At 61.3% G+C, this 54,892-nt stretch carries 54 protein-coding genes, 1 tRNA gene, 1 pseudogene and 1 riboswitch (2 of these 57 cut by a window edge); of the genes and pseudogenes, 36 read left to right on the forward strand and 20 right to left on the reverse strand.

Annotated features, from left to right (window positions below; all coding sequences use genetic code 11):
• The 8 genes and pseudogenes from Q7U49_RS12995 to queE form a co-directional block, all read left to right on the forward strand.
• Window positions 1–1,685, forward strand: the 3' portion of a protein-coding gene (locus Q7U49_RS12995) for an ABC transporter permease (RefSeq protein ID WP_304764686.1). Its footprint begins 835 nt before the window's first position; the window shows 1,685 of its 2,520 coding nt (coding positions 836–2,520); its start codon lies off the left edge, out of view; its stop codon occupies window positions 1,683–1,685.
• 89 nt (window positions 1,686–1,774) lie between these two features.
• A pseudogene (locus Q7U49_RS17460) lies at window positions 1,775–1,978 on the forward strand (type II toxin-antitoxin system prevent-host-death family antitoxin); the annotation flags it as partial.
• Window positions 1,979–2,097: 119 nt separating this feature from the next.
• The gene (locus tag Q7U49_RS13005; RefSeq protein ID WP_304764688.1) at window positions 2,098–2,394 is read left to right on the forward strand and encodes a type II toxin-antitoxin system RelE/ParE family toxin; all 297 of its coding nucleotides are present in this window, start codon (window positions 2,098–2,100) and stop codon (window positions 2,392–2,394) included.
• A gap of 63 nt (window positions 2,395–2,457) precedes the next feature.
• Window positions 2,458–2,892 carry a group II truncated hemoglobin gene (locus Q7U49_RS13010; protein WP_304764689.1) on the forward strand — a complete coding sequence of 145 codons (435 nt, stop codon included), beginning with the start codon at window positions 2,458–2,460 and terminating at the stop codon, window positions 2,890–2,892.
• Window positions 2,893–2,943: 51 nt separating this feature from the next.
• Window positions 2,944–3,020, forward strand: a tRNA-Arg gene (locus Q7U49_RS13015).
• Between the two features lie 191 nt (window positions 3,021–3,211).
• Complete coding sequence (queC, locus tag Q7U49_RS13020; protein ID WP_304764690.1) at window positions 3,212–3,928, forward strand: 7-cyano-7-deazaguanine synthase QueC; 717 nt, start codon at window positions 3,212–3,214, stop codon at window positions 3,926–3,928.
• Between the two features lie 2 nt (window positions 3,929–3,930).
• Complete coding sequence (locus Q7U49_RS13025) at window positions 3,931–5,025, forward strand: 6-carboxytetrahydropterin synthase (protein ID WP_304764691.1); 1,095 nt, start codon at window positions 3,931–3,933, stop codon at window positions 5,023–5,025.
• A 3-nt stretch (window positions 5,026–5,028) separates the two neighbouring features.
• Window positions 5,029–5,664 (forward strand): 7-carboxy-7-deazaguanine synthase, encoded by a 636-nt coding sequence (gene queE, locus Q7U49_RS13030; RefSeq protein ID WP_304764692.1) that lies wholly within the window; start codon window positions 5,029–5,031, stop codon window positions 5,662–5,664.
• A gap of 39 nt (window positions 5,665–5,703) precedes the next feature.
• On the opposite strand, the gene Q7U49_RS13035 is transcribed toward queE, so the two are convergent.
• Window positions 5,704–6,357 carry a Smr/MutS family protein gene (locus Q7U49_RS13035; protein WP_304764693.1) on the reverse strand — a complete coding sequence of 218 codons (654 nt, stop codon included), beginning with the start codon at window positions 6,355–6,357 and terminating at the stop codon, window positions 5,704–5,706.
• Complete coding sequence (radC, locus tag Q7U49_RS13040; protein WP_304764694.1) at window positions 6,354–7,055, reverse strand: DNA repair protein RadC; 702 nt, start codon at window positions 7,053–7,055, stop codon at window positions 6,354–6,356. Before radC ends, Q7U49_RS13035 begins: the two co-directional genes overlap by 4 nt.
• 87 nt (window positions 7,056–7,142) lie before the next feature.
• Here radC and Q7U49_RS13045 point away from each other — a divergent pair, with 87 nt between their 5' ends.
• The 8 genes from Q7U49_RS13045 (at window position 7,143) to Q7U49_RS13080 (ending at window position 15,549) form a co-directional block, all read left to right on the forward strand.
• The gene (locus Q7U49_RS13045) at window positions 7,143–7,607 is read left to right on the forward strand and encodes a peptidylprolyl isomerase (RefSeq protein WP_304764695.1); all 465 of its coding nucleotides are present in this window, start codon (window positions 7,143–7,145) and stop codon (window positions 7,605–7,607) included.
• Window positions 7,604–8,587 (forward strand): 4-hydroxy-3-methylbut-2-enyl diphosphate reductase, encoded by a 984-nt coding sequence (ispH, locus tag Q7U49_RS13050; RefSeq protein WP_304764696.1) that lies wholly within the window; start codon window positions 7,604–7,606, stop codon window positions 8,585–8,587. The genes Q7U49_RS13045 and ispH overlap by 4 nt, the downstream gene beginning before the upstream one ends.
• An 11-nt stretch (window positions 8,588–8,598) precedes the next feature.
• Entirely contained in the window at window positions 8,599–9,921 is a 1,323-nt protein-coding gene (gene serS / locus Q7U49_RS13055) for a serine--tRNA ligase (protein WP_304764697.1), read from the forward strand.
• Window positions 9,914–10,450: an ATP-binding protein gene (locus Q7U49_RS13060; RefSeq protein WP_304764698.1), complete on the forward strand. Its 537-nt coding sequence runs from the start codon at window positions 9,914–9,916 to the stop codon at window positions 10,448–10,450. Before serS ends, Q7U49_RS13060 begins: the two co-directional genes overlap by 8 nt.
• Before the next feature lie 26 nt (window positions 10,451–10,476).
• Window positions 10,477–10,572: riboswitch (TPP riboswitch) on the forward strand.
• Between the two features lie 64 nt (window positions 10,573–10,636).
• Window positions 10,637–11,659 carry a thiamine ABC transporter substrate binding subunit gene (locus Q7U49_RS13065; RefSeq protein ID WP_304764699.1) on the forward strand — a complete coding sequence of 341 codons (1,023 nt, stop codon included), beginning with the start codon at window positions 10,637–10,639 and terminating at the stop codon, window positions 11,657–11,659.
• Window positions 11,660–11,689: 30 nt separating this feature from the next.
• Window positions 11,690–13,336 carry an iron ABC transporter permease gene (locus Q7U49_RS13070; RefSeq protein ID WP_304764700.1) on the forward strand — a complete coding sequence of 549 codons (1,647 nt, stop codon included), beginning with the start codon at window positions 11,690–11,692 and terminating at the stop codon, window positions 13,334–13,336.
• Window positions 13,329–13,973, forward strand: coding sequence for an ABC transporter ATP-binding protein (locus Q7U49_RS13075; RefSeq protein ID WP_304764701.1), 645 nt, complete (start codon window positions 13,329–13,331; stop codon window positions 13,971–13,973). The genes Q7U49_RS13070 and Q7U49_RS13075 overlap by 8 nt, the downstream gene beginning before the upstream one ends.
• Before the next feature lie 160 nt (window positions 13,974–14,133).
• Window positions 14,134–15,549, forward strand: a complete 1,416-nt coding sequence (locus Q7U49_RS13080; RefSeq protein ID WP_304764702.1) for a coniferyl aldehyde dehydrogenase — start codon at window positions 14,134–14,136, stop codon at window positions 15,547–15,549.
• 8 nt (window positions 15,550–15,557) lie between these two features.
• On the opposite strand, the gene Q7U49_RS13085 is transcribed toward Q7U49_RS13080, so the two are convergent.
• Both Q7U49_RS13085 and Q7U49_RS13090 read right to left on the reverse strand, forming a co-directional pair.
• A complete protein-coding gene (locus Q7U49_RS13085; RefSeq protein ID WP_304764703.1) occupies window positions 15,558–16,994 on the reverse strand; it encodes an FAD-binding oxidoreductase in 1,437 nt (478 codons plus the stop codon).
• Window positions 16,975–17,391, reverse strand: a complete 417-nt coding sequence (locus Q7U49_RS13090; RefSeq protein WP_304764704.1) for a DUF2069 domain-containing protein — start codon at window positions 17,389–17,391, stop codon at window positions 16,975–16,977. Before Q7U49_RS13090 ends, Q7U49_RS13085 begins: the two co-directional genes overlap by 20 nt.
• A gap of 45 nt (window positions 17,392–17,436) precedes the next feature.
• Here Q7U49_RS13090 and Q7U49_RS13095 point away from each other — a divergent pair, with 45 nt between their 5' ends.
• Window positions 17,437–18,651: a YihY family inner membrane protein gene (locus Q7U49_RS13095; protein WP_304764705.1), complete on the forward strand. Its 1,215-nt coding sequence runs from the start codon at window positions 17,437–17,439 to the stop codon at window positions 18,649–18,651.
• A 73-nt stretch (window positions 18,652–18,724) separates the two neighbouring features.
• Complete coding sequence (locus Q7U49_RS13100) at window positions 18,725–18,973, forward strand: DUF3297 family protein (RefSeq protein WP_304764706.1); 249 nt, start codon at window positions 18,725–18,727, stop codon at window positions 18,971–18,973.
• A gap of 148 nt (window positions 18,974–19,121) precedes the next feature.
• Here the strand turns inward: Q7U49_RS13100 and Q7U49_RS13105 are convergent, their stop codons facing one another.
• The 3 genes from Q7U49_RS13105 to Q7U49_RS13115 all read right to left on the reverse strand — a co-directional run bounded on the left by Q7U49_RS13105 (window position 19,122) and on the right by Q7U49_RS13115 (window position 23,269).
• Window positions 19,122–20,912 carry an ATP-binding protein gene (locus Q7U49_RS13105; protein ID WP_304764707.1) on the reverse strand — a complete coding sequence of 597 codons (1,791 nt, stop codon included), beginning with the start codon at window positions 20,910–20,912 and terminating at the stop codon, window positions 19,122–19,124.
• Window positions 20,913–21,155: 243 nt separating this feature from the next.
• A complete protein-coding gene (locus Q7U49_RS13110) occupies window positions 21,156–21,974 on the reverse strand; it encodes an alpha/beta fold hydrolase (protein WP_304764708.1) in 819 nt (272 codons plus the stop codon).
• Window positions 21,971–23,269 (reverse strand): O-acetylhomoserine aminocarboxypropyltransferase, encoded by a 1,299-nt coding sequence (locus tag Q7U49_RS13115; protein ID WP_304764709.1) that lies wholly within the window; start codon window positions 23,267–23,269, stop codon window positions 21,971–21,973. Before Q7U49_RS13115 ends, Q7U49_RS13110 begins: the two co-directional genes overlap by 4 nt.
• Before the next feature lie 154 nt (window positions 23,270–23,423).
• Between Q7U49_RS13115 and Q7U49_RS13120 the strand changes: the two genes are divergently transcribed.
• From Q7U49_RS13120 to ylqF, 5 genes are read left to right on the forward strand one after another with little or no spacing between them, the layout of a single operon-like run.
• Window positions 23,424–23,888, forward strand: a complete 465-nt coding sequence (locus Q7U49_RS13120; protein ID WP_304764710.1) for a CBS domain-containing protein — start codon at window positions 23,424–23,426, stop codon at window positions 23,886–23,888.
• A gap of 53 nt (window positions 23,889–23,941) precedes the next feature.
• Window positions 23,942–25,036, forward strand: a complete 1,095-nt coding sequence (aroC, locus tag Q7U49_RS13125; protein ID WP_304764711.1) for a chorismate synthase — start codon at window positions 23,942–23,944, stop codon at window positions 25,034–25,036.
• 13 nt (window positions 25,037–25,049) lie between these two features.
• Complete coding sequence (gene yegQ, locus Q7U49_RS13130) at window positions 25,050–26,450, forward strand: tRNA 5-hydroxyuridine modification protein YegQ (RefSeq protein WP_304764712.1); 1,401 nt, start codon at window positions 25,050–25,052, stop codon at window positions 26,448–26,450.
• A gap of 5 nt (window positions 26,451–26,455) precedes the next feature.
• On the forward strand, window positions 26,456–26,875 hold the full coding sequence (gene arfB, locus Q7U49_RS13135) for an alternative ribosome rescue aminoacyl-tRNA hydrolase ArfB (RefSeq protein ID WP_304764713.1): 420 nt from the start codon (window positions 26,456–26,458) through the stop codon (window positions 26,873–26,875).
• A gap of 32 nt (window positions 26,876–26,907) precedes the next feature.
• Window positions 26,908–27,867 carry a ribosome biogenesis GTPase YlqF gene (gene ylqF, locus Q7U49_RS13140; RefSeq protein WP_304764714.1) on the forward strand — a complete coding sequence of 320 codons (960 nt, stop codon included), beginning with the start codon at window positions 26,908–26,910 and terminating at the stop codon, window positions 27,865–27,867.
• Between the two features lie 5 nt (window positions 27,868–27,872).
• Here ylqF and Q7U49_RS13145 read toward each other — a convergent pair whose 3' ends face one another.
• A complete protein-coding gene (locus Q7U49_RS13145; RefSeq protein ID WP_304764715.1) occupies window positions 27,873–28,169 on the reverse strand; it encodes a 2Fe-2S iron-sulfur cluster binding domain-containing protein in 297 nt (98 codons plus the stop codon).
• Window positions 28,170–28,189: 20 nt separating this feature from the next.
• On the opposite strand from Q7U49_RS13145, the gene Q7U49_RS13150 reads away from it, so the two are divergent.
• Window positions 28,190–29,125, forward strand: coding sequence for a DHH family phosphoesterase (locus Q7U49_RS13150; RefSeq protein WP_304764716.1), 936 nt, complete (start codon window positions 28,190–28,192; stop codon window positions 29,123–29,125).
• A gap of 209 nt (window positions 29,126–29,334) precedes the next feature.
• Here the strand turns inward: Q7U49_RS13150 and Q7U49_RS13155 are convergent, their stop codons facing one another.
• Window positions 29,335–29,871 carry a phasin family protein gene (locus Q7U49_RS13155; RefSeq protein WP_304764717.1) on the reverse strand — a complete coding sequence of 179 codons (537 nt, stop codon included), beginning with the start codon at window positions 29,869–29,871 and terminating at the stop codon, window positions 29,335–29,337.
• Window positions 29,872–30,063: 192 nt separating this feature from the next.
• Here Q7U49_RS13155 and Q7U49_RS13160 point away from each other — a divergent pair, with 192 nt between their 5' ends.
• From Q7U49_RS13160 to Q7U49_RS13180, 5 genes are all read left to right on the forward strand, one after another.
• Window positions 30,064–30,999 (forward strand): histone deacetylase, encoded by a 936-nt coding sequence (locus Q7U49_RS13160; RefSeq protein WP_304764718.1) that lies wholly within the window; start codon window positions 30,064–30,066, stop codon window positions 30,997–30,999.
• 107 nt (window positions 31,000–31,106) lie between these two features.
• Window positions 31,107–31,925, forward strand: a complete 819-nt coding sequence (locus tag Q7U49_RS13165) for a (Fe-S)-binding protein (protein ID WP_304764719.1) — start codon at window positions 31,107–31,109, stop codon at window positions 31,923–31,925.
• A complete protein-coding gene (locus tag Q7U49_RS13170; RefSeq protein ID WP_304764720.1) occupies window positions 31,922–32,644 on the forward strand; it encodes a lactate utilization protein in 723 nt (240 codons plus the stop codon). The genes Q7U49_RS13165 and Q7U49_RS13170 overlap by 4 nt, the downstream gene beginning before the upstream one ends.
• Window positions 32,641–34,071 (forward strand): LutB/LldF family L-lactate oxidation iron-sulfur protein, encoded by a 1,431-nt coding sequence (locus Q7U49_RS13175; protein WP_304764721.1) that lies wholly within the window; start codon window positions 32,641–32,643, stop codon window positions 34,069–34,071. The genes Q7U49_RS13170 and Q7U49_RS13175 overlap by 4 nt, the downstream gene beginning before the upstream one ends.
• A 108-nt stretch (window positions 34,072–34,179) precedes the next feature.
• A complete protein-coding gene (locus Q7U49_RS13180; RefSeq protein WP_304764756.1) occupies window positions 34,180–34,836 on the forward strand; it encodes a nitroreductase in 657 nt (218 codons plus the stop codon).
• On the opposite strand, the gene bamC is transcribed toward Q7U49_RS13180, so the two are convergent.
• The 8 genes from bamC to Q7U49_RS13220 form a co-directional block, all read right to left on the reverse strand.
• The gene (bamC, locus tag Q7U49_RS13185) at window positions 34,829–35,911 is read right to left on the reverse strand and encodes an outer membrane protein assembly factor BamC (RefSeq protein WP_304764722.1); all 1,083 of its coding nucleotides are present in this window, start codon (window positions 35,909–35,911) and stop codon (window positions 34,829–34,831) included. The two genes, Q7U49_RS13180 and bamC, sit on opposite strands and share 8 nt — an antisense overlap.
• Before the next feature lie 57 nt (window positions 35,912–35,968).
• A complete protein-coding gene (dapA, locus tag Q7U49_RS13190; RefSeq protein ID WP_304764723.1) occupies window positions 35,969–36,862 on the reverse strand; it encodes a 4-hydroxy-tetrahydrodipicolinate synthase in 894 nt (297 codons plus the stop codon).
• Between the two features lie 28 nt (window positions 36,863–36,890).
• On the reverse strand, window positions 36,891–37,466 hold the full coding sequence (locus Q7U49_RS13195; protein ID WP_304764724.1) for a bifunctional 2-polyprenyl-6-hydroxyphenol methylase/3-demethylubiquinol 3-O-methyltransferase UbiG: 576 nt from the start codon (window positions 37,464–37,466) through the stop codon (window positions 36,891–36,893).
• Window positions 37,466–37,591 carry a hypothetical protein gene (locus Q7U49_RS13200; RefSeq protein ID WP_304764725.1) on the reverse strand — a complete coding sequence of 42 codons (126 nt, stop codon included), beginning with the start codon at window positions 37,589–37,591 and terminating at the stop codon, window positions 37,466–37,468. Before Q7U49_RS13200 ends, Q7U49_RS13195 begins: the two co-directional genes overlap by 1 nt.
• A gap of 4 nt (window positions 37,592–37,595) precedes the next feature.
• Complete coding sequence (locus tag Q7U49_RS13205; protein WP_304764726.1) at window positions 37,596–38,816, reverse strand: MFS transporter; 1,221 nt, start codon at window positions 38,814–38,816, stop codon at window positions 37,596–37,598.
• A gap of 52 nt (window positions 38,817–38,868) precedes the next feature.
• Entirely contained in the window at window positions 38,869–39,822 is a 954-nt protein-coding gene (locus Q7U49_RS13210; protein WP_304764727.1) for a branched-chain amino acid ABC transporter substrate-binding protein, read from the reverse strand.
• Window positions 39,785–40,699, reverse strand: coding sequence for a diguanylate cyclase domain-containing protein (locus Q7U49_RS13215; RefSeq protein WP_304764728.1), 915 nt, complete (start codon window positions 40,697–40,699; stop codon window positions 39,785–39,787). Before Q7U49_RS13215 ends, Q7U49_RS13210 begins: the two co-directional genes overlap by 38 nt.
• Before the next feature lie 112 nt (window positions 40,700–40,811).
• Window positions 40,812–42,776: a biliverdin-producing heme oxygenase gene (locus tag Q7U49_RS13220; RefSeq protein ID WP_304764729.1), complete on the reverse strand. Its 1,965-nt coding sequence runs from the start codon at window positions 42,774–42,776 to the stop codon at window positions 40,812–40,814.
• A gap of 183 nt (window positions 42,777–42,959) precedes the next feature.
• Here Q7U49_RS13220 and Q7U49_RS13225 point away from each other — a divergent pair, with 183 nt between their 5' ends.
• The 3 genes from Q7U49_RS13225 to Q7U49_RS13235 all read left to right on the forward strand — a co-directional run bounded on the left by Q7U49_RS13225 (window position 42,960) and on the right by Q7U49_RS13235 (window position 48,875).
• On the forward strand, window positions 42,960–44,939 hold the full coding sequence (locus Q7U49_RS13225) for a DNA topoisomerase IV subunit B (RefSeq protein ID WP_304764730.1): 1,980 nt from the start codon (window positions 42,960–42,962) through the stop codon (window positions 44,937–44,939).
• A gap of 74 nt (window positions 44,940–45,013) precedes the next feature.
• Entirely contained in the window at window positions 45,014–47,383 is a 2,370-nt protein-coding gene (parC, locus tag Q7U49_RS13230) for a DNA topoisomerase IV subunit A (RefSeq protein WP_304764731.1), read from the forward strand.
• A 121-nt stretch (window positions 47,384–47,504) separates the two neighbouring features.
• Complete coding sequence (locus Q7U49_RS13235; RefSeq protein ID WP_304764732.1) at window positions 47,505–48,875, forward strand: tryptophanase; 1,371 nt, start codon at window positions 47,505–47,507, stop codon at window positions 48,873–48,875.
• Window positions 48,876–48,887: 12 nt separating this feature from the next.
• On the opposite strand, the gene ipdC is transcribed toward Q7U49_RS13235, so the two are convergent.
• On the reverse strand, window positions 48,888–50,510 hold the full coding sequence (ipdC, locus tag Q7U49_RS13240; protein WP_304764733.1) for an indolepyruvate/phenylpyruvate decarboxylase: 1,623 nt from the start codon (window positions 50,508–50,510) through the stop codon (window positions 48,888–48,890).
• Window positions 50,511–50,638: 128 nt separating this feature from the next.
• On the opposite strand from ipdC, the gene Q7U49_RS13245 reads away from it, so the two are divergent.
• From Q7U49_RS13245 to Q7U49_RS13260, 4 genes are all read left to right on the forward strand, one after another.
• Window positions 50,639–51,487: a 3-hydroxybutyryl-CoA dehydrogenase gene (locus Q7U49_RS13245; RefSeq protein WP_304764734.1), complete on the forward strand. Its 849-nt coding sequence runs from the start codon at window positions 50,639–50,641 to the stop codon at window positions 51,485–51,487.
• An 86-nt stretch (window positions 51,488–51,573) separates the two neighbouring features.
• A complete protein-coding gene (locus tag Q7U49_RS13250; protein WP_304764735.1) occupies window positions 51,574–52,104 on the forward strand; it encodes a GNAT family N-acetyltransferase in 531 nt (176 codons plus the stop codon).
• A 7-nt stretch (window positions 52,105–52,111) separates the two neighbouring features.
• Window positions 52,112–53,020 (forward strand): DUF808 domain-containing protein, encoded by a 909-nt coding sequence (locus tag Q7U49_RS13255; RefSeq protein ID WP_304764736.1) that lies wholly within the window; start codon window positions 52,112–52,114, stop codon window positions 53,018–53,020.
• Window positions 53,021–53,205: 185 nt separating this feature from the next.
• Window positions 53,206–53,523, forward strand: coding sequence for a DUF1840 domain-containing protein (locus Q7U49_RS13260; protein ID WP_304764737.1), 318 nt, complete (start codon window positions 53,206–53,208; stop codon window positions 53,521–53,523).
• 33 nt (window positions 53,524–53,556) lie between these two features.
• On the opposite strand, the gene Q7U49_RS13265 is transcribed toward Q7U49_RS13260, so the two are convergent.
• The gene (locus Q7U49_RS13265; RefSeq protein ID WP_304764738.1) at window positions 53,557–54,180 is read right to left on the reverse strand and encodes a flavin reductase family protein; all 624 of its coding nucleotides are present in this window, start codon (window positions 54,178–54,180) and stop codon (window positions 53,557–53,559) included.
• Between the two features lie 23 nt (window positions 54,181–54,203).
• A protein-coding gene (locus Q7U49_RS13270) for a rhodanese-like domain-containing protein (RefSeq protein ID WP_304764739.1) crosses the window boundary here: on the reverse strand, window positions 54,204–54,892 show its 3' portion. The gene runs 559 nt beyond the window's last position; the window shows 689 of its 1,248 coding nt (coding positions 560–1,248); the start codon falls outside the window, past its right edge; the stop codon is at window positions 54,204–54,206.

Consider the following 54,892-nt stretch of genomic DNA (forward strand, 5'->3'; position numbering starts at 1 on the left):
CGGTGGCAGTGGCCCTGGCCGCGCGCAGCTTTGCCGCCAACCATCTGGACGACTGCGCCATGCTGCGTGTGCTGGGCCTGCCCCAGCGCACCATTGCCGCGGCCTACACCTTTGAATTTGTGCTGATCGGCCTGCTCGCCAGCGCGTTGGGTGTGCTGCTGGGTTTTGCGGTGCACTACGGTTTTGTCGCGTTGCTCGCGGGTCTGGTGGACTCGGCCTTGCCCGGGGCCGGCATCTGGCCGGTGCTGTTTGGCATGGGCATGGGGCTGACGCTGTTGCTGGCCTTTGGCCTGCCGCCCGTGCTGCAGTTGGCCCAGGTGCCGCCGCTGCGGGTCATTCGCCGGGACGTGGGGGGCCTCAAACCGGCCTCCCTCATGGTGCTGGGCGTGGGGGTGGCCGGCTTCGCCGCTTTGTTGCTCGCGGCCAGCAGCGACCTTAAGTTGGGCCTGATTGCGGTTGGCGGTTTTGCCGTGGCTACGCTGCTGTTCGCGTCCTTGAGCTGGCTGGCCGTCAAACTGCTGCGCGCCGTGGTCAATGACACCACGGCACCCACCGCCGTGGTGCTGGCCACGCGCCAGATAGCTGCCCGCCCAGCCTTTGCCGTGGTGCAGGTCAGCAGCCTGGCCGTGGGTTTGCTGGCGCTGGTGCTGCTGGTGCTGCTGCGCACCGACCTGATCAGCAGTTGGCGCGCGGCCTCGCCGCCGGGCGCCCCGAACCGCTTTGTCATCAACGTCATGCCGGATCAGGGTCCGGACTTCACGCAGGCCCTCAAAAGTGCGGGGGTGGCTGAGTTTGACTGGTTCCCCATGATTCGCGGCCGTCTGGTGGCCATCAATGGGCGCAGCGTGAGCCCCGAGGACTACACCGATGATCGCGCCCAGCGCCTGGTGGACCGCGAGTTCAACCTCTCGCACAGCGCCACCCAGCCTGAACAGAATGTGGTGGTGGCCGGGCGCTGGCAGCCCGATGAAGCTGGCACCATCAGCGTCGAAGAAGGCATTGCCGAGACTTTGGGCGTGAAATTGGGCGACAGCCTGACTTTTGATGTGGGCGGCGTGCAAACCGTGTCCAAGATCACCTCGTTGCGCAAAGTCGACTGGGCTTCGATGCGGGCCAACTTCTTTGTCATGTACCCGGTGGACAAGCTCGAAGGCGTGCCCGCCACCTACATGAGCGCCTTCAAGGCGCCCGACAGCCCGGGCTTCGATGCCGCGCTGGTGCGCCAGTTCCCCAACATCACCAGCGTCAACATGACCGCCACCATCGCCCAGATCCAGCGCGTGCTTGACCAGGTGATTGGCGCGGTGGAGTTTTTGTTTGCCTTTGCCCTGGCCGCCGGCCTGGTGGTGTTGTTTGCCGCCGTGACCGCCACGCGCGAAGAGCGCGCCCGCGAATTCGCCATCATGCGCGCGGTGGGCGCACGCGCCAGCCTGTTGCGCCAAGTGCAGCGCATCGAGCTGGCCGGGGTTGGCTTGCTGGCCGGCTTTCTGGCCTCCATTGTGGCCAGTGCGGTGGGCTGGGCACTGGCGCGTTACGTGTTTGAATTTGACTGGGTGGTGTCGCTGTGGGTGCCGCTGCTGGGCTCGCTGGCCGGTGCCGTGCTGGCGCTGGCCGCCGGTTGGTGGGGCCTGCGCGAGGTCTTGAATCGCCCGGTGGTGCAGACGCTGCGCAATGCGGCGCAGTGAGCAGATGCCTGAATTAACCTAAATCAGACCATTTAAATGGTCTTTTGTTAACATCGGGATCCAAACATACCCCGCACAGGAGCCCGGACATGGACGTTGTACTCGCTGAAACCTCGATAGGCATCACCGAACTCAAAAAAAATCCGTCGGCCGTGATCCGCGATGCCGGTGCTGACACGGTCGTGATCCTGCATCACAACAAGCCCTCGGCCTACCTGGTGCCCGCCCGCAGCTACGAAGCACTGATGGACGTGTTGGACGATTTGCAATTGCTGCCGGTGGTGCGAGAGCGCATGGCGAGCTGGCAAGTCGATCAGGGCAATGTCATCGGCATGAGTCGTGAGGAACTGGAACAAATTGCGTTGTCTGTACCCAAAAAAACGGCCCGGGTGGCCGTCAAAACATCCCGGTCATGACCAGCTACCGCCTGCAGTTTCTGCCCGAGGCCAAGGCGGAATGGGACAAGCTCGACGGCAGTATTCGCCAGCAATTTGCCAAGGTCTTGTTGCGCCGCCTCGACAACCCGCGTGTGCAGGCGGCGGCGCTCACCGCCATGCCAGACTGCTACAAAATCAAACTGCGCAGCGCGGGCTTCAGGCTGGTGTACCAAGTCATGGACGACAAATTGCTGTTGCTGACAATTGCCGTGGGCAGGCGCGACAAGAGCACCGTCTATGATTTGGCCAAGCTGCGCATGACGGCGAAATAACCAGGGACTCCAAGCCGATCAATCGGATCTTTTGGGCTGAATTGGGTTCAATCTAAATTAAACATGAACATTGAAGAAAAAACCGCTTTTGAGACACCATTCGCGTGGATCGGTGGCGAAGCACGCGTGCAGGCCTTGGTCGACCGTTTTTACGACCTGATGGACCTGGAGCCCCAGTACGCCGAGTTGCGACTGGTGCATGGCTCGGTGCTGGACGACGCGCGGCAAAAGCTGTTCTGGTTTTTGTGCGGCTGGTTGGGCGGCCCGCAGTATTTCACCGACCGTTTTGGTCACCCGCGCCTCAAAGCTCGCCACATGCCGTTCAGGATTGGCGTGGTCGAGCGCGATCAGTGGCTGGCGTGCATGGATCAGGCCATGCGTGAGACCGGTGTTCCTGCCGAGTTGCACGAGCGTCTGAACAAGTCGTTTTTTCAGACGGCCGATTGGATGCGCAATCAGACTGAAGCGCAAAAAATGCCAAATTTTTCTGCTTCGTGAACATGGAAACCGGCGAAACAGTCATTTTTCCTTGCTAGAATACGTAGCTTAGCGGCTGTAGCTCAGTTGGATAGAGTATCTGGCTACGAACCAGAGGGTCGTGGGTTCAATTCCTGCCAGCCGCACCAAACGAATCGAGGACTTAGAGTAGAAATGCTCTAAGTCCTTTCTTCTTTCTGGCGTTTGTCCTGGCTCTGGTTGCCGTTTCTTGGCGCCGGAGTACGTGACGCATTCTGTAGACGCTCATGCAAGTGCCTAAGTTGCTGGGGATAACACCACCCTCAACGGATAAGTTGATTTTCTATTGGAGATGATTTAAATGACGAATGCGCCGTCTTCAAGGCCCAGAGCTGTCGTCTTGCTCAGTGGCGGGCTTGACTCGACAACGGTTCTGGCCATCGCAAGAGAGCAGGGTTTTGAGCCTTATGCACTGAGTTTTCATTATGGCCAACGCCATATCCAGGAATTGGTTGCTGCTGAATCTGTCGCGCGTTCTCAAGGAGTGGTTAAGCATGTGGTGGCTCAAATCGATCTTCGCGAGTTTGGTGGCTCGGCGCTTACGGCAGATATAGCCGTGCCCAAGGGTCGGACCGCAGTCGACATGTCAGACGGCATACCGATTACCTATGTTCCGGCTCGAAATACGGTTTTCTTGAGCTTTGCATTGGCTTGGGCTGAGACCTTGGGGGCCTCGGATATCTTTATCGGCGTCAATGCGCTTGACTATTCTGGTTACCCTGACTGCCGCCCGGAATACATTGCTGCTTACGAAACCATGGCCAATCTGGCAACCAAGGCGGGCGTTGAGGGTATTCAAAAATTAAAGATACACACACCACTGATCAGCCTGACCAAGGCGCAGATCGTGCAAGAGGGCATGCGTCTTGGCGTTGATTATGCAGAAACCAGCAGTTGTTATGACCCGGGCGAGGATGGCAAGCCTTGCGCTGCCTGCGATTCTTGCGTTCTGCGCGCCAAAGGCTTTGCCGAAGCCGGTCTGAAAGACCCGCTGTACATTCGTTTTGGGATGGTTTGAAAATGCAAGTCAAGACCCTCTTCACTGCCTCCGCCGGATTTGAGGCTGCAAGACATGTCGATGTCCTGCCAGTAGGTCACCGCTCCCGGCGTTTACATGGGCACAGTTTTTTGGCAACGGTGCGGTGCGCGCCTCCCGAAGGATGGGCGCATTTCCCGGGGGGTGAAGTTGACCGGCTTCGCGCCGAGCTTGAATTGGTCATTTCGCAACTGGATTACCGTTTGCTCAATGAGCAGGTTCAGCAACCCACTGACGAAAACCTGGCACGCTGGGTTCGTCAAAATCTGCATGTTCCCGGGATTGAGCGGATTGGCATTCAAAGCACGGCGCATGAAGGTGTCGATCTTGACCTCGCTGGTAACGCGCACGTTTGGCGGCGCTACATTTTCCAGTCAGCGCACCGATTGCCCAATGTGCCTGCCGGGCATCAATGTGGACGCATGCATGGGCATGGATTTGAAGTCATCGTTCATGCGAATCAGGACCTCGGCAGCCGTGATCTGAGCATTGATTACGACCGGCTTGACGAGGTGTGGGCGCCGTTTCAAAAGCAGCTTGATTTTGCCTGCTTGAACGACTTGCCGGGCTTGCAGAATCCGACGAGCGAAATGCTGTCGAGCTGGTTTTGGGAACGCATCAAGCCTGAGTTGCCGGAACTTTCCTGGATCACCGTTTTTGAAACGGGTTCATGTGGTGCCAACTTTGATGGAAAAAGTTACCGGATCTGGAAAGATCTGACCCTTGACAGTGCTTTGCAGCTCAAACGTGCGCCGGATGGCAGCCCATTGCGGCGGATTCATGGGCACACCTACACCCTGCGTCTTCACCTTTCGGCGCCGTTGGACCAAGTCATGGGTTGGACGGTCGACTTCGGGGACGTGAAAGAGTTGTTCAATCCAATTTTCAAGTCCCTGGACCATCGTCCCTTGCATGAGATTGCTGACCTTGCTGATTGCGACACAGCCAGTATTGCCGCATGGATCCTCAAAAAGGCGCGCATTCAACTCCCGCAACTCGACCGCGTGGACCTTTACGAAACACGGGGTTGCGGCGCCATTGTTTCTGTGGGCGGTGAGGGGCCGGCATTGCCGTTGTGACGCATGACCTATACAGTCAAAGAAATTTATTACACCTTGCAAGGCGAGGGCGGCCAAGCGGGTCGCGCCGCCGTCTTTTGCAGATTCACGGGTTGCAATTTGTGGACGGGTCGCGAAGAGGACCGGTCCAAAGCGGTGTGTCAATTTTGTGACACCGACTTTATTGGAGCGGATGGTCCAGGCGGCGGGAAGTTTGCCTCCGCTGAGGCGTTGGCGCAGGCGGTCCTCAAGCATTGGCCCACAGGTTCAGGTGGCAAGCCACTGGTTGTTTTCACCGGTGGTGAACCGCTGCTGCAACTGGATGAAGCCTTGGTGGACGCGCTGCATGCGGCAGGTTTTGAGATCGCGGTTGAAACCAACGGTACCCAACCCGCACCTGAAGGGCTCGACTGGATCTGCGTCAGCCCCAAGGCCGACGCCGAGCTGGTGTTGAAGCGCGGCACTGAACTCAAGTTGGTGTTCCCACAACTCAGCGCGATGCCGGAACGCTTTGCTGAACTCGATTTTCAGCATTTCTTTCTACAACCCATGGATGGGATTGAAGGCAAGAAGAATACGCAAAAAGCCATCGCCTACTGCTTGCAGCACCCCCAATGGCGTTTGAGCATCCAAACCCATAAAGTTATCGGCATTGCCTGACCGAAAGAAAAATCATTCTGGAAAAGTGAAGCCCGCTCTTTAGCGCGCCCTCGAAGCCATCAACAGCACCACCAGCGCCCCGGCGCCGCCATCGGCCGGCTTGGCTTGCACAAAGGCCAGCACCTCGTTTTTTTGCACCAGCCAGCTGTGCACCCGGCTTTTCAGAATGGGCGCCTTGCCCGGTGAACCCAGGCCCTTGCCGTGCACCACGCGTACGCAGCGAATGCCCTGCTTGTGCGCTTCGCGGATGAAGATGCTCAGGGCTTCGCGCGCGTCGTCGCGGCGCAGGCCGTGCAGGTCCAACTGGCGCTGGATGGACCAGTCGCCACGGCGCAGCTTGCGCGTCACATCAGTGCCGATGCCGGGGCGGCGAAAGCTCAGGTGCTCGTCGGTTTCGAGCAGCGTCGAGACGTCAAACTCGTCGCTGATGGCTTCTTTCAACACCGCTTTTTCATCACGCTGGTATTGCATCGCCTGCGGCATTTTGGGCGCGGGCTTGTGGTGCAGTTTGCGCTTGTCGGGCAGCGGCTTGACGGCACCCGCGGCCCGCACGAACAAGTCCTTGTCGCTGGCGGCCTGCTGGACCGCCTTGACCTGCTGGCTGGCCTGCAGGATGCGTTGTTGGGCTTGCGCGGCGATGGCCCGCTTGACCACTTTCAGGTCACTCAGGGCCTTGACTTTGACTGCTGTCACAGCAAGCCCCGCTCGGCCATGCTCAGCGCCTCGCCCGGGGCCACGATGACGTGGTCGAGCACCCGCACATCGATGAGCGCCAGCGTGGTTTTGAGGGTTTGTGTCAGCATCTCGTCGGCGCGTGAGGGCTGCACCGAACCGCTCGGGTGATTGTGCGCCAGCACCACGGCGGCGGCTTGGTGTTTGAGCGCACGCAACACCACTTCACGCGGGTACACGCTGGTTTGGGTCAAGGTGCCCTGAAACATTTCGTCATAAGACAACAGCCGATTCTGCACGTCCAGGAACAGCACCGTAAACACCTCCTGCTGCCGAGCAGCGAGCTTCAGTTGTAAAAACTGCTTGACCGCGTCGGGTGTGGCAAAAACGGTGCGCTCCTGCAGCCGCTGCGACAGGGCGCGGCGGGCCAGCTCCAGCACCGCCAACAGTTCGGAACGCTTGGCCGGGCCCAGGCCCTTGACCGGTTTGAGGTCTTCGGCGGTGGCGTTAAGTAGCCCGGCAATGCCGTCAAAGCCATTCTGGCCGTCGGCGCCAGGCTTGATGTCGAGCAGTTCGCGCGCCAACTGAAACACGCCCTTGCCCTTGATGCCGGTACGCAGCAGCAGCGCCAGCAACTCCACGTCGCTCAAAGCGCCAGGGCCGCGCGCCAGCATCTTTTCGCGCGGGCGGGCATCGGGGGGCAGGTCTTTGAGGGGCATGGTGCAGGCTTTTACAATTGTCTGCAGTTTATGCCAGCCCCTCACCGGTTTCGACTTCGGGGGCATTACAGAATTCACAGGAACTTCATGACGACCTCTTGCCCTACCGTTCAAACCGGTTCTTTCCTGACCCTGCATTACCGCCTGAGCGGCCCGGCCGGTGACGTGGTCAATACCTTTGCATCGGCCCCGGCCACGCTGACCCTGGGCACCGGTGAGCTCTCGCCGGCGCTGGAGGCGCACCTGATGGGCCTGGCCGAAGGTAGCCGCACCCGCTTTGAATTGGCAGCGGGTGAGGCTTTCGGTCCACGCAGCCCCGACATGATGCAGTGGATGGCGCGCAAGGAGTTGCTGGACCTGGGCGGCGCCAATGAGAGCTACGCCGTGGGCGATGTGGTCAAGTTCCCCACGCCCGACGGCCAGGGCGAATTTGCCGGCGTGATCGTGGACTTTCGCAGCGACCACAAGGGCGAGGCCGTGCTGTTTGACTTCAACCACCCGCTGGCGGGCCAGCCGGTGACGTTTGAAGTCCAGCTGATCGGGGTGCTATGAACACGAACACAAGCCTTGAAGTTTTGCTGGCCGAACCGCGTGGCTTTTGCGCCGGCGTGGACCGCGCCATTGAAATCGTGGAACGCGCGCTGGCCAAGTTTGGCGCCCCCATCTATGTGCGCCACGAAATTGTGCACAACACTTACGTGGTGAGCGACCTGAAGGCCAAGGGCGCGATCTTCATCGAAGCGCTCGACGATGTGCCCGCGGGCGCCACCCTGGTGTTTTCTGCCCACGGGGTGAGCCGTGCCGTGCAGCAGGAGGCCACCGCGCGCGGTTTTCGCATTTTTGATGCCACCTGCCCGTTGGTCACCAAGGTGCATGTGGAAGTGGCCAAGTTGGCCAAAGAGGGTTATGAGTTCATCATGATCGGCCACAAGGGGCACCCGGAGGTGGAAGGCACCATGGGCCAGTTAGAGTGTGGCATTCACCTGGTGGAAGACGTGCTTGACGTGGCACGCGTCCAGCCGGCGCAAACCGAAAAACTGGCCGTGGTCACCCAAACCACCCTGAGCGTGGATGACGCGGCGGCCATCGCGGCGGCCATCAAGGCGCGTTTTCCGAATGTGCGCGAGCCCAAGCAGCAAGATATTTGTTATGCCACGCAAAACCGCCAGGATGCCGTCAAGCTGATGAGCCCGCAGGTGGATGTGGTGGTGGTGGTGGGCAGTCCCACCAGTTCCAACAGCAACCGGCTGGCCGAAGTGGCGCGCAAGCTGGGCACGCCCGGTTACATGGTCGACAGTGCCGACGAGTTGCAACCGCAATGGTTCGAGGGCTGTCACCGGATCGGCCTGACTGCTGGCGCTTCGGCCCCCGAGATCTTGGTGACCCAGGTGATCGAGCGCCTGAAGGCGTTGGGCGCACTGTCGGTGCAGCGCCTGCCCGGCGACCCTGAGAGCGTCAAGTTTCCGCTGCCCAAGGGTTTGCGGCTGGACCAGAATGAAGCTGATCAAGCGAACAAATCCTCACCCAACTGAATCTCACAACCATGCTAGACATTACCCTGCTGCGCAAAGACCTGGCCCATGTGGTGGCCCGCCTGGAGACCCGCAAAAGCCCGCAAGCCTTTCTGGACGTGGCGGCGTTCACGCTGCTGGAGACTGAACGCAAGACCATCCAGGTCCGCACCGAAGCGCTGCAGGCCCAGCGCAACAGCGCCAGCAAGCAAATTGGCCAGCTTAAGGCCAAAGGGCCTGCGGGCGCTGCCGAGGTGGACGCCGTGATGGCGCAAGTGGCGGGCATCAAGGACGAGTTGGAAACCTCCAGCAAGCGGCTTGACCAGATACAACTGGACATGCAGTCCCTGCTGCTGGCCGTGCCCAACCTGCCGCACGACAGCGTGCCGCTGGGCGCCGACGAGCATGGCAATGTGGTGGTGCGCAGCTGGGGCACACCTCGCAGCTTTGACTTTGCCATCAAGGACCATGTCGATGTGGGCGAGCCCCTGGGCCTGGACTTTGCCATGGGCGTCAAGCTGACCGGCGCGCGCTTTACCGTGATGAAGGGTCCGGTGGCGCGCCTGCACCGCGCGCTGGCGCAGTTCATGCTCGACGTGCAGACCCAGGAACACGGCTACACCGAGTGCTACACGCCCTACATCGTCAACGGTGACACCCTGCGCGGCACCGGCCAGTTGCCCAAGTTCGAGGGCGATCTGTTTGCTGCCAAAAAAGGTGGCCAGGAGGGCGAGGAGCAGCCCGACAACACCGCGCTGTATTTGATACCCACCGCGGAAGTGCCGCTGACCAACTTTGTCCGCGATGTGGTGGTGGCAGAAAGCGAGCTGCCCATCATGCTCACCGGCCACAGCCCGTGTTTCCGGTCCGAGGCCGGTAGTGCCGGGCGCGACACCCGTGGCCTGATCCGCCAGCACCAGTTCGACAAGGTCGAGATGGTGCAGATCGTGCACCCCGACAAAAGTTATGAAGCCCTTGAAGTCATGACCGGCCACGCCGAAGCCATTCTGCAAAAGCTGGGCTTGCCTTACCGCGTCATGAGCCTGTGCACCGGCGACATGGGTTTTGGCGCCAGCAAGACCTATGACCTGGAGGTCTGGCTGCCGGCTCAAGCCACCTACCGCGAGATCAGCTCGGTGAGCAACTGCGAAGCCTTCCAGGCGCGCCGCCTGCAAGCCCGTTTCAAGAATGCCCAAGGCAAAAACGAGTTGGTGCACACCTTGAACGGCTCCGGCCTGGCCGTGGGCCGCACCCTGGTGGCGGTGCTGGAGAATTACCAAAACGCCGACGGCTCGGTGACCGTACCCGAGGTGCTGCGGCCTTACCTGGGTGGTTTGCAAAGCTTGCATGCCTAGTCCCCAGCGCATCTGCCTGATCGGTGCCGAGTGCACCGGCAAAAGCACCTTGGCGCAGGCCCTGGCGGCGCATTTTGGCGGCCTCTGGGTGCCAGAGTATTTACGCTCCTTTTGCGAGCTGAATGGCCGTACCCCCAGCGCAGATGAGCAGGCGGCCATCATGCGTGCCCAGTTCGAGCAGGAAGAGCAGGTGGCTGCGCTGGCCCTTCAAGCGGCTTGTGGCTACGTGTTTTGCGATGGTGCGCCGCTGCTCACCGCGATTTACAGCGACTATTACTTTGCGGATCGCTCCTTGTTTGATTGTGCTCACACCTTGCACGCGCGCTATGCGCTGACGCTGCTCTTGCATCCCGATTTGCCTTGGCTGTCTGATGGTTTTCAGCGAGACGGTGAAGTCGTGCGCACCGATGTACACGCCTTGGTGCAGCACGCGCTGCAAGCCATGCATGTGCCCCATATTGACGTCGAAGGCCGAGACGACGCACGTTTGCAGGCGGCGATTTTGGCGGTGGAGACCTTGACCGGTTAAGCCTCGACCCCGCCTCATTACAATGGCCGCTTCACCGGGGGTGTCCGTTGCAAGACGGTCTGAGACAGTCCCCTTACCTGATCTGGATCATGCCAGCGTAGGGAGCGTGAAGGCTTGAAGGTCTGCTGCCAGCCGGTTCGCCTCGTGCCCGGCGCCCCTTGCGTTGGCGCATTGAAAGGCTTTGCCATGAACCGTCGTTTGTTTACCCTGGCCGCCACTGTGCTGGCCGCTGTGTCTGTGTCAACCCCAACGCTTGCCGCTGATGAACTCCGCGTGATGGTGCACAGCTCGTTTGCCTTGCCCAAACCCCTGCTGGCGCAGTTCGAGGCGCAAAACGGCATCAAGCTGGCCATCATCAAGGGCGGTGATGCGGGTGAGATGCTCAACAAGCTCATTCTGACGCGGGCCCAGCCTGTGGCCGATGCGGTGTTTGGCATCGACAACACCCTGGTTGGCAAGGCCTTGGCGGCCGGCGTGCTGGAACCCACATTGCCGCAAACCACAACTGCCCCTGACGCCAATCTGGGCCCGGCGCTGGCCGCTGTGGACTATGGTTTTGTCACCCTGAACTACGACAAGGCGGCAGTGGCCAAGGGCGGCGTGGCCTTGCCCAAGACCTTGCAGGACTTGACCCTGCCCGCTTACAAGGGCTGGCTGGTCACGCCCAACCCGGCCACCAGCAGCACCGGTTATGCCTTTTTGCTGGCCACCATCTCTGCAATGGGTGAAGAGAGCGCCTTTGCTTGGTGGGCGCAGATGCGTGGCAACGGTCTGAAAGTGGTGAAGGGCTGGAGCGAAGCCTATTACACCGACTTTGCCCGCAACAAGGGCGCTTACCCGTTGGTGGTGAGCTACGCCACCAGCCCGGCAGCTGAAGTCTTTTACAGCAAGGACAAGATCACCGAGGCGCCCACAGCCAGCCTGAACCTGCCCGGCGGTGTTTTCCGCCAGGTGGAAGGCGTGGGCCTGGTCAAGGGCGGCAGCCAGCGTCAAGCCGCGCTGAAGTTTGTCGACTTCATGCGCTCCGGGCCGGTGCAGCAAGCGCTGCAGACCGAGATGTGGATGTACCCGGCGCAGGTCGGCACCGCCCGCGCCGAGGTGATGCGCCACGCCGCCGAGCCTGTCGCCTTCGAAGCGCCGGCCGCGCAGGTGATCGTCAGCCAGGGCGCCGCGTGGGTGGCGCGCTGGACCAAGGTGGTGTTGAAGTAGGCACGTTTTCCGTGCTTTGAAGTGCCTCAATTGATCTCTTTTGTACGTGGTCGCTCACAAGGCAGCCTGTGGCTCGCCTTGCTCCCCGCTGCGGCGTTGCTGCTGTTGCTGATCGCCCCCCTGGCCCGGCTGGCGGTGACCGGCTTCACTGGTGAGGCCAGCTGGCCGGGTGCTACCAGCAGCAACTGGTCAGTCTGGGCTCCGTGGCAAGACGACTACCTGCGCTGGCGCGTGTTGTGGTCGCTGGCGCAGGCGGGCATCACCTGTGTGCTGGCCTTTGGGCTGGGCCTGCCGCTGGCCTGGGTGCTGGCGCGGTTCGAGTTTGCCGGGCGCACCCTGGTGCTGCGCCTGCTGATGCTGCCCTTTGTGGTGCCGACGCTGGTGGCTGCCTTGGGTGTGCTGGCGTTGTGGGGGCCACGCGGCCTGCTCAGTGGCTGGCTTGGCGTTAATTTGCAGGACACGCCCTGGCTGCTGCTGTACGGCAACCTGTTTTTTAACCTGTGCCTGGTGGTGCGCGCCGGCGTTGACGCGCTGGGCCAGGTCAACGCGCGCCAGGTGGCGGCGGCGCGGTCCTTGGGGGCCACGCCGTGGCGCGCCTTTTGGCGCATCGAGTGGCCGGCCATTGCGCCGTGGCTGATGTCGAGCCTGTGCCTGGTGTTCTTGTACTGCTTTGCCGGTTTCGGCCTGGCCCTGGTGCTGGGTGGCCAGCGTTTTGCCACGGTGGAGGTCGAAATCTACACCCTGGTGGCGCACGAGCTGCAACTGGGGCAGGCCAGTGTGCTGGCGCTGTGGATGCTGGTGCTCACCGGCGGTGTGGCGCTGCTCTACGCGCTGCTGGAAAAACGCCTGGCCGCGCCCAGTCGGGTGCAGCCGCTGGCACGCAGGCGACCACAAGGGGTGGCGCAGTGGTTGGCGTTGACGGCGGCATTGGCGATGTTGTTCGTTATTTGTGCCTTGCCGATTCTGGCGATTGTGTGGCGGGCGCTGGAGGCTGGCTGGGTGATTTGGGCCACGCTGCTGGACGCTGAAGTTGCAGCAGCACTATGGAACACACTGCGGTTTTCCAGCATCGCCTTGTTGCTGGCCACCCTGCTGGGTGTGTTACACGCGCTGGCAGCGCAGCGTTCGGTGGCGTGGCGCGCGGCTGCTTTTTTGCCCTTTGTGGTGTCGCCGGTGACGGTGGCATTTGGTTTGCTGCTGTTGTACCCGGGCTGGACCGCCAGCCTGCCACTGCTGCTGGCGGCTTATGCCGTGCTGGCTTACCCGTTTGTGGCCAAGTCCATGGCCGCCGGGCTGGACAGTCTGCCGCCCCATGTGCTCCAAGCATCCCGCACGCTGGGCGCCAGTCCGCTGCGCACCTTTTGGCGTGTGACCCTGCCGCTGTTGCGCCCGGCCCTGCGCCGCGGCATGGCGTTCGCCGCCGCCACGGCGTTGGGCGAGTTTGCCGTGACCTTGTTTTTGTCGCGTCCCGAGTGGGCCACGCTGACCACCCTGATCTACCGGCGCCTGGGCCATCCGGGGGCCAGCAGCCTGGATCAGGCGTTTGTGCTGGCCAGTGTGTTGATGGGGTTGGCGCTGCTGGTTTTTTTGCTGATCGAGTGGCCGGTGAGGGATGGCCATGAGCGCAGGCGCCCGCCTGTCGGGGCCTTACCCGTGGGGACTTTGCGCCATGCTTGAACTGCGCCACATCAGCCAGAATTATGGCGACCGCGCCTTGCTGCAAGACATCATGCTGTCGGTGGTAGCCGGTGAAATTGTGGCGCTGCTGGGGCCGTCCGGAAGCGGTAAAAGCACGCTGCTGGCCATTGTGGCGGGCTTGCAGCAGCCCTTGAGTGGCAGTGTCTGGTTTGGCGGCCAGGACATCACCAAGTTGCCCCCCGAGGAGCGCCGGTTCGCTTTGATGTTTCAGGACTTTGCCTTGTTTCCGCACCTCAATGTGCTCGATAACGTGGCCTTTGGTCTGATCGAGCAGCGGCTGAACAAGTCCAGGGCCAGGGCCAAAGCGCTGGAGATGCTGGTGCTGTTTGGCTTGGCCGACCATGCACGGCACAAGGTCTGGCATTTGTCGGGTGGCGAGCAGCAGCGTGTGGCGCTGGCCCGCGCGCTGATCACCCAGCCGCGCGCACTGTTGCTGGACGAGCCCTTTTCTGCGCTGGACGCCGACCTGCGCACCAGCCTGCGCGACGAGTTCAAGGCCCGCATCCAGGCCGCCGGCATGCCGACGCTGCTGGTCACCCACGATGAACAGGAAGCCCGTGCCATGGCTGCGCGCGCGGTGCGCCTGAGCGATGGCCATCTTGAGGCCTTGTGGTGAGCCTGCGCAAAACCCATGGCAGAGGTGTCAATTTGGATGTCTTGCGGGTCAGACCACTCGCGCAGCGACGTGCTCTGACCCCAACTGATTAGAGGCCTGAGTTCAATCGGATCATGCGGCGCGCCCGGTTCAAGGCTTCCAGCATAAACTTCTCTGCACCATGAACCAGACCCTTACCCCGAGCCCGCTCGACACTGCGCTTGCGCTGCAGCGCCAGGCCTATTTGGCCCACCCTGTGCCCACGCTGGCCGAGCGCAAGGCGGATTTGCGCACCCTGCAACGCTTCGTGCGCGAGCACAAGGAGGCCCTGTGTGATGCCATCAGCGCCGACTATGGCCACCGCTCGCGTCACGAGACCCTGCTGGCCGAGGTGTTCCCGGTGGTGGACGGCATTGACCACGTTATCAAGCACCTGCCAGGCTGGATGAAGACACAGCGGCGTAACGTCGACCTGCGCACCTTCTTCGGCGCCAGCAACCGCGTGATACCGCAGCCGCTGGGCGTGGTGGGCGTGATCGTGCCGTGGAACTTTCCGCTCAACCTGAGCCTGGTGCCGCTGACGTCGATCTTCGCCGCGGGCAACCGCGCCATGGTCAAGATGAGTGAAAACTCACGCCACCTGGCGGCCTACCTGATAGCGCACATGCCGGCTTACTTCCCGCCGGAAAAGCTGCAGTTTTTTGATGAAACCGGGGGTGTGGGTATTGCCTTCTCACAGCTCAAATTCGACCATCTGCTGTTCACCGGCTCGGGCGCCACCGGGCGACTGGTGATGAGCGCTGCGGCGCAGAATCTGTGTCCGGTGACGCTGGAACTGGGAGGACGTTCGCCGGCCATCGTCTGCGAAGACTTCCCGGTGCGCGTGGCAGCCGAGCGCATCCTGTTCGTCAAATTCCTCAATGCCGGGCAGATCTGCACCACGGTCGACCACCTGTGGCTGCCGCAGGCCAAGGTGGAAGCCTTCGTGCAGGCGGCGCGCGAGATCGTGCCGGCGCGCTACCCGACGCTCGATTCACCCGACTACACATCGATCATCGACCAGCGTTCGTTCGATCGCCTGCTGGCCGCACTGGACGATGCGCGCGAGCGTGGCGCCACGTTGCTGCCGCTGCTGCCCGGCCCGGCCTTCGACGCCTCCGTGCGCAAGATCAACCCGCACATCGTGCTGGATGCACCGCCGGAGAGCGTGCTTTGGCAGCGCGAGATCTTCGGCCCCATCCTGCCGATCCGCGGTTACCGCTCGCTCGAAGAGGTGATTGACGCCGTCAACGCCGGCCCGCGGCCGCTGGCGGTCTATCCCTTCAGCCACGACCGAGGTACGGTGCGCGTGCTGCTGGAGCGCGTCATGTCCGGCGGCGTGTCGGTCAACGATGCGCTGTTCCACGTCGGCCAGCACGACCTGCCCTTCGGCGGAGTGGGCGAATCGGGCATGGGCCACTACCACGGCCACGATGGCTTCAACACCTTCTCCAAGCTGAGGCCGGTGTTCTATCAGGGGCGCTTTCCGACGCTGAAATTCCTGATGCCGCCCTACGGCAAGCTGGCCGACCGCGTGCTGGCGTTTTTGATCCGCTAAATTTTCCGTTACCCGAGCCGCATCACCCGGCCCGGGTTCATGAGGTTGTGAGGGTCCAGCGCCTGTTTAATGGCGCGCATGGTGTGCAGGGCCACCGGCGATTTGTAGTGGGTCAGGTGGTCCACTTTGAGGCTACCCACGCCATGTTCGGCAGAAATGGAGCCGCCATGCGCCAGCACCGCGTCGAACACGATGCTGTTCACGCGCGTCTCCTGCTCAGCTAAAAACACCGCAGCATCCTGGCCTTCAGGGGCTTGCACGTTGTAGTGCAGGTTGCCGTCGCCCAGGTGACCAAAGTTGACCAGCCGCACACCGGCAATGGCCTGTGCCAGCAGCTTATCGGTACTGGCGACAAAGGCCGCCATGCCAGACACCGGCACTGAAATGTCATGCTTGATGTTGAGACCCTCCAGCGCTTGCGCCAGCGGGATGCTTTCGCGAATCTGCCACAGGTTGTGCGCCTGGGTGAGGTTCTCGGCCACCACGGCGTCGGTCACGCAGCCCTCTTCCAGGGCGGCTTCGAGCAAGCCCTCCAACTGGGCTCGGGCATGGGCCTCGGATTCAGCATCGGCGTTTTCCAGCAGCACGCAAAAGGCGCTGCTCTGGTACAGCGGCACGCGCAGATTCGCAAAGTGCCGGGCCACCAGGCTCAGGGCAAATTGGCCCATCATCTCGAAGCCGGTCAGGCTGGCGCTCAGGTGCTGCTGCGCCAGCCCCAGCAGTTGCACCGCCGCCTCAACCGAGGGCACGGCAGCCCACGCGGTGAGTTGCGCTTTGGGTTGCGGATAGAGCTTGAGCGTGGCGGCGGTGATGATGCCCAGCGTGCCTTCGGCGCCGATGTAGAGATTTTTCAGGTCGTAGCCGGTGTTGTCCTTGCGCAGGCCGCTCAGGCCCGGCCAAATATCGCCTTGCGGCGTCACGACCTCCAGCCCCAGGCACAGGTCGCGCGCATTGCCAAAGCGCAGCACCTGGGTGCCGCCGGCGTTGGTGCCCAGATTGCCGCCAATGGTGCACGAGCCCTCGGCCGCCAGACTGAGCGGAAACCAAAAACCTGCTGCCTCGGCCTGTTCTTGCACCGTTTGCAAGATGCAACCGGCTTCCACCGTCAGGGTCAGGTTGGCCGCATCAATATGGCGCACCGCGTTCAGGCGCTGCAGGCTCAGCACGATTTGTCGGCCCGTGTCGTCGGGGGTTGATCCCACCACCAGTCCGGTGTTGCCACCTTGCGGCACGATGCTCAAGCCGCTGTCCGGGTACTGCGTCAAATAATCTGCGCAGGCCTTCACCACTTGTGCCACCTCGTCGGTACTGGCCGGGCGCACCACGGCCAGGGCCTTGCCCGAGCTGCGTTTGCGCCAATCCTGGGTCCAGGCGCTGAGGTCGCCTTCGGTCAGCACATGGGCGGCACCGACGATGGCTTTGAGTTCAGAGAGCAGGGTTTGCATGGCTGGCTGCCGTGGCGGCGTTTTTCAAGCGCAAGCGCACATGCAGCGCGCAGGCGGTAAAGAGGGTGAGGCAAAGAAAGACTTCCACCATCGCGAGATAGTTGCCGGGTGGCTTGTCGCTGTAGGCGCGCACTGCGCCTTCGGTGAAGTACAGCCACACCAGCAGGCTGACCCAGCGGTAGGTGTACATGCGGTTTTTCAGCAAGCCCGCCAGCGGCAGGCACAGCGGCAGCACCTTGAGCGCCAGCCAGGAGCCGCCCGGACGCAGCGGCGCCAGCAGCAGTTCCCAGGCCAGGCCCAGCACAATGAGGCCCAGCAGGCTGCCCACCGCCAGAATTCGGGTCAGGGCCACGCTGGGGGTGGCAGATGTTGGGGGAGCGTTGGGAATCGTGTTCATGACGGTGGCATCATAGCGGCCATGAGCTTAACCCCCACAACACGCATGAGCTGGCCCCAGAGGCTGGATGTCTTTTTAAGCGACCTGTCCAATTTTCCCTGGAAAAACACCGCTTACACCTTGCGTGAGCGCTTTCGGGAAGATCGTTTGGGGCTCACTGCCAGCAGCCTGACCTTTACCACCACGATTGCGCTGGTGCCGCTGGTCACGGTGTTGCTGGCCGTGTTCACCGCGTTCCCGATGTTTGCCAAGTTCCAGGGCGTGCTGCAGCAGTGGTTGATCGAGAGCCTGATTCCAGACACCATCGCGCGCCAGGTGTTGGGCTACCTGACGCAGTTCGCCGGCAAGGCGAGCAAGCTTGGCGGCGTCGGCCTGGCGGTGCTGTTCATCACCGCGCTGGCGCTGATTTTGACCATCGACCGCACCCTGAACGCCATCTGGCGGGTGCGCAAGCCACGCCCGCTGGGGCAACGGGTGCTGGTGTACTGGGCGGTGATGACACTCGGGCCCATCTTGCTGGCGTTGAGCCTGAGCCTGACGTCTTATGCCTTGTCGGCTTCCAAAGGCCTGGTGGGGGGCTTGCCGGGCGGCCTTGAACTGCTGCTGGACAGCCTGCAATTTGTGTTGCTGGCTTGGGGCATGGCCGCGCTGTACCGCTATGTTCCCAACACCCATGTGCGCTGGTCCCACGCCTGGGTGGGTGGCCTGTTTGTTTCGGTGGGCTTTGAAGCGGCCAAAAAACTGCTGGTCCTTTACCTGGGCCAGGTGCCGACCTATTCGGTGCTGTACGGCGCCTTTGCCACGCTGCCCATCATGTTGATCTGGATTTATGTCGGCTGGGTCATTGTGCTGCTGGGCGCGGTCATTGCCGCCTACTTGCCCAGCTTGCTCAGTGGCGTGCAGCGCCGTGCCACGGCCCAGGGCTGGCAGTTTTTGCTGGCCATTGAGGTGCTGCAGCAGTTGGCACCCTTGCGGGACGCCCCGGCCAGGGGATTGACCATGACCGGGTTGACGCAGTTGCTCAAGGTCGACGCCCTGCAACTCGAGCCTGTGCTGGAGACGCTGGTGGAACTGGACTGGATCGGTGAGTTGCAGGAGGAAGGTGCCGACGACGAGGCGCGCTACGTGCTGCTGGCCGACCCCGACAGCACGCCGCTGCAGGCCTTGTTGCACGCCTTGCTGCTGCCCTGCGAGCCCAGCACCCTGCATTTATGGGAAAACGGACGCTGGCAGGAATTGACGCTGCGTCAGGCGCTGTGACGCACCTGGAAATTCTCGCTGCCGAATGTTGGAAAATCGGTTCCTTTCATTTTGATATCCAAAGAAGTACCTCATGACCGACATCCCACAAAAGCCTGAACTGCCCGATCACCTGTCCACCGACGCGCGCAGCCCGCATCACCTGGCTGCCGTGTTTGAGCACGACATTGGCATCCGGCTCAACGACAAGGAATTGTTCAATGTGGACGAATACTGCGTCAGCGAAGGCTGGGTCAAGGTGCCTGCCGGCAAGACGCGCGACCGCAAGGGCAACCCGCTGCTGATCAAGCTCAAGGGCAAGGTCGAGGCGTTTTACAAGTGACATGAAAATGCGCAGGCCGTGATCCCACCGGTCGGCTGAAAGGGCGCTACATCGGTCTCAACAGTCGCTTTGAAATCACGGCGCTGCGCGATGCCTTGGACATCATCATCGCAGCCACTGACCTGTGGCCGGCATCAAGGAGCGAAAGTCACGGTACTTCAATCGCCATCGGCGATTGGGTTCGCGCAAAGGCCATCGCCGAGTCCAGCACTTTCAAGAACTCCTTTACCTTGAAAGGTTTTGTAAGATACTGGAAAAATCCGGCAGACAAACCCTTGAGGATATGCTCAGACATGGCATTGGCACTGATGGCCAAGACGGGAATGTGCTTGGTCAGCGGATCCTGGCGCAATATCTTCAGCACCTCCACGCCGCTCAGACCTGGGAGGTTGATGTCCATCAAAATGACCCTTGGAAGGTGGGTGCGTGCCATTTCTATGCCCTGAATTCCATTGCTGGCCCTCAGCAATTGAATGTTGGGACGAGCGGCAAGGATTTGCTCCACCAGTTCCATATTGGCCGGGTTGTCTTCCACATACATCACGATGCAAGGCGATTGGTTCAGCGCGGCATTGGCGGGGTCCATATCCACATGAACCTGCTCTGCGTCCGCACGTTGCGCCTGTGTCCGGGTGAGATCGACCCAGAACACACTGCCAACATCAACCGTACTTTGTACGCCGATTTTGCCGCCCATCATTTCAGTCAGGCGCTTTGCAACCACCAAACCGAGACCGGTTCCTTCGATCATGCCGCCTTCCTGGCCAAGTCGATTGAAGGGCTCAAATAGATGGGAAAGCTTTTCGGGCGACAAACCTTGCCCGGTATCCCGAACGTTGACTCGCAAAACTTCGGGTATCGTGTCGTCAATGGTCACATCGACGGTTCCACCAGGGTGGTTGTATTTAATGGCGTTGGTTAGCAAGTTGACGATCAACTGTTTGAGGCGCACCGCGTCCGCAATGACCAGAAACGGACTGGTGAACTGCGCGAAATTGACGTCGATGCCGCTTGTTTGAACTTGTGGTTCGATCATGCGTTGACAATCCAGTAATACTTCGGTGAGCGACAGCGGTTCGAGCGACAAGGCATTCTGGCCCGACTCGATCAAGGACAGATCCAGAATTTCGTTCACGAGGGTCAGCAGATACCAACCCCCGCGCAGAATTTGATCAATTCTGCTTTGTTGAGCTGATGTAAGTGCAGGCGTACTCGATTCCAGCAATTGGGCAAATCCCAGGACAGAATTAAGGGGGGAGCGCAGTTCATGGCTCATGCTGGATAGAAAATCGGATTTCGCCCGATTGGCCATTTCCGCGACTTTTCTGGCGTTTTCGAGTTCCAGATTTCTTTCCTCCAGAGACCGATCCAGAAGTTTGCGCTCGGAAATATTGGACAGGACGACGCGATGCAGCGACGCGCCATCGGCATTCTGCGCGATGGATGCCTCCAGATGGGCCCAGAACGGCGTGCCGTCATGAGCCTTCATTCGCAATTCGCACCATTGCGTCAGACCGGAGTCAACAAGTTTGTCGCGATGTTGGTGATAGATGTCCTGGTCTTCATGGACGACGAAGCGACTGAAAGCTTGCTGAATCAGGTCGCTTCGGGCCACACCGAGCAGCTTCGCCGCCGTCAGGTTGACCTCCAGGATCAAGCCCTGCTCACTCAAAGTGCAATAGCCCACGGGCGCCAAATCATAGAGATCACAATAGCGCGCACGCTCGTCGTCCAGCGCGAGCTGTGCATGACGTAGCTTTTCATTTTGCAACTCCAACTCAGCCTGATGCACGCGCAGCCCGTGAAGCAGTCGTCGCGCAACGTCAGGGGCAATGGTCTGCCGACGTTCAGGCGCCTCAGCCCATTTGCCTTTTGCGGTAGCACATAGCCGTTGTCTCGATGCGATTGCGGTGCGTCGGCTCAGTTTTCCACTTAGCATTTTGCTCTCCACAGATTGACTAGGATCAATGCCCTTCCGCTTCGGGGTGGCCGGCTCTGCCTTGGTTGGGCGTGGCGCTCTGGGACTGATTGATGACAAACGGCGCTGACCGTATGAGCTCCATTGGAGCGCGCACCTTAACACCAAGATCGCTCGTCAACTTGTGAATTGTCAAACAAACAACAAAATTTGACACGTAGATTCAGGTTCATCATGGAGCCTGGAATCTTTTGTGATTCCTCCTCACCCCATTTCGTGCTTGGTCAAAAACCCGCGCAACGCCGCCAGCATCTCCTCAGGCGTTTCATTCATCTGCTGGTGTCCACCAGGCAAATAGACCACCCGGCCATCGCGGGCCAGTTTGATCAACGCTTGGGCCGCTTTGGGCGGCGTCATCTGGTCCAGCTGGCCCAGTACGAAAAGCACCGGGCAAGTGACCCGGGCCATGGCCTGCAGGCCATTCTGGTAGCTGTCGCAGGCTTTGAAGCCGGTGTAAAACACGTTGCTCTTTGAATTGCTCGCGATGACCCGCCGGCCCAGCGCCATCGACGCGCCATAAACCCAGGTGCCCGGCCCCAGGGCCGAGGGCGGTGGCGCCAGCGTGGAACGTGAAAACACATTGACCATTTCCAGCGCCTTCATCGGCGCACTGACGGAAGCCTCCAACAGGGCAGGGGACACGCGCATGGGGAAGGCAATGCCCACCAACACCAGCTGGCTCACGCGCTGCGGTGCTTGGGCCGCCGCCTCCAGCGCAATCAGCGCGCCAAAGCTGTGGCCGACCAGCGCGGCTTGCGCCAGTCCTGCCGCGTCCATCAGCGCGAGCACAAAGTCGGCGGCCTCTTCCACAGTGGCCGGTGGCTCGCCGCCGCTTCGGCAATGGCCGGGCAGATCCAGCGCCAGCACATTCCAGCCGTGGTGCGCCAGGTAGCGTGTTTGCAGGATCCAGACGCTGTGGTCATTGAGTACGCCGTGGATGAAGATGGCGGTGGGTTGGGCGGCATCGAAGGCTTTGCCGCCGGTGTAGCAGTAAGTGGGTGTGCCGTTGACGTTGAAGATCATGCTGCTTTCTCCGCGGTTTTCAAGGCACGTTTCAGGTCGTCAATCAGATCATCCGGGTCTTCCAGGCCAATGCTCAGGCGGATCGTGCCCTGCGTGATGCCGCCCGCTGCCAGCGCTGCGTCATCCATGCGGAAGTGGGTGGTGCTGGCCGGGTGAATCACCAGGCTGCGGCAGTCGCCCACATTGGCCAGGTGGCTGAACAGTTTGAGACCTTCCACAAACGCCTTGCCTTGGTTGCGGCTGCCTTTGAGGTCGAAACTGAACACCGAGCCCGCACCGCGTGGCAGCAGCTTTGCGGCAAGCGCGTGGCTGGGGTGGCTGGGCAGCATGGGGTGGCCGACCCGCGCCACCAAGGCTTGGCTGGCCAAAAATTCGACCACTTTCTGGGTGTTGCTCATGTGGCGGGCCATGCGCAGCGGCAGCGTTTCCATGCCTTGCAAGATGAGCCAGGCCGAATGCGGGCTAAGGCAGGCGCCAAAGTCGCGCAGGCCTTCACGTCGCGCCCGCAGCAAGAACGCGCCCACGGTGGACTCTTCGGAAAACACCATGTTGTGAAAACCGTCGTAGGGCTGGCACAGCTCGGGGAATTGGCCTGAGGCGTCCCAGTCAAAACTGCCGCCATCCACCACCAGCCCGCCGATCACGGTGCCGTGCCCGCTAAGGAACTTGGTGGCCGAGTGGTAGATCAGGTCGGCGCCGTGCTCGAACGGCTTCATGAGCCAGGGCGTGGTCAGGGTTGCGTCGACCAGCAGCGGCACGCCGGCCTCATGGGCTATTGCCGAGACCGTGGGGATGTCGAGCACGTCAAGCCCCGGGTTGCCCACGGCCTCGCCAAAGAAGAGCCGGGTGTTGGGCCGCACGGCGGCGCGCCAGCCGTCGACGTCGCCGGGCTTGACAAAGGTGGTGTCGATGCCAAAGCGGCGCAGCGTGTAGTGCAGCAGGTTCTGGCTGCCGCCATACAGCGCGGTGCTGGCCACGATGTGGCTGCCAGCGCCCATCAGCGTCGCGATGCTCAGGTGTAGCGCGGCCTGGCCGCTGGCCACGGCTATGGCGCCAATGCCGCCTTCCAGGGCGCTGATGCGCTGCTCCAGCACCGCGTTGGTCGGGTTGCTGATGCGGCTATAGACATGGCCGGCGCGCTCCAGGTTGAACAGCGACTGGGCGTGGTCGCTGGACTCGAAAACAAACGAGGTGGTCAGGTAAATGGGCAGCGCGCGGGCGCCGGTGGCGGGGTCGGGCGCTGCGCCCGCGTGCAGGGCGAGGGTGTCAAAACCTGGGTCGGAATAACCGGGCATGGGAACCTTTCAGGGTAACAAGGGGTTTGCCACCGCAATTTTTGAACAAATAACCGCAAGCTGATGGAAATCACTGATGGCGACGACTGAATTGTGGGCTATATTTCAGTTAACTTAGTCGGTCAACTGTGACCTATCCAACACGAGGAGCACCATGAAAGTCAGTGATATCTTGCGCATCAAGGGCAGTACGCTTTACACGGTTACACCTGAAGAGCCCCTGGTCAGCGCGCTCAAGCTCATGGCGGAACGTGACATTGGTTCGCTGGTGGTCATGGACCACGGTGACTTGGTGGGCATGCTCACGGTGCGCGAACTGACTCAGGTGCTGGTGAAAACCGGCGGGGTGATCGACAAGACCATTGTGCGTACCGCCATGGACGACCACCCCCTGACCTGTACCATGGAAACCGACATGGACGAAGTGCGCCGCATGATGCTGGACCGCCACGCGCGCTACATGCCGGTCATGAACAAGAAAATGCTGATGGGTGTGATCAGTTTTCATGACGTGGCCCGCGCTGTGGTGGACAGCCAGAACTTTGAGAACAAGATGCTCAAGGCCTACATTCACGACTGGCCCGAAGGCCAGGCGCCTGACGACGCGCCCAAGCTGTAATTCTTGCCCTGATGCGCCCGGGTTCGGGCCCCGCTCTGGGATAATCGCGCCCCATGAGCGGCAATACCTTTGGAAATTTATTCGCAGTCACCAACTTTGGTGAATCCCACGGCCCGGCCATTGGCTGCGTGATCGACGGCTGCCCGCCAGGGCTGGCGCTGTCCGAGGCTGACATCCAGCCCGACCTGGACCGGCGCCGGCCGGGCACCAGCAAGTTCGTCACCCAGCGCAACGAGCCCGATGCGGTGCAGATTTTGTCGGGCGTGTATGAGGGTAAAACCACCGGCACGCCAATTTGCCTGCTGATCAAAAACACCGACCAGCGCAGCAAGGACTATGGCAATATCGTCCAGACCTTTCGCCCCGGCCACGCCGACTACAGCTATTTTCAGAAATACGGCATTCGCGACCCACGCGGCGGTGGCCGCTCCAGTGCGCGCCTGACGGCGCCCATGGTGGCGGCCGGCGCGGTGGCCAAGAAATGGCTGTTTGAGAAATACGGCACTGTGTTTCGCGGCTGCATGACGCAAGTTGGCGAATTGCCGATTGCCTTTGAGTCGTGGGAGCATGTGCCCAACAACCCGTTTTTTGCGCCAGTGGCCGATGTCTCAGCGCTTGAAGCCTACATGAGTGAATTGCGCAAGGGCGGCGATTCGTGTGGTGCACGGCTGCGCGTGTCGGCGTCGAACGTGCCGGTGGGCTTGGGTGAGCCGCTGTTCGACAAGATGGACGCTGACATTGCTTACGCCATGATGGGCGTCAATGCCGTCAAGGGCGTGGAAATTGGCGCCGGTTTTGCCAGTGTGACGCAACGTGGCAGCATGCACGGTGATTCGCTATCCCCCCTGGGTTTCATGGGCAACAACGCCGGTGGTGTGCTCGGTGGCATCACCAGCGGGCAGGACCTGGAGGTGTCGGTGGCGATCAAGCCGACCAGTTCCATCTTGACGCCGCGCACCTCGATCGACATGGCGGGCCAGCCCACCGAAGTGGTCACCAAGGGCCGCCACGACCCCTGCGTGGGTATTCGCGCCACACCCATCCTGGAAGCCATGCTGGCGTTGGTGGTGATGGAGCACGCGTTGCGCCAGCGCGCCCAGTGCGGTGATGTGCGGCCCGGGCTGGCCCCCATTGCAGCGCAGGCCTGAGTTGACACACGCCATGAAAACCCCTGAACTGCTGGCCCCGGCCGGGTCACTGGCCATGCTGGAAACCGCGCTGGCCTTTGGTGCCACGGCCATTTATGCCGGCCAGCCGCGCTACTCCTTGCGCGTGCGCAACAACGACTTTGGCGACATTGAGGTCTTGAAGCAGGGCATTGACACCGCGCACGCCAAGGGTGCCAGGTTTTTTCTGGTGTCCAACATCTTTCCGCACGGCAACAAAGTCAGGCACTACATTGACAACATGGCGCCGGTGATCGCGCTCAAACCCGACGCCATGATCATGTCCGACCCCGGCCTGATCATGATGGTGCGCGAGACCTGGCCCGAGATGGAAATCCATCTGTCGGTGCAGGCCAACACGGTGAATTCCGCCGCGGTCAGGTTCTGGAAAACCGTGGGCATCCACCGCGTGATTTTGTCGCGCGAGCTGTCGCTGGACCAGGTGGCCGAAATCCGCCAGGCTTGTCCCGACACCGAGCTCGAAGTCTTTGTGCACGGCGCCTTGTGTATTGCCTATTCGGGTCGCTGCCTGCTGTCGGGCTATTTCAACCACCGCGACGCCAATCAGGGCAGTTGTACCAATTCCTGCCGCTGGGACTACAAAACGCAAAAAGGCGTGGTCGATGCCTCGGGCGATGTGCTGACCCGCCAGGCGGCCATGGCACGCGAACGCGAACAGGACGAGCGCACCGGCGCTGGCGTGTTGCCAGGTCAGGGTGACATTGAGCGTTCACCCGAGGCCGATCAGGTTTACATGCTGGAGGAAAGCCAGCGCGAGGGCAGCTACATGCCGATCGAGGAAGACGAGCATGGCACCTATGTCATGAATTCGAAGGACCTGCGCGCCATCGAGCACGTCAAACGCCTGGTGGAGATTGGCGTCGATTCTCTCAAGATCGAGGGCCGCACCAAGAGCCCGTATTACGTGGCGCGCACGGTGCAAAGCTACCGCCGCGCCATTGACGACGCAGTGGCCGGGCGCGAGCTCGACCCTGCCTTGCTCGGGCAGTTGGAGGGCCTGGCCAACCGGGGCTATACCTCGGGCTTTTTCCAGCGCCACACGCCCGAGGCCACACAAAATTACCTGCGCGGGTACTCCGAGTCGGGTCGCAGCCTGTATGTGGGTGACGCGGTGGCGTTTGATGCGTCGCGCGGCCTGATGCAAGTCAACGTGCGCAACCGCTTTGCGGTGGGCGACTGGCTCGAGATCATCCACCCGGATGGCAATGCTGATGTGCAGATCAGCCGCATGGAAAGCTTTGACGGTGCCGCCGTGGCGGTCGCCCCCGGCAGTGGCCACACGGTGTGGCTGCAACTGCCCGAGCGCGCCGTGGGTGCGTTTGTGGCGCGTTATGTCCACGCGCCAGAGACCGAACCCACAGTTTCGATGGTGTGACAGCGATGACTGTGATTGTCGAGCCCTTGCACGTGCCCGAGGACGAGGTTGAGCTCACAGCCATCCGGGCGCAGGGCGCGGGTGGCCAGAACGTCAACAAGGTCTCCAGCGCGATTCATCTGCGCTTTGACATCATGGCTTCCAGCCTGCCGGACGATGTCAAGGAACGACTGCTGGCCCTGCATGACAGTCGCATCACCCGGGACGGCGTGCTGGTGCTCAAGGCGCAGCAGCACCGCACCCAGGAAATGAACCGCTTTGACGCGCTGATCCGCCTGCACGAGCTGGTCAACAGTGTGGCGCAGCCGCCCAAAACGCGCAAGCCGACCAAACCGACGCGGGCCTCGGTCAGGCGGGTGCGCCAAGCCAAGACGCAGCGCTCCGAAGTCAAGGCCGCGCGCGCGCCGGTTCGGTCAGAACATTGACAGGCTTGAGGCCTCTACTGGATCAATCAAACATGGCAATTCAATGGTTCCCCGGGCACATGCACCTGACGCAAAAGGCAATTGCCGAGCGCATCAAAAACATCGATGTCGTGATCGAACTGCTCGACGCGCGCCTGCCCGCCTCCAGCGCCAACCCGATGCTGGCCGAACTGACCCAGGGTAAGCCGACACTCAAGGTGCTCAACAAACAGGACCTGGCCGACCCCGAGCGCACGGCCCAGTGGCTGGCGCATTACAACAGCCAGAGCGGTACCCGCGCCATCGGCCTGGACGCCAGTATGGCCGCGCCCGCCAAGGCGTTGATCAAGGCCTGTTTTGAGCTGGCGCCCAACCGTGGCGGCATGGTCAAGCCGATGCGGGTGCTGATTTGCGGCATCCCCAACGTGGGCAAATCCACCCTGATCAACACGCTGACCGCCAAGCGCGCGGCCAAAACCGGCGACGAGGCTGGTGTGACCAAGCTGGAGCAGCGCATCAGCCTGGCGGACGACTTTTACCTCTATGACACGCCCGGCATGCTGTGGCCGCGCATCATCGTGGCCAAGAGCGGTTACAACCTGGCCGCCAGCGGTGCGGTCGGGCGCAACGCCTTTGATGAACAAGAAGTGGCGCTGGAACTGCTGGACTATTTAAAGACGCATTACCCGGCTTTACTTGAAGCCCGTTTCAAGCTTGCCGATGTGGCCGACCTGACCGACGAGCAGTTGCTGGAGGCCATTGGGCGCCAGCGTGGAGCCCTGCAAGGCGGCAAAAAGATCAATTTGCAAAAGGCCGCCGAGATTGCGATTTACGACTTTCGCTCAGGCGTCATTGGTCGCATGACGCTGGAAACACCCGAAGAATTTGCCCAATGGCTGGCTGTAGGCAAAACGCTGGATGCCGAGCGTCAGGTGAAAAAGGATGCGATCGAGTTGGACCGAAAAATCAGGTTCAAAAAAATCCCGCGACCCGACTTACGCCCATCGCGGTGATTTATTCAAAAGCTTTGGTGTTGCAGCACCACATCCGAGCAAGGGTAGGCGACGCAGGGCAGCACATAGCCTTCTTCCTTTTCTTCGGCGCTCAAGCCTGGCCAGTCGATCTCGTAGCGCACCTGGCCGCGTTCCAATTTGCTGAAACAGGTGCGGCAGGTGCCGTTGCGGCAGGAACTGGGCCAGTCAATGCCGCCTTGCTCGATGGAAACCAGCAGCGGCTGGTGCGACCAGGCATCAAACTGGGTGGCATCGGGCTCGGCGATGCCTATGAAAATCGTCGGGTTATTGTCTACACTCATTGATCAATTATATTTATCCCATGAAATCCATATTGCCCCTGAGCTTGCTGGTCAAGCCCGATCACAACGACCCCCGGCCCCTCGTGATCTACCACGGCCACACCTGCCCCGACGGTTTTGCCGCAGCGCTGGCGGCCTGGATTTATTACCAGGGCAAGGCTGAATTTCTGGCCCTGGACCATGGTGATGTCCGTTCGGTGGACGACTTGCCACCGCTGGACGGGCGCGCGGTCTACATTCTCGATTTTTCTTTCGGCGAGGTGATCCTGCGCGCCATGGAAGAGCGCGCTGCCAAGCTGGTCATGTTGGACCACCACCTGAGCGCGGCCGAGAAACTCACCGGCTTTGTTTGCCGCTGCGGGGTGGTGCATTTCGACATGAATAAGTCGGGTGCGCGCCTGGCCTGGGAGTTTTTCCATCCGGAGCAGCCGGTGCCGGACCTGGTGCGTTTCGTCGAGGACCGTGACATCTGGGTCTGGCAATACCCTGAAAGTGCCAGCTTTCTGGCGGCGCTGGATATGGAGCCGTTTGACTTTGCGCGTTGGCAGCACATTACCCGGATGGACGACGCGCACCTGGCTGCCTTCATTGAACGTGGCCATGCCATGGACGAGAAGTTCCAGAAATTGGCCGAGTTGATCGCGGAGTCGGCGAGCCCGGTGGTCTTCAACGGCGTGACGGGCTTGATGGTCAACGCGCCCGGTGTGTTTCACAGCCTGGTGGGTGACTTGCTGAGCAAGAAATCGGGCACCTTCGCCTTGCTCTGGAGTGTCGACAAAAAAGTGGCGATCAAGTGTGGCCTGCGCTCCAGGTCTGATTTCAATTGCATTCCGCTGGCCGCCAGCATGGGCGGCGGTGGTCATGCGCAGGCCAGTGGCTTCAAGATGCCAATGGCGCGTCTGCCCGAGTTGCTCGGTGGCAGCTTGACCGGAACCATCACGGATGCACCGACCTGATCCGGAAAAATAAAAAAAAGGGTTGGTCTTGCGACCAACCCTTAAGGAGTCCCTGAACCTGAAGGTTTCGAAAGGACCCGAGGAGACAACGGTTGGAAAACTTTCGTTTTCAATGTTTCAAATCATACCAAGCAAGTCAGGGTTTCCCCTTGGTTTTAGGCGCTAAGCCCTAAAAAAATAGTGTCAGACGACTTGCCGGGCTGTATCAATTAACGCTTTTTGGCAGCTGGCTTGGCCGTTGCAGTGGAAGCCACAGCGTTGAAGTTGGCTTCGGCCACTTCAGTCGCTTGCTTGACCGCTTTTTGCACAGATTCCAGGGCGTTGGTGGCAGCAGCCACCGAGCTCTTCATCACAGCCACGGCGGTTTCGGAACCAGCAGGTGCATTTTTGGCGGCGGCTTCAACCATGCCAGCAAATTGTTGCTGGGCTTCAGCAGCCTGGCTCTCGAAAGCCTTGGTGAACTCGCTGGAAGCGCCCGTGGCGATTTCGTACAGGTGACGGCTGTAAGCAGCGGTTTTTTCAGCCAGAGGTTGCAGCAGGCTGGATTGCAGTGCCATCAATTCCTGGGCATCCTTCACGCTCAACATGGCCTTGGTGGTGTCACCGGTCTCAGCCAGAGCAGCTTTGGAGGCGCTCATGTTGAGTTCGACAATCTTTTCCACGCCTTCGAAGGCCTTGGCGGTCAGGCCCAACAGGGTTTCAACATTGGCTTTTTGTGAGGCCATCACTTGTTCTACGGTCAGCATATTCAATTCTCCAGAAGGTTAGTAAAAAGGTATCTGCGCCGAAACTGAGTGAGACCCGGTTTATGTTGCAGTGCAGCATGGGATGAATTATAGGGTTATCCCGTGTCTGCGCAAGCTTTTTTTGTTGCATTGCAGCAAATTAGAGACGAGTTTCTAAAAATGCCGATGTTGTCATCAAGACAAAATGAGACCATGCAAGCTTTTTATTCAGACCATTTCGTTTTGCCCTTGCCGCCGGGGCATCGGTTCCCAATGGCCAAGTACGCCATGCTGCGTGAAGCCATCACGCAGCAGTTGCCAGCAGTGAGCTTGCTGGAGGCGCCGGTTGCCAGTGATGGCCAGCTGGCGCTGGTTCACACACCCGATTACATCGACAGTTTGGTGAGCGGTCAGATCAGTGCCGCGGCCATGCGCGAGATTGGCTTTCCCTGGAGCGAATTCATGGTGGAGCGGGCGCGGCGTTCGGTCGGCGCCACCGTGGCGGCGGTGCGCTCGGCACTCCGGAGCGGCATTGCCGCCAACCTGGCGGGCGGTACGCACCATGCCTATGCGGCCAAGGGCGGCGGGTTTTGCGTGTTCAATGATGTGGCAGTCGCCGCCCGGCTGGCGCAGTCTGAATGGCACAGGCAACACCGCCAACTGCTGAAGGTGGCGGTGATCGACCTCGACGTGCATCAGGGCAATGGCACGGCACATATTTTTCAGCAGGACGACAGCGTCTTCACGCTGTCACTGCATGGCGACAAGAACTTTCCTTTTCGCAAGGAAGCCAGTGACCTTGATGTCGCGCTGCCGGACGGTTGCCAGGATGCGGACTACCTGGCGGCGCTGGAGCTGGCGCTGCAAGCGCTGGACCAGCGCTTTGCCCCCGGCCTGGTGCTGTACCTGGCCGGCGCCGACCCCTATGCGGGGGATCGGCTGGGGCGCCTGGCTCTGACCCCCGACGGACTGGAAGCGCGCGATCGGCGTGTGTTTGACTGGTGCCACCAGCGCAGGATTCCTGTGGCCTTTGTGATGGCGGGCGGTTATGGCCGGCAGATTGACGAAACGGTCCGGATCCAAAGCCGCACTTTCCGTGCGGGCCTGTCCTATGCGCAGCGCTGGGGTACCGACCACCGCGGGCATTGAAATTATTGAATAACCGGTGGTGCGAATATCACAAGAAGAATCGCCTGAAATGTTTCACAATTCGCCATGGCACGCCAAACGCGTGTGACAACAAGGAGACTGATTTCATGGCGTTGACCCCTTTTGAAGCGCGAAGCTACCCACAAAAACCGACCGATGTTTACCTGTTTGCCACTTGCCTGATTGACCAGTTCACGCCCGAGGCCGGGCTGGACACGGTGCGTCTGCTGGAGCGCGAGGGCATCCGGGTGCATTACCTGGAAGCGCAAACCTGCTGTGGTCAGCCCGCCCACAGCAGCGGTTTTCCGGACGAGGCCCGCGCCGTGGCCTTGCAACAATTGAATCTGTTTGTCGAACCCTGGCCGGTGGTGATTCCGTCGGGTTCGTGTGGCGGCATGATCCGCAAGCATTACCCGCATCTGTTTGCCGACGACCCGGTGCTGCACGCCAAGGCCGTCGACCTGTCCGGGCGGGTTTATGAACTCAGTGAATTCCTGGTGCACGTGGTCAATTTCAGCCAGCCCGACCTGGGCGCACCGTGCACCATCGCGCTGCATACCTCGTGCCATGCACGCCGTGAGATGGGTGTGCACGAGACCAGCGTGGCGCTGTTGGACAGCATGGCGCAGGTGAGCGTGGTGGTGCAGGCGCGCATTGAGGAATGTTGCGGCTTTGGTGGTACCTTTGCCATGCGCTACCCCGACATCTCCGAGGCCATCGTCAGCGACAAGGTGGCCGCCATCCGTGACACCGGCGCCGCGTCGCTGGTCAGCGCCGACTGCGGTTGCCTGCTCAACATCACCGGCCGCGCCGCCAAGCAGGATGAGCTGGCCGGGCTGCCCCAAGCCACGCTGCCGGGTGAGCATCTGGCAAGCTTTTTGTGGCGGCGAACGACCGAAGCAGCCAATCAGGGAGACGCCGCATGAACGCCACCATGAACCCCACTGCTGCGGCTGAAGCCAACGCGCGCAGCAGTATTCTGGCGCGCCTGCGTGCGCCCGCCACACCTGCGCCGCTGCCACTGCCCGACGTCAGCGCCTGGTTTGCCGCGCACCAGCGCCACGAGGACAACGCCCAGCGCGTCAGCCGCATGCGTGCTGCACTGGAAGCCGTCAAGACGGAGGTGCACGACACCACGGTAGCCGACTGGCCTGAACTTTTGTTGCGCCTGATCGCCGCCAAGGGGCTGCGCAACCTGCTGATTGGGACCGACACACCGCACGGCGCTGAACTGGAGGCGCGTCAGCCTGCCAATCTGGAGCTCAAGCGTTATGCCGAGTCCATCGATTCCTGGCGTGACGTGCTGTTTGATGAGGTGGATGCCTCGCTGACGCTGGCCAAAAGCGCCATTGCCGAGATTGGCAGCCTGATTGTGTGGCCCACGCCACAAGAGCCGCGGCTGATGTCGCTGGTGCCCTCGGTGCACTTTGTGCTGCTCGACGTGGCCAACATTCATGCTGATTTTTACTCCGCCATGACCAGTGAGGGCTGGAAAGACAGCCTGCCCACCAATGCCTTGCTGATTTGCGGCCCGTCCAAGACCGCCGACATTCAGCAGACGCTGGCTTATGGTGCCCATGGCCCGCGTGAACTGGTGGTGCTGTTGCGCCACGCTCAAGCCCTCACACCAGGAGCCGCCGCATGAGCCAGGTCATCAAAATCCACCCGATGGAAGACTTCAAGGCGCGCAGCCGCGATGTGCTCAACGACCCGGGCCAACGCAAGAATTTTCGTGGTGCCATGGACTTCCTGCAGGCCAAAAGGCGCGCCCAGTTTCCGGACCAAGAGGAGCTGCAGGGGCTGCGTGAACTCGGTTCGCAGATCCGCCGCTACAGCCTGGCCAACCTGCCGCGTTTGCTGGAGCAGCTCGAAGCCCGACTCACCGCCAACGGTATTCAGGTGCACTGGGCGCAAAACCCCGATGAAGCCAACGCCATTGCGCTGGGCATTGCCCAACGGGTCAAGGCCAAGCGTGTCATCAAGGGCAAGTCGATGGTGAGCGAGGAGGTGGGCTTCAACCACGCCATGGAGGCGGCCGGCATCGAAGCCCTGGAATCCGACATGGGCGAGTACATTGTGCAACTGGCCGGTGAAGCGCCGTCGCACATCATCATGCCGGCGATCCACAAGACCAAGCAGGCCATTGCCGAGTTGTTTGCCAAGGAAATCCCGGGTGTGGCCTATACCGAAGACGTCGACGCGCTGATCCGTATTGGCCGCAAGGTGCTGCGGCGCAAGTTTGCCGATGCCGACATCGGCCTCTCGGGCGTCAACTTCTGTGTGGCCGAAACCGGTACCCTGTGCCTGGTGGAAAACGAAGGCAATGGCCGCATGTGCACCACCGTGCCCAAGGTTCACATTGCCATCACCGGCATTGAAAAAGTGGTGGAGAAGCTCGAACACGTGCCCCCGCTGTACAGCTTGCTGGCGCGCTCGGCGACCGGCCAGGCGGTCACCACCTATTTCAACCTGATCAGCGGCCCGCGCAAGCCCGGCGAAAAAGATGGCCCCGAAGAGGTGCACCTGATCCTGCTCGACAACGGCCGCACCCAGGCCTATGCCGACGAAGAACTGCGCGAAACCCTCAAGTGCATCCGCTGCGGCGCCTGCATGAACCATTGCCCGGTGTACGCGCGCATTGGCGGCCACGCCTACGGCACCACCTACCCGGGCCCGATCGGGGCCATCATCTCGCCGCACATGCTGGGCCTGGACGCCACCTATCCGCTGGCTTTTGCCTCGACGCTGTGCGGTGCCTGTGTTGAGGTGTGCCCGGTCAAGATCCCGATCACCGACATCCTGGTGCGCCTGCGCAATGAATCACAGGCCAAGCCTGAAAGCGAAGACGCCACCTTGCGTGGCAGTGGTGCCGGACGCACCGTGGCCAGCAGCGCGGTCTGGAACGTCTGGGCGCAGGTCTACGGCCGCACCGGCCTGTACAAGCTGGCGTCGTGGTTCATGAGCCGGGGCCGCGCCTTGTCGCCGTCCGAGCAGGGCGCCTGGACGCGCAGTCGGACACCGCTGGTGCCGGCGCCCAAGCGCCTGCGCGACCTTTTGAAAGAGAGAAAATAGCGACCCCTGACACCTCAAAACCAATTTGGAGAAACGCTTTTGACCACCGAAGACTTACCCGGTGCCGACCTGCATGTCGCCACCATTGACACGGCCATCACCTCGCGCATGTCCACCCGCGCCTTTTCCCAACAAGCCGTGCCACACCAGACCCTGCATGACATCCTGCAGGTGGCCAGCCGGGCGCCGTCGGGTACCAACACCCAGCCCTGGAAGGTTTACGTGCTGCAGGGCCAGAGCCGTGACAGCCTGGTGGCCAAGGTCTGCGCCGCCCATGACGCACTGCGCGCCGACCCGGCATTGGCTGCCCAGTACCGGGAAGAATATGACTATTACCCGGAAAAATGGGTGAGTCCCTACATCGACCGTCGTCGCGAAAATGGCTGGGGTTTGTACAACTTGCTGGGCATTGGCAAGGGCGACAAGGACAAGATGCACGCGCAACACCAGCGCAACTACCGGTTTTTTGATGCACCGGTGGGCTTGATGTTCACCATTGATCGGGTCATGGGGCGCGGTTCCTTGCTTGACTATGGCATGTTTCTGCAAAACATCATGGTGGCGGCCCGCGCCCGTGGCCTGCACACCTGCCCGCAGGCGGCCTGGAACGGCTACGCCAGCCTCATCATGCCGCACCTTGGTGCGGGTGCCGATGAAATGCTGGTGTGCGGCATGGCGCTGGGTTACGCCGATGAGACCGAGCCGGTGAACAGCTTCCACACGCCGCGCGTGGCGGTGTCAGAGTTCACCCACTTTCTTACTTGAGGTCGTCTGCCAGGACTTTCACGATGCGCTGTGCGTCTGCTGTTGCAGCTGCGCTGCCATCGGCGTTTTGCACCGACACCGTGCTGTTCTTGCCCTGACTCAGCACCGAAATCCTGAATTTTTGCGGTGCGCTGTCGGGCTTGGACGAGCCGAAGAGCTTGCCGAAGAAACCGGGTTCGGCTTTTTCTGCATTGGGAGCCACGTAGCGCACAAAGTAAATGCCTTTGCTGCGGTCACGGTCTTCCACCGTGAAGTTGGTGCGGTCCAGCGACAGACCGACGCGGCGCCAGGCGCGATCAAACTCGTCATCCAGGCGCACCACGGGCTGACCGTTGACCGAGTCAATCCGGGCCACCTGGCTCACTGGCCCGGCAGCGACCAGGGCTTTGGATTGCTCTTCGGAAATGCCCAGCTTGACCATCAGGCGGCGCAAGAATTCGGCTTCGAGCTCGGGGTCGGCTGCGCGGGGTTGCCACACGGTCTGGTCCTTGCTGGTGCTGCTGTACACCTCGACCATGCCGCGGTGGCTGATGAAGATGTCGGTGCCGCCGCTGGCGTTGCGCTCCAGGCGGGTGCGGAACTTGTCGCGCTCACCCGTGGAGTACAGCGAATCAAACACCTTGCCAATGGTGCTGCGAATGATGTCCTGTGGAATCTTGGCCCGGTTTTCAGCCCAGTCGGTTTCCATGATGCCCAGATTGGCCTGGTCCATCACCAGCAAAAAGCCGCTCTCGATCCAGAAGTCTTTCACCGGGTCCCACAATTTGTCGGCCGGGCGGCTGATCACCAGCCAGCGCTGGTTGCCGGCGCGCTCGATGCGCACATCGCCCAGCGACGTGGCCGCAGTGGGTGTGCTCTGGGTTGCAAGCTGACCAATTTGAAAGCTCGAGGCGGTGACGGCGGTACCTGGCACGGCATAACGCGTTTCGCGCGACAGTTGGGTCAGGTCGGGCGGCACTTCAAGCGTCGGCGCCTTGCCGGCGCTTTTGTAGTCCACCTTGTCGGTCTCCAGCACCGAGCAGGCGCCCAGTGTCAGGGTCAGGCCAAGGATTGCAAGTCTGGAAATAGGGTTCACAAAAGTTCCTTCGGGTCAAAGATCGGGTCAGCAGGTGAAAAAAGGGTCAACCTGGCGTTAAATCAGGCCAACATCGCGCAGGGCGGCTTCCACCACCGGCACGTTGGCCGGGGTCAGGTCGGTCATCGGAAGGCGCAGCGTGCCCCCACAACGGTTCATGCGCGCCACGGCCCATTTCACCGGAATGGGGTTGGCTTCGACAAACAGGGTCTTGTGCAACGGCATCAACTTGAATTGGATTTCCATGGCATGTTTGGCATCGCCGGCAAGGGCGGCCATGCACAGCTCGTGCATCAGGCGCGGCGCCACGTTGGCCGTGACGCTGATGTTGCCGTGACCACCACACAGCATCAAGGCCACTGCGGTGGGGTCATCACCCGAATAAATGGCAAAGTTTTCCGGCGCTTCGCGAACCAGCCATTGGGCCCGGTCGATGTTGCCGGTGGCCTCCTTGATACCCACGATGCCGGGCACCTGGGCCAGGCGCAGTGCGGTTTCGACGGTCATGTCCGCTACCGTGCGTCCGGGCACGTTGTACAGCACCATGGGCAGGTCAACGGCTTCGGCGATGGCCTTGAAGTGCTGGTATTGGCCTTCCTGGGTGGGCTTGTTGTAGTAGGGCACAACCTGCAATTGGTAATCTGCGCCTACTTTTTTGGCGAACTTGGCGAGTTCAATGGCCTCTGCAGTGCAGTTGGAGCCGCAGCCCGCCATGATGGGCACGCGCTTGTTGGCCTGTTCGACCGACACCCGGATGATTTCGCAGTGTTCCTGCACGCTGACCGTGGGCGATTCGCCGGTGGTGCCCACCACGCCAATGCAATCCGTGCCCTCGGCAATGTGCCAGTCGATCAGTTTGCGCAGTGCCGGGTAGTCGACGCTGCCGTCAGGGTGCATGGGGGTGACCAGGGCAACGATACTGCCGGTGAGTTGGGGCTTTGAATGTGGCATCTTGTCTTGTCGTAATTGGATTAACGTGTCATTTTAGCGAGAGCGGGTAACGCGCGGGTGGCTGAGTCGCGTCAAAGCCGTGCAAGGGCCTGAAAGCCGCAATGCGCTGCACAAAGCGTTCGGGGTTCGCCAGATAGCCGTCTTCAAAGGCCACGGTGCGCAGGCTGTGGCACAACTGCAGCAATTCGCCGGTTTGCAGCAGGAAGTCGGGCCGGGACGGCTTGCCCACGGTCTCGTTGCCCTGGGCAAAAGTTTCATACAGCAGCAAGCCACCCGGGGCCAGGCTTTGCAGCAGCACCGGAAACAGCGGTCGCCACAGGTAATTGGTGACCAGGACCACGTCGAATGGCTGCGGCAAGCCGTTTTGCAGCAACGGCCAGGGGCCGCCTTCGATGTCGGCCTGGACCGTGTCGCCGTAACGACTGGCCCCGGCCAGTGCCTCGGCCGAGCGGTCGATGCCGGTGCAATGGCAAGCCCGTTGGCTCAGCCATGCCATGTGGCGCCCCGAGCCGCAAGCGACGTCCAACACCCGTGCGCCTTCCGGTATCAGGTGTTGCCAACGATTGACCCAGTCAGAGGGTTCGCCCACGTTATGGCCTGACATTAAAAACACCCCCAGACCTGGTTGGCCAGCGTCATCGTGAAATCAGGCCGGGTGTACAGGGCAAACACCAGGCCCAGCACCACCAGCAGCGCGGCGTAGATCAGGGCTTTGTGCAGCGGCTTCATGGCTTCAGGCCCCTTGCGGCAAGGGCGTGCGCGCGATGGCAGCTTCCTTGATCGGCAAATTGACCAGTGCTGCCAATACGCCGAGTGCGATCGCGATGTACCAGACGATGTCGTAACTGCCGGTGCGGTCATACAAAAATCCGCCCAGCCAGACCCCCAGGAAGGAGCCGATCTGGTGGCTGAAGAAGACAAAGCCGCCAAGCATCGACAAGTGCGCCACGCCAAAAATCTGGGCCACCATGGCGTTGGTGGGCGGCACCGTGGACAACCACAGCAGGCCCATGACAGCAGAGAATACATAGACGCTCATGGGCGTCAGGGGTACCAGTAAAAACACGCTGATGATCACAGCGCGTGTCAGATAAATGAAGGCCAGAATGTTCTTTTTCTGCATGCGCTGGCCCAGCACGCCGGCCGCGTAGGTGCCAAACACGTTGAACAGGCCAATCAGCGCCAGCGAGGTGCTGGCCACGTTGGCGGCCAGGCCCTGGTCTTTCAAGTAACTGGGCATGTGCACACCAATGAACACCACCTGGAAGCCACAGACAAAGTAGCCGGCCATCAGCAGCTGGAAGCTGCGGTAGCGAAACGCCTCGCGCAGCGCCTGCATGATGGACTGTTCGCGAAAATGCCCGGCACCACCGCGGAAATGGGGTTCGCGCAAGCCCCAGGCCAGCGGCATGATCAACAACGCCGCCAGCGCCAGCGCCACCAGCGCTTGCTGCCAACCGAGAAAATCGATCAGAAAACCTTCGGTGGGCACCATCAAAAACTGGCCAAAGGAGCCCGCTGCAGCGGCCACGCCCATGGCCCAGGAGCGCTTGCTGGCGCTGATGTTGCGGCCGATCACGCCATAAATGACGGCGTAGGTGGTGCCAGCCTGGGCGGTGCCAATCAGCACGCCCGCGCTCAAGCTCAACTGCAGCGCCGTGGTGGCGTAAGCCATGCCCCCCAGCCCCAGAGCGTAGAGCAGTGCACCGCCCACGATGACGCGGAAGGCACCAAAGCGGTCGGCCAACATGCCGGCAAAAATGCCGGTCACGCCCCAGGTCAAGTTTTGAATGGCCAGCGCAAAAGCAAAGGTTTCACGGTTCCAGTCCAGGCTCTGTGTCATGGGCTGCAGCCACAGGCCGAAGCCGTGACGGATGCCCATGGACAGGGTGACGATGGCGGCACCGCACACCAGCACCTGGGTCATGGAAAGCGTCTTGGAGGAATGCGACATGCGTCAAATATACCGGACTATGCCCGTGCCGCGCCCGCCAAGCCTTGCCGCATCAGTTCATTTCAGCGCGCACGTTGTTCTTGAACTCGTACAGCGTCACAGCCGGCACGGTCAACTCGCCTTTGGGGGTGAATGCGATGTTGGCGGTGATGCCCTTGAGCTTGGTTTTTCCGATGAACGGCACGTAGACGACGGGGTCAACCGAATTGGCGCGCTTCATGGCGTCCACCAAGACGAAGGTGGCGTCATAGGCGTAGGGGCTGTAAATCTGGAACTGGCCCGGAAAGCGGGCATCGTACTTATTCTTCCAGGCTGCGCCGCCCTGCATCTTCTCCACCGAGGCACCACCGGTGGCGCAGGTGACGTTTTTCATGGTGGTCGCCTTGCTGGACAGTTCGCCCAGCTTCTCGGTGCACAGACCGTCACCGCCAAAGAACTTGACATTGGTCATGCCCAACTGCTCCATCTGGCGCAGCATGGGACCCGCCTGGGAGTCAAGGCCGCCATAAAAAACCGCATCGGGCTTCTTGCTCTTGATGTTGGTCAGGATGGCCATGAAGTCGGTGGCCTTGTCGGTGGTGAATTCTTCAGCCAGGACTTGCATGCCCTTTTGCTTGGCGGTGGCCTTGAACACATTGGCCAGGCCCTGGCCATAAGCCGTGCGGTCATCGATCACGGCGACCGTTTTGAGTTTCAGCTTGTCATTGGCATACACAGCCAGCGCCGAGCCCAGCGCGTTGTCGTCGGCAATCAGACGGAAGGTGGTGGCGTAGCCGCGTTTGGTGACGTCGGGGTTGGTGGCTGCGACCGTGATGTGCGGTAAATCGCATTTGTTGTACACCGAAGAAGCCGGGATGGTGGTGCCCGATTGCAGGTGACCGACCACACCGGCCACCTTGGAGTCGCACAGCTTTTGCGCCACGGCGGTCGCCTGACGCGGATCGCCTGCGTCGTCCTCGGCTGCCAGCTCAAACTTGCCCCTTGGCTTGATAAAACCGGATGGCATTGCGGCCAGCATTTTTGGCCTGGTACATCGCGGTATCAGCCCACTTCAGCAGGTCGCTGACAGAGGCCTGCTGGCCGCAGAACATCACCACGCCCAGACTGGCGGAGCATTGGTGTTCGATCAGGTGTTCAGCTTGACCGTTCTGGCTGATCGTCAGAGCGTAGGCCTGGGTGAGGGCGGAGCGAATTTTCTCTGCAATGACCGATGCGCGCTTCAGAGAAGTGGCCTGGTCTGCAAACAGGTCGCTGAGCAGGATGACAAATTCGTCGCCGCCAAAGCGGGACACCGTGTCCGTCTCGCGCACGCACTTTTTCAGCTGCGCCGCGACCTGGCACAACAGTGCATCGCCGACGTCGTGTCCATGGCTGTCGTTCACCAATTTGAAATTGTCCAGGTCCAGGAAAATCAGCGCGCCATGACGGCCACTGCGTTTGCTGGCCGCCAGGGCCTGGCTCAAGCGGTCGTTCATCAGTCTGCGATTGGGCAGGTGGGTGAGCGGGTCATAGAAAGCGAGTTGGTGCACCCGTTCTTCCATCTGCTTGCGCTCGGTGGTGTCACGCTGCACCGACACCCAGTGGGTGAACCAGCCCTGCTCATTGGCCACGGGAACAATCTCGAATTCATTCCAGTACGACGTTCCGTCCTTGCGGTAATTCAGCAGTTCCGCGCGGATCGGCCGCCATTGGGTCATTGCCTCGCGCACCCGGTCAAGCGTGGCACGGTCGGTACCCGGCCCCTGCAACATGCGCGGGGTATTGCCAATGACTTCTTCCGGGCTGTAGCCGTTGCGTTCGTAAAAAATCTTGTTGACCCAGACGATGCGTGGTCCGGGTTGGCTGAAGGGTTCCGCTTCGGTGATCACAACAGCATCATTCATGTGGTCGATGCACACCTCAAGCAATTTTGGCAGGTCGGGAATGGAAGGGATCAACATGAGGTCCCATTCTCAGCCAGAAGTGGGCGCCAGTAGCGTCGCGGAAAAAAAGTTCTCAAGCCTCGTACTGTGCGAGTTTTTGCGCAAATTCATCCAGGGAAGCAATACAGGTGGTGTTGGGGTAGGTTTGCAGGGTCTCCATTCCGGCCCAGCGGAACGCCTGCCCGCCCACCAGAATCGGCAGTTCGGGGTGGTGGTGGTTGACAGCGTCGATGGTTTTGATCAGTGAAGCCAGGTTGGATGGCAGGCTCAATGACAAGCCCAGCAGGGTCGGATGAAGCGTCTCGATGATGCGCAGCAAATCCGGGATGCTTGTGTTGGCCCCGTGAAAGTGACTGTCCCATCCGTGGATTTGACAAAAATCAGCCATCATGCGCGCGCCAAGTTGGTGAAACTCATCCGCAACACAAGCAATGACCATGTTTTTGTTTTTCTTGCGTTCCTTGCTGGCCAGAGGCAGTATCAGGCTCAGCATCTGCCCCGTGATGGCCGTGGCCAGGTGTTCCGACGCGACCGTCATTTGCTCGTGCTCCCAGCACTCTCCCACGTCGTACATGGCGCGCTGAAGCAGCCCGATGTACAAGTCCTGGACGCTGGCCCCCTGGGCCATCAACGCTTGAACCATCCCGGCGCAAAGCTCACGCTTGCCAGCCAATAATGCTGCCAGGTAGGGTTGATACACAGACTCATCAATGCCGCGATGCCTGGGTATCGCCTCATGATGCCACTGGGCATGGGCTTGAGGGAAGGCCATTTGAATGGCTTGCGCCAGCGTGTGATAAACCGCAGAGATCCATTCGTCCGGAAAGCGCGATGCGTCGGTGAGCCAGCGCCGCAGGTTCTGAATCGCATGGACACTGCCATTCAGATCATCGGTGATGGCACAGCCGATCAACAAGCCAATGTCTGGCAGGTGAGCGCGCCATTGTTCCCCCACCGTCTGGTCAAAGCCATCGGCCAGGCTTTGGAGTTGCACATCGCTCAAATATTTGCGCCGAGACGCCTGCAGGTCGGCTGCTCCGATCAACAATTTCTCATAGCTGGATTGCCGTTCAGGAATGGCCGCCACGAGTTCGGTGACCAGAATTTCGAGTTGTTTTTCAAGTAAATAACTCGGCATGCCACGGCCTGCCAGAACGCGTCCGAGCCAGCGCACCTGTTGCAGGATTTGCGTGGCTGGGTATTGGTGCAGCGTCGCCTGCCAGGCGGCATCGCTGCGGGCAAAACGCCTGCCGCGCTCCCCATATCGCCGCTCGAAATATGGAAAACGCTGCCAACACAGGTCGCCAGCACGCAGGGCGGCCTGTAGCTCGCGGGCATCGGTTGGTACGGCGTGGTAGCCGGCCTCCGGGTTGATGGAGGTGACCAGAAAGACCCTGGATTCAGGCGTAAACGGGTACAAGGCCAGGAAGATGGTTTCCAGTTGCTGAAAGAAGGCAATCGCCGCGTCGGCCACTTGCTGGCGTTGCGCCGCATCAAGCACCAGCGCGTTCATGGCCTGTTTGAACCTGCGCCAACGACGTTGCATGTGATCCGCGTTTCCGCCAAGATAGGCCAGACCGAGCCCCTCTTCGAGCAACAAGGCGCGCGCAAGCATGGGCCGCACGACCATGGCACCCAACATGGATCCCTCCAGCACATAAAGACAGGCCAAAAGGGTCAGCGGCTGCTCGATGGATTGCAGGCGAAGTTGTTGCGCAACAAGCTGGGCTGCTGCCACCGATTCCTTCAGGTCGGCCACTTGGCGTGGCTCAAAGTAATGCAGATCTTGTGCGATCAGGGGCAGTTTGCGCATGTCCTTGTGCCAGACTTGGGCGACGTGCTGATTGGCACTGTCGGTCAGCGCTTGCTCCAGCACACCGTGAATCATCGCCAAGGCGCGCAGTTGTCCGACATACGATTCCAGCGGCAGTTGGCCGGCCGCCAGCGCCACAAAAAAAGGCGCGCGCTGCAATTGGCGATGCACGGCGAAGCTGGCCGTCTTGAGTTGTTCCATGAGCGTGAGTCGCTGCTTGACCATTCCTGATTCCATTGCCGTCGCTGTAACTGAGTGTATTTATTTTTGGTTTGCACACGACAACCTTTTGCCAGGCTGGCGACAGCAGTGGCAAATGTAGCAATGATTTCGCAGAATCAATTGACTGAGGTAATTACTGTTTTTGTATCCAGCTGTTTGAGCGCTGGCTGATTACAATGCGCCGCTATGGCATCCAAACCCTCCACCGCAAACCCCGAATATTCCGAAAACTCGATCCGTGTCCTGAAAGGGCTGGAGCCGGTCAAGCAGCGCCCGGGCATGTACACCCGCACTGACAGCCCGATGCACATCATTCAGGAAGTGCTGGACAACGCTGCCGACGAAGCGCTGGCCGGGCATGGCAAAAAGATCAAGACCATCGTGCACGCTGACGGCTCCATCACCGTCGAAGACGACGGCCGTGGCATCCCGTTTGGCATGCACCCCACCGAGCACGCGCCGGTGATTGAACTGGTGTTCACCCAACTGCACGCCGGTGGCAAGTTCGACAAGGGCCAGGGCGGCGCCTACAGTTTTTCCGGCGGCCTGCATGGCGTCGGTGTGAGCGTGACCAACGCGTTGTCGCTCAAACTGGAAGCCACCACCTACCGCGAAGGCCAGGTGGCACGGCTGGTATTTGCCGGTGGCGACGTAATCGAACCCCTGAGCGTGCGTCCGGCAGGCGAGGGCGACCGCAAGTCGGGCACCACGGTGCGGGTCTGGCCCGACGGCAAATATTTTGAGTCGATGGTACTGCCCATGGCGCATCTGGAGCACCTGTTGCGAAGCAAGGCGGTGCTGATGCCGGGGGTTTCGGTGACCTTGGTTCAGGAGAAGAACAAGGAGACCCAGACCTGGCTTTTCAAAGGGGGCCTGCGTGATTATTTGACCCAAACCCTGACCGGCGAGCCCGTCATTCCGCTGTTTGAAGGCGAGGGTTTTGCCGATGCCCAGCATGACAGTTTTGCCGAAGGCGAGGGCGCGGCCTGGTGTGTGGCGTTTACCGAGGACGGTCAGCCGGTGCGCGAAAGTTATGTCAACCTGATCCCGACGCCTGCCGGTGGCACCCACGAGTCCGGCTTGCGCGATGGCCTGTACACGGCGGTCAAGAGTTTCGTGGAAATGCATTCGCTGTTGCCCAAGGGCGTCAAGCTGCTGCCCGACGACGTGTTTGCGCGCGCCAGCTATGTGTTGTCCACCAAGGTGCTCGACCCGCAGTTCCAGGGCCAGATCAAGGAGCGCTTGAACTCGCGCGATGCGGTGCGCCTGGTGTCGGGTTTTGTCCGGCCGGCGCTGGAACTGTGGTTGAACCAGAACGTTGAATACGGCAAGAAGCTGGCCGAGATCGCCATCAAGGCCGCGCAATCGCGCCAGAAAGCCGGACAGAAGGTCGAAAAGCGCAAGGGTTCGGGCGTGGCGGTGTTGCCGGGCAAGCTGACCGACTGCGAGAGCCGCGACATCTTGGAAAACGAGGTGTTTTTGGTCGAAGGCGACTCGGCCGGTGGCAGCGCCAAGATGGGCCGCAACAAGGAAAGCCAGGCGGTGTTGCCCTTGCGCGGCAAGGTCCTGAACACCTGGGAAGTCGAGCGTGACCGCCTGTTTGCCAACAACGAAATCCACGATATTGCCGTGGCCATTGGCGTCGACCCGCATGGCGTGCATGACTCCCCCGATCTGAGCGGCCTGCGCTACGGCAAGATTTGCATCCTGAGCGATGCCGACGTGGATGGTTCGCACATCCAGGTGCTGCTGCTGACGCTGTTTTTCAAGCACTTCCCCAAGCTGATCGACACCGGCCATGTCTTTGTGGCCCGCCCGCCGCTGTTTCGCGTGGATGCGCCGGCACGTGGCAAAAAGCCGGCGTCCAAGGCCTATGCGCTCGACGAGGGCGAACTTACCGCCATTCTGGACAAGCTGCGCAAGGAAGGGGTGCGCGAGGGCGCCTGGACCATCAGCCGTTTCAAGGGTCTGGGTGAGATGAACGCCGAGCAGCTGTGGGACACCACGCTGAACCCCGACACCCGCCGCTTGCTGCCGGTGCATCTGGGCAGCTTGAGTGTGTTGCAAACGTCGGAGCTCATGACCAAGTTGATGGGCAAGGGTGAGGCGGCGGCACGCCGGGAACTGATGGAGTTGCATGGGGACTCGGTGGAGATTGATGTTTAGGTGTTGGAAAAACTGCCTGCCTCGCGGGTTACTTGGCGCAACGTTGTGTATTTTGAATTTTTGAAACTGGTTTTATGACTGATCAACTCATTATTGAACCCCCAGCACCGCAACCCGAGGGCGACGACGCGCTGAACCTGGCCACCTACGCCCAGCAGGCCTACCTGGAATACGCCCTGAGCGTGGTCAAGGGGCGGGCCTTGCCGGACGTGTGCGACGGCCAGAAGCCGGTGCAGCGGCGTATCCTGTATTCGATGAGCCGCATGGGCCTGGGGTTTGGCGGCGCCAATGGCAACACCGGGGCCAAGCCGGTCAAGTGTGCCCGCGTGGTGGGTGACGTTCTGGGCCGTTACCACCCGCACGGAGACAGTGCCGCCTACGACGCGCTGGTGCGCATGGCGCAGGACTTTTCGCAGCGTTATCCGCTGATCGACGGCCAGGGCAACTTTGGCAGTCGCGACGGTGACGGCGCTGCCGCCATGCGTTACACCGAGGCCCGGCTGGCCAAGATCACCAGCCTGCTGCTCGACGAAATCGACGAAGGCACGGTCGACTTTTCACCCAACTACGACGGCTCCACCGAAGAACCCAAGCAACTGCCGGCACGCCTGCCCTTTGCCCTGCTCAACGGCGCCAGCGGCATTGCCGTGGGCCTGGCCACCGAGATCCCGAGCCACAACCTGCGCGAGGTGGCGGATGCCTGCGTGGCGCTGATCAAGACGCCGAACCTGCCGGACGATGAATTGTTTGCGCTGCTTCCCGGCCCGGACTTTCCGGGTGGCGGCCAGATCATCAGCAGCGCCACCGAGATTGCCGAGGCCTATCGCACCGGCCGTGGCTCACTGAAATGCCGGGCGCGCTGGAAGATCGAGGAACTGGCGCGCGGCCAGTGGCAACTGGTGGTCACCGAGCTGCCGCCCGGCGTGAGCACCCAGCGCGTTCTGGAAGAAATTGAAGAGCTGACCAACCCCAAGATCAAGACCGGCAAAAAAGCCCTGTCGCTGGAGCAAAACCAGCTCAAGGCCACCGTGCTGTCGGTGCTCGACGGGGTGCGCGACGAGTCCAGCAAGGACGCCGCAGTGCGCCTGGTGTGCGAGCCCAAGACCAGCAAGATCGGCCAGCAGGAGCTCATCAACACCTTGCTGGCGCACACCAGCCTGGAAACGTCCAGCCCGATCAACCTGACCATGATCGGGCTCGATGGCCGGCCCACGCTCAAGTCGCTGCGCCAGATGTTCACCGAGTGGATTGCCTTCCGGCAGACCACCATCGAGCGCCGCACGCGGCATCGCTTGAACAAGGTGATGGACCGCATCCACATCCTGGAGGGCCGGGCGCTGGTGCTGCTCAACATCGACGAGGTGATCGCCATCATTCGCCAGGCCGACGAGCCCAGGGCGGCCTTGATCGCACGCTTCAATTTGTCGGAGCGACAAGCCGAGGACATTCTGGAAATCCGACTGCGCCAATTGGCCCGCTTGGAGGCCATCAAGATCGAGCAGGAACTGGCGGGGCTGCGTGAGGAGCAGAACAAGCTGGAAGAAATTCTGGGTAGCCCGGCGGCACTGCGTCGCCTGATGGTGAAGGAAATCGAGGCGGACGCCAAGACCTTTGCCGATGCCCGCCGCACCCTGATCCAGGCCGAGAAAAAAGTGGTGCTCGAAGTCAAGGTGGTGGACGAGCCCGTGACCGTGGTGGTGAGTCAGAAAGGCTGGGTGCGCACACAAAAGGGCTGGGCGCGTGACCGCCTCAATGGCTCCTCCGCACCGGAGTACGCGTTCAAGGCCGGTGATGCGCTGTATGGCACCTTTGAGTGCCGCAGCGTCGACACCTTGCTGGCCTTCGGTTCCAACGGCCGGGTTTATTCCGTGGCGGTGGCGCTGCTGCCTGGCGGGCGGGGCGACGGTCAGCCCATCACCAGCCTGATCGAACTGGAGGCGGGTACCCAGTTGCTGGCTTACTTTGCCGGACCGATGGAAGCCACTTTGTTGCTGAGCAGTTCGGCGGCGTACGGTTTTACCGCCACGGTGGCCAACATGGTCTCGCGGCAAAAAGCAGGCAAGGCCTTTGTCACCGTCAATGAGGGGGAAACCCTGTGCCAGCCCTCGCTGGTGGCCAATGCCGCCACGGCCGTCGCGCCGGCCACCCATGTCGCTTGTGCCTCCACAGGCGGGCGCATTCTGACCTTCGAGGTCAGCGAACTCAAGGCCATGACCAATGGCGGCCGTGGCCTGATGCTGATGGATTTGGAGGCCAAGGACACGCTGGCCGGGGCGGCCGCCTACACCCGCAGCGTGCGCATCGAGGGCATTGGCCGCGGTGGCAAGGCGCGTGAGGAGACGCTGGAGATCCGCAGCCTCAACAACGCCCGCGCGGCGCGTGCGCGCAAGGGCAAGGTGGCCGACCTGGGCTTCAAACCGGTGTCGATCACGCGGGTGGAATAAGGGCAGTCGCATGACCCGGGTCTGGTCATGAATTGACGAATGGTTGTTGGAAATAACCGACACCACGCCCCATTGGGCGGTGCTACCTTCAGATTCTTTAGAAATCCTGCAAGGAAACACCATGCCCAAAACCCTGATCGAGCCGTTTCGCATCAAGAGTGTCGAGCCCATCCGCATGACCACGCGGCCTGAGCGCGAGCAACTGCTCGAAGCCGCCAAACTCAACGTGTTCAAGCTGCACGCCGAAGACGTGCTGATCGACTGGCTGACCGATTCCGGCACCGGCGCCATGTCCTCAAAACAATGGGGCGCCATCATGGAAGGGGATGAGAGTTATGCCGGGGCGCGCAGCTTTTACCGGCTGGAGCGTGTCATCCAGGAGATCACCGGCATGCAGTTTTTTGTGCCCACGCACCAGGGCCGCGCCGCCGAAAAAGTGCTGTTCACGGCGGTGTGCAAAAAGGGCGATGTGGTGCCCAACAACTGCCACTTCGACACCACCCGTGCCAACCTGGAATACCTGGGCGTGCAAGCACTGGACCTGGTGATCCCCGAGGGCCTGCAGCCCGCCACCCTGCATCCGTTCAAGGGCAATATTGACCTGGCGCGGGTCGAGGCCTTGCTCAAGGACCAGGCCGACCAGATTCCGTTTGGCATGATCACCGTGACCAACAACACCGGCGGCGGTCAGCCGGTGTCGATGGCCAACATCCGCGCCTACGCCAAGCTGCTTAAAGCCCATGGCAAGCCCTTCATCATGGATGTCTGCCGCTTTTCCGAAAACGCCATGTTCATCAAGATGCGCGAGCCGGGCTACGAGAACACGCCCATCAAGCAAATCGTGCAAGAGATGTTTTCTTACGCCGACGGTGCCACCATGAGCGCCAAAAAGGACGGCATGGTCAACATGGGCGGCTTCATTGTGTTGCGCAGCGAGGAATGGATGGACGCGGTGCGCAACGTGCTGATCATGACCGAGGGCTTTCCCACCTACGGCGGCCTGGCCGGGCGCGACCTCGAAGCGCTGGCCGTGGGCCTGGAGGAGGGCATGCAGGAAGACTACCTGCGCTACCGCCTGCGCACCGCCGAATACCTGGGCGAGCGCCTGGAGGCGGCCGGTGTGAGTTTTGTCAAACCCACCGGCGGCCATGCGGTCTACATCGACGCGCGCACCGTGCTGCCCGACATGCCCGTGGCCCATTACCCGGCCTGGGCGCTGTGCAACGCGCTGTACCTGGAAGGTGGCATTCGTGGTGTGGAAATCGGCTCGGTGATGTTCGGCAAGCGCCTGGCCGATGGCACGGAAACGTTTCACAGCATGGAGCTGGTGCGCCTGGCTTTTCCAAGGCGCATGTACACCCAGAGTCACTTTGACTATGCGGCCGAGGTGATCGACGAGGTCAAGCAAAAAGCGGCCAGCATCCGGGGTGTGCGCATCACCAAGCAGCCGCAATTTTTGCGGCACTTTACCTGCGAGTGTGCGTGGGTGTGATGTGGGGAACCGTTATTTGGCCGCATTCAGCCGCTTCACCCCTGCCACAAATCGCGCCAGTGTGTTGGAGAGAACGCCCCGTGGAATGGTGATTTCAATCAATTGGAACTTGCCACGCGTGGCCACGGCTTTGTCCAGCGCCCGTTTGAGTTCGCCCCGCGTGCCCACGCGCACACCGTCGCCGCCCAGGCCGGCGGCCATCTCGGCAAAACCCCAGTGGCCGAGGTCGTTGAAGTGCGACTCGGGTTGGAAGGTGCGCAGCATTTCCCAGCTGGCGTTGTTGAACAGCAGCACGATCGGGTCCCAGCCATAACGCTTGCAGTTGCCCAGCTCCCAGCCGGTCATCTGGAACGCGCCGTCGCCCACCAGAATCAGCGGGCGCTCGCCGGTGGCGGCTTGCAGGCCCAGCCCGGCGGGTACGCCAAAACCCATGGTGGCGTAGTAGCCGGGCGCCACCAACGCGGTGTGGCTGATCTCCATGGCGGTGAACAGGCAGTCGCCCATGTCGGAGGCCATCGGCATCTTGCCGTGTTGGGCCATGAGGTCGTTGACTGCGGTGGCGATGTCGGTGGGTGTGATGCTTTGGGCGTCCTCGGCCAAGCCGATGGGAAAGCTTTGCGGCGTCACGCTGAAGGCCTTGTCGGGCCCCGGCACACGTTCCAGCATGTGGTTCACCACCGCGGCCAGCGGCAGATTGGCATAGGTGTGGTAGCCAATGTTGACCTGGCCGTTCAAGGCCTGGATGGTCTTGCGCATGTCGATCTTGGTCTCCGACACGGCAAAGTTGGTGTCACAGATGATTTCGCCCAGCAAAAACAGGCCGTCCGAGCTTTCCACCAGTTGCGTCACTTCGGGGAATCCCGCCACGCCCATGTAGGTGCCCACCAAAGGGGCGTCCTGGTCCGCCAGCAGGCCGCGGCCCATGAAACTGGTCACCACCGGCAGCCCCAGACGGCGCGACAGGGTGGCCACCTTGTCCTCCAGACCATAGCGGCGCACTTCCACGCCGGCCATCAAGACCGGTGATTTCGCTTGCTGCAGGCGTTCCAGGACTTCATCGACACACGCATTGAGCGCGTCCGGGTCCACTTGGAATGCGGCTTCTGGCACCACGTCGGCACAGGGCACGGCCACCATGTCGCGCGGAATCTCGATGTACACCGGCTCGGAGTGGCGCAGGCAACTGGCCAGCACGCGGGCAATGTCGGCCGGGGCGCGCTCGGCATCGTCCAGGCGCACCTGGTCGCAGGTAATTTCCTTGAAAATCTGAAACTGGCTGTCGAGCGTCTTGGCCTGGTGGTGCAGCAGCAGGCCCGAGCGTGACTCGTTCTTGCCCGGTCCGCCCGAGAGCACCACCAGCGGCGACTTTTCGGCAAAGGCGGCCGCCACGGAGTTGATCATGTTCAGCGCGCCTGCGCCATAGGTGACCGCGGCCACGCCCAGGCTGCCATTGATGCGTGCTGCGGCATCGGCGGCAAAACCTACGCCGGGCTCGTGCGACAGGGTGTAGAGCGGCAGGATCTGCGACTCTTCAATGATGCGGAAGTAGGGCAGGGCAAAGTCGCCCGGGATGCCAAAAATCTGCCGCGCACCGTGCTTTTTGAGCGCGGTCAGCAGTTGTTCGGTGAGATTCATGTGGAATGTCTCCTGGGTTGAGGTGGGCGGATTATCACAGCCAGCGGTCTGCAAGGCCGCTTGTGTGTCAGGCTATGCGGGGGTTCATGCCGTTACCATTGCAGCCTAAATTTTCTGGAGTTTTCAATATGGATATCACAACAGTTGGCATCATTGGCGCGGGCACCATGGGTAACGGCATTGCACAGGCGTGCGCCGTGTCGGGCATCAACGTGGTGATGGTCGACATCTCAGACGCCGCAGTGGCCAAGGGCATCGCCACGGTGTCGGGCAGCCTGGACCGCTTGATCAAGAAGGAAAAAATTACCGCCGACGACAAGGCCGCGGCCATGGCGCGCATCCAGGTCAGCACCCGCTATGACGACCTCAAGGGCGCCCAATTGGTGATTGAAGCCGCCACTGAAAACTACGATCTGAAGGTCAAAATCGTCAAGCAGCTCGATGCCATGCTGGCCCCGGAGGTGATCATTGCCTCCAATACCTCGTCGATTTCCATTACCAAGCTGGCGGCCGTGACCGGTCGCGCCGACAAATTCATCGGTATGCATTTCTTCAACCCGGTTCCGATGATGGCGCTGGTGGAAATTATCCGCGGCCTGCAAACCAGCGATGCCACCCACGCTGCCGTGCACGCCATGGCCACCGCTTTGGGCAAAACCCCGATCACGGTGAAGAACGCACCCGGTTTTGTGGTCAACCGCATTCTGGTGCCGATGATCAATGAGGCCTTTTTTGTGCTGGCCGAGGGCCTGGCCACGCCAGAGGACATTGACGCCGGCATGAAACTGGGCTGCAACCAGCCGATTGGCCCGCTGGCGCTGGCCGACATGGTGGGTCTCGACGTGTGTCTGGCGGTGATGGAGGTTTACTTGAGCGAGTTTGGCGACAGCAAGTACCGCGCCTGCCCCTTGCTGAAAGAAATGGTGGCTGCCGGCCGCCTGGGACGTAAAACGGGGCAGGGCGTGTACACCTACTGATTGCCAGGAATCACCGTCTTGTCGTCTTGCGGCGACAATCACCTGCTTACTTTGATTGATGGCCGGGCTGGTCCCCGGCGCTTGTTATGTCCCTGATTACGCCTACCGAAGTGCGCCCCGCGATTTTGCGTGACGCCAAAGCCATTGCCGAAATTCGGACCCGTTCCAGCCAGGCCGCCTTCAAGGCGGTTTTTCCTGGCGAAGCCGTGCCCGTGGGCGGCACCCCCGAACACAGCCTGGTGTACTGGCGCGAGGCCATTGAGTACAGCGAACCCCAGGTGCTGGTGGCCGTGCAAGGCGGCAAGGTCGTGGGTTTTGTCGGTTTCGACCGCTCACGCGACCCCAAGACGCCCAACACCATGGGCGAGATCTGGGCGCTTTACGTCGAGGCTGAGCAATGGGGTCAGGGCGTAGGGTTGGCGCTGTGGGACGCTGCCCGAGAAGGTCTGATTTATGAAGGCTGCACCAAGGTCAGCGCCTGGGTGCCGCTGGGTTTCGAGCGCGCACTGCGCTTTTTTGACATGGCCGGCTTCAAGCGTGAAATGACCAGTATCAAGACGGTGCCGATGGGAAATACCCGGGTCGAGGAAATCCGCTTCAAACGCGACCTGAACTGAGCCCGCCATGGCCACCAGTCTTTTGATGTTGCTCGACGACATCGCCACGGTGCTCGACGACGTGGCCCTGCTGACCAAGGTGGCCGCCAAAAAGACCGCCGGGGTGCTGGGTGACGACCTGGCTCTGAACGCCCAACAGGTGGCCGGTGTCCGGGCCGAGCGCGAACTGCCGGTGGTGTGGGCCGTGGCCAAGGGGTCGTTCATGAACAAGGCCATCCTGGTCCCCGGCGCGCTGTTGCTCAGCGCCGTGGCACCCTGGGCCATCACCCCGCTGCTGATGGCGGGCGGCCTGTTTCTGTGTTTTGAAGGCTTCGAAAAAGTGGCGCACAAGCTGTTGCACAAGCCAGATGCCGCCGAGCACGCCCAACTGGTGAATGCCTTGCTGGACCCGGAGGTGGACCTGGTGGCGGTGGAAAAAGACAAGATCAAGGGCGCCGTGCGCACGGACTTCATCTTGTCCACCGAAATCATCGTCATTACCCTCGGCACAGTGGCCGCCAGCCCATTCATGACGCAGTTCACCGTGCTGGCCGGGGTGGCGCTGCTGATGACAGTGGGCGTGTATGGCCTGGTGGCCGGCATTGTCAAGATTGACGACCTGGGTCTGTACCTGAGCCAGCGCAAAACTTCCCTGGCCGAAGCGCTGCAACAAAAGCTGGGGCGCGGCTTGCTGCTGGCTGCGCCTTGGCTGATGAAAAGCCTGAGCGTGCTTGGCACCTTGGCCATGTTTCTGGTGGGCGGCGGCATTCTGGCGCACGGCTGGCATGACCTGGGGCAGGGCATCGACCAGCTCAGTGCGGTGGCGGGCAGCCTGCTGCAACCCGGCTTGGGGGTGCTGCTCAATATGCTGCTGGGCGTGTTGGCCGGTGGCGCAGCGCTGTTGGTGGTGACGCTGGGGCCGCGCTTGCGACGGTAAGCTTCAACCGCCAAGGTCGGCCGCAGCGGTGCACGGCACAGACGAACACGCGTGGCATGACGGTCGTTCTGTTTCGCTTTTTGTGTGGCTGAGCTGATTTAGATCATTTGCGGGTCAGTCAACTTGGGCTAGCCTGCATGGCACCAGCCGGTTTTCGGTATACACCATCGCTTCTGGAGCCCATCATGATTTACAAATTCAAATCCCAAGCCGCCGCAGAGGTCATCATGCTTCAGGCCAATGGGGAGCAAATGCTCAGCATCATTGGCAAAGAGCCCTCAGTCCAGGGCATCGTCACCGTGGACCAAATTCCAGCTGCCATTGCGGCGCTGGACGCCGCCATCGAGGTTCACGAGGCGGCTGTAGCCAAGCGCCGCGAGCATCCAGAGCTCGTGGTTGAGGTGGAGGGCGACAGCGTCAGGTTGCGCGATCGCGCTGCGCCCTTCATCGATTTGCTCAAAACCAGCGCGCAGGCGGGGAAGGATGTTGTCTGGGGTGTGTGAATCCGGGCAGCTCCTGGCTGCGCGTTTTGAACTTCAGCCGCGCGGGCGGAGCATCTTGAACAATTGCTCCGGTCCTACCGAGAAATAGTCTGCCGCGCCACCGCCGCGCAGCACATGGTCGGCGCGGGCGGTGTCATAGATGCCGTTGACCAGCAGGCGCTGCGCAATGTGCACCGCCACCACCTCGCCCAGCACCAGCCAGGTGGGCAATATTTGGCCGTTGACATCCTGCAGCTGCAGCAGTTGTGTCAGGCGGCATTCAAAAGACACCGGACTCTCGGCAATGCGCGGCGGTGCCACCAGACGTGAGGCCAGCGGCGTCAGGCTGGCCAGCTCGAATTCACTGACTTCGGGCGCCACGGCGGCACTGGTCTGGTTCATGGCCTCGGCCAGCGGTCGCGTCACCAGATTCCAGACAAATTCGCCGCTTGCTTCAATGTTGCGCACCGAATCCTTGTAACCAATGCTGGAAAACCCGACGATGGGCGGCGTGTAGTTGAAGGCGGTGAAAAAGCTGTAGGGCGCAAGGTTGAGCAAACCGTCGGCGCTGTGTGTCGAGATCCAGCCAATCGGGCGCGGCCCGACGATGGCGTTGAACGGGTCATGCGGCAAGCCATGGCCCAGGCGCGGTTCGTAAAAGTGGCTGGTCTCCATCATGCTTGTATCCGGGCTGAATGGGCTTAAAGCACCTTGAAGCCGTGCGTGCCGTCGCGTGCCAGTTGCGCGACCAAGCCATATTCCCAGTCCAGATAGGCTTGCATCGCCTCATGCGGGTTGTCGGTGCCTTCGTAGGGTCGGCGATAGCGGTGCGGTGACGGCGGAACCGGCGCAGGCGGCTGACTGGTTTCGCTGAAATCGGTGGCTTGCAGGTCGTCAAGCACCCACACTTCCCAGCCCATTTGTGCCAGCCAGGAAGCCGTCATGTTGGCGCACACACCGTCCAGGTCGGCCAATACCGCGCGTGCGCCGCGCACCGGCATCGTGACATCGGTTTCCTGCACCAGTTGGCCGCCGGGCGCGCTGGCAAAACCGGGCAAGTGGCCAGCGGAAAATTCCGCGGGCGTGCGCACATCCAGGCAGTAGCCGGTGCGCGTTGTTTCACTGCGAAAGCGCAGCACATCGGCCAGTCGTCCTCGCTTGACCCCGGCACGGTCCGCCACAGCGCGGGCCTGCCGTGCGGCAGCCAGGCGCTGTGCCTCAGGTACGGGTGTGGCTCGCCGCCCGGCACCGTGTTCGAGCGTCTGCCCGGCCAGCGTCCAGCCAATGGTGCCGTTGCGCAGGGCGGCCACCGGGTTGGTGATGCCCGCGTTTACCAGCGACTGCGTGCCGATGATGCTGCGGGTGCGCCCGGCGCAGTTGACGATGATGC

This window comes from Rhodoferax sp. (genome assembly GCF_030653815.1).
Taxonomy (GTDB): domain Bacteria; phylum Pseudomonadota; class Gammaproteobacteria; order Burkholderiales; family Burkholderiaceae_C; genus Rhodoferax.

Bases quoted from the DNA above. Each gene is read 5' to 3' on its own strand.
- Q7U49_RS13180 (WP_304764756.1), top strand. From the start codon at position 34,180: ATGTCCACCCGCGCCTTTTCCCAACAAGCCGTGCCACACCAGACCCTG.
- Q7U49_RS13085 (WP_304764703.1), bottom strand. From the start codon at position 16,994: ATGCAAACCCTGCTCTCTGAACTCAAAGCCATCGTCGGTGCCGCCCAT.
- Q7U49_RS13045 (WP_304764695.1), top strand. From the start codon at position 7,143: ATGACGACCTCTTGCCCTACCGTTCAAACCGGTTCTTTCCTGACCCTG.
- Q7U49_RS13010 (WP_304764689.1), top strand. From the start codon at position 2,458: ATGAACATTGAAGAAAAAACCGCTTTTGAGACACCATTCGCGTGGATC.
- Q7U49_RS13260 (WP_304764737.1), top strand. From the start codon at position 53,206: ATGATTTACAAATTCAAATCCCAAGCCGCCGCAGAGGTCATCATGCTT.
- Q7U49_RS13210 (WP_304764727.1), bottom strand. From the start codon at position 39,822: ATGCCATCCGGTTTTATCAAGCCAAGGGGCAAGTTTGAGCTGGCAGCC.
- Q7U49_RS13115 (WP_304764709.1), bottom strand. From the start codon at position 23,269: ATGCCCGGTTATTCCGACCCAGGTTTTGACACCCTCGCCCTGCACGCG.
- radC (WP_304764694.1), bottom strand. From the start codon at position 7,055: ATGCCCCTCAAAGACCTGCCCCCCGATGCCCGCCCGCGCGAAAAGATG.
- Q7U49_RS13225 (WP_304764730.1), top strand. From the start codon at position 42,960: ATGGCATCCAAACCCTCCACCGCAAACCCCGAATATTCCGAAAACTCG.
- Q7U49_RS13165 (WP_304764719.1), top strand. From the start codon at position 31,107: ATGGCGTTGACCCCTTTTGAAGCGCGAAGCTACCCACAAAAACCGACC.
- Q7U49_RS13160 (WP_304764718.1), top strand. From the start codon at position 30,064: ATGCAAGCTTTTTATTCAGACCATTTCGTTTTGCCCTTGCCGCCGGGG.
- ipdC (WP_304764733.1), bottom strand. From the start codon at position 50,510: ATGAATCTCACCGAACAACTGCTGACCGCGCTCAAAAAGCACGGTGCG.
- ylqF (WP_304764714.1), top strand. From the start codon at position 26,908: ATGGCAATTCAATGGTTCCCCGGGCACATGCACCTGACGCAAAAGGCA.
- aroC (WP_304764711.1), top strand. From the start codon at position 23,942: ATGAGCGGCAATACCTTTGGAAATTTATTCGCAGTCACCAACTTTGGT.
- Q7U49_RS13110 (WP_304764708.1), bottom strand. From the start codon at position 21,974: ATGATCTTCAACGTCAACGGCACACCCACTTACTGCTACACCGGCGGC.
- Q7U49_RS13120 (WP_304764710.1), top strand. From the start codon at position 23,424: ATGAAAGTCAGTGATATCTTGCGCATCAAGGGCAGTACGCTTTACACG.
- queC (WP_304764690.1), top strand. From the start codon at position 3,212: ATGACGAATGCGCCGTCTTCAAGGCCCAGAGCTGTCGTCTTGCTCAGT.
- Q7U49_RS13090 (WP_304764704.1), bottom strand. From the start codon at position 17,391: ATGAACACGATTCCCAACGCTCCCCCAACATCTGCCACCCCCAGCGTG.
- Q7U49_RS13065 (WP_304764699.1), top strand. From the start codon at position 10,637: ATGAACCGTCGTTTGTTTACCCTGGCCGCCACTGTGCTGGCCGCTGTG.
- Q7U49_RS13215 (WP_304764728.1), bottom strand. From the start codon at position 40,699: ATGAATGATGCTGTTGTGATCACCGAAGCGGAACCCTTCAGCCAACCC.
- queE (WP_304764692.1), top strand. From the start codon at position 5,029: ATGACCTATACAGTCAAAGAAATTTATTACACCTTGCAAGGCGAGGGC.
- Q7U49_RS13005 (WP_304764688.1), top strand. From the start codon at position 2,098: ATGACCAGCTACCGCCTGCAGTTTCTGCCCGAGGCCAAGGCGGAATGG.
- Q7U49_RS13255 (WP_304764736.1), top strand. From the start codon at position 52,112: ATGGCCACCAGTCTTTTGATGTTGCTCGACGACATCGCCACGGTGCTC.
- Q7U49_RS13105 (WP_304764707.1), bottom strand. From the start codon at position 20,912: ATGCTAAGTGGAAAACTGAGCCGACGCACCGCAATCGCATCGAGACAA.
- Q7U49_RS13265 (WP_304764738.1), bottom strand. From the start codon at position 54,180: ATGATGGAGACCAGCCACTTTTACGAACCGCGCCTGGGCCATGGCTTG.
- Q7U49_RS13250 (WP_304764735.1), top strand. From the start codon at position 51,574: ATGTCCCTGATTACGCCTACCGAAGTGCGCCCCGCGATTTTGCGTGAC.
- parC (WP_304764731.1), top strand. From the start codon at position 45,014: ATGACTGATCAACTCATTATTGAACCCCCAGCACCGCAACCCGAGGGC.
- Q7U49_RS13175 (WP_304764721.1), top strand. From the start codon at position 32,641: ATGAGCCAGGTCATCAAAATCCACCCGATGGAAGACTTCAAGGCGCGC.
- Q7U49_RS13205 (WP_304764726.1), bottom strand. From the start codon at position 38,816: ATGTCGCATTCCTCCAAGACGCTTTCCATGACCCAGGTGCTGGTGTGC.
- Q7U49_RS13195 (WP_304764724.1), bottom strand. From the start codon at position 37,466: ATGTCAGGCCATAACGTGGGCGAACCCTCTGACTGGGTCAATCGTTGG.
- Q7U49_RS13095 (WP_304764705.1), top strand. From the start codon at position 17,437: ATGAGCTGGCCCCAGAGGCTGGATGTCTTTTTAAGCGACCTGTCCAAT.
- Q7U49_RS13075 (WP_304764701.1), top strand. From the start codon at position 13,329: ATGCTTGAACTGCGCCACATCAGCCAGAATTATGGCGACCGCGCCTTG.
- Q7U49_RS13025 (WP_304764691.1), top strand. From the start codon at position 3,931: ATGCAAGTCAAGACCCTCTTCACTGCCTCCGCCGGATTTGAGGCTGCA.
- Q7U49_RS13170 (WP_304764720.1), top strand. From the start codon at position 31,922: ATGAACGCCACCATGAACCCCACTGCTGCGGCTGAAGCCAACGCGCGC.
- ispH (WP_304764696.1), top strand. From the start codon at position 7,604: ATGAACACGAACACAAGCCTTGAAGTTTTGCTGGCCGAACCGCGTGGC.
- Q7U49_RS13245 (WP_304764734.1), top strand. From the start codon at position 50,639: ATGGATATCACAACAGTTGGCATCATTGGCGCGGGCACCATGGGTAAC.
- Q7U49_RS13060 (WP_304764698.1), top strand. From the start codon at position 9,914: ATGCCTAGTCCCCAGCGCATCTGCCTGATCGGTGCCGAGTGCACCGGC.
- Q7U49_RS13150 (WP_304764716.1), top strand. From the start codon at position 28,190: ATGAAATCCATATTGCCCCTGAGCTTGCTGGTCAAGCCCGATCACAAC.
- Q7U49_RS13200 (WP_304764725.1), bottom strand. From the start codon at position 37,591: ATGAAGCCGCTGCACAAAGCCCTGATCTACGCCGCGCTGCTGGTGGTG.
- Q7U49_RS13100 (WP_304764706.1), top strand. From the start codon at position 18,725: ATGACCGACATCCCACAAAAGCCTGAACTGCCCGATCACCTGTCCACC.
- dapA (WP_304764723.1), bottom strand. From the start codon at position 36,862: ATGCCACATTCAAAGCCCCAACTCACCGGCAGTATCGTTGCCCTGGTC.
- yegQ (WP_304764712.1), top strand. From the start codon at position 25,050: ATGAAAACCCCTGAACTGCTGGCCCCGGCCGGGTCACTGGCCATGCTG.
- Q7U49_RS13155 (WP_304764717.1), bottom strand. From the start codon at position 29,871: ATGCTGACCGTAGAACAAGTGATGGCCTCACAAAAAGCCAATGTTGAA.
- Q7U49_RS13145 (WP_304764715.1), bottom strand. From the start codon at position 28,169: ATGAGTGTAGACAATAACCCGACGATTTTCATAGGCATCGCCGAGCCC.
- arfB (WP_304764713.1), top strand. From the start codon at position 26,456: ATGACTGTGATTGTCGAGCCCTTGCACGTGCCCGAGGACGAGGTTGAG.
- Q7U49_RS13080 (WP_304764702.1), top strand. From the start codon at position 14,134: ATGAACCAGACCCTTACCCCGAGCCCGCTCGACACTGCGCTTGCGCTG.
- Q7U49_RS13235 (WP_304764732.1), top strand. From the start codon at position 47,505: ATGCCCAAAACCCTGATCGAGCCGTTTCGCATCAAGAGTGTCGAGCCC.
- serS (WP_304764697.1), top strand. From the start codon at position 8,599: ATGCTAGACATTACCCTGCTGCGCAAAGACCTGGCCCATGTGGTGGCC.
- Q7U49_RS13220 (WP_304764729.1), bottom strand. From the start codon at position 42,776: ATGGTCAAGCAGCGACTCACGCTCATGGAACAACTCAAGACGGCCAGC.